This window comes from Ventosimonas gracilis (assembly GCF_001580025.1).
In the GTDB taxonomy this organism is placed as follows: domain Bacteria; phylum Pseudomonadota; class Gammaproteobacteria; order Pseudomonadales; family Pseudomonadaceae; genus Ventosimonas; species Ventosimonas gracilis.
On record NZ_LSZO01000166.1, the window covers coordinates 56,554 to 100,110 of the forward strand.

The following is a 43,557-nucleotide window of genomic DNA, read 5'->3' on the forward strand; positions in this document are numbered from 1 at the left end:
AACCCGTTGCCGGAGAGCTTTTTCTTTCGCTGCAAACTGGCCGCGCCGCGCCCGCAAGTCGCCCCCGCGCTGCTGGATAACCAAAGCCGCAACCTGATGGCCAGAAGACTGCGGCAAATGTACCAAGTCGGCCTGCTCGGCATTTTGCGCGAACAAAACGCGCAGGCCAGCATCAAACTGATGGCTCGCGCCTTTGAACGCCTCGACAAACTGTTTGCCGCCAGCCGTGGCGATAAGTTGTTCTGGGTCGGTGCCGCCGTGCTGGAATCACTCGAAAATGGCGGCCTGCTGCTGCGCAAAGAACGGCGCAAGCTGTTTTCCCAGCTCGACCGTGAACTGCGGCAAAGGCTGCAAAACCCTGAGCACGAAAGCCCCAAGGAACTGTACAAAGAACTGCTCTATCTGCTTGCGCTCTCAACCAGCGAGAGCCCGCGCACGCGCGAGCTACGCAGCAGTTTTGAACTGCCCGTGCTGCCCTTTACCGACCATGACCTTAGAGAACACCGCCAGCTTCTTTTGCGCCCCGACCGCTCGGTCATGCAATCGCTCACCCAAGCCGTGCGCGAAGAACTCATCAGCATCCAGGAAATCGTCGATTTAATCGGCCGCGGCAGTCACGGCGAAGAAAGTCTTACCAGCTTAAAAATACAGCTTGGCCTGTTGGCCAATACGCTGGCGATGATTGACCTGCCGGCCGCCAGCACCTCGCTGAAACAACAGATACCGCGCGTCGAACAGTGGACGAGAAGCGCTCAAGTGCCGACTGCGGAACTGGGCAAACTCGCCGATACCCTGCTGCTTACCGAAAACTTGCTGAGTCGTTTGGAACGCGGCGAGACGCAGCTTGCCAAAGAAGACGCCGTTGACGAACAATTCCAAGCCTTTATTCGTCAGCAACTGGCTGAAGCGCGCATTGCCGCCATTGATGAAGCGCGCATTGGCTTGGTACAAGCACGCAAAGCACTGATGAACTGGATTGAGGCAGACGGCGACAAAATACATCTCGCCGAAGTGCCAGAGGGTCTTGCCACCGTCTGCGGCGGTCTGTGGTTTTTAGGGCAAACACGTACGCTGCAACTGGTACAGGGCTGTCGCGACTACATCAAGGAGCACATCTTAAGCGCCGAGAAAATGCCCGCCGAGCAGCATTTGGAAGTCCTCGCCGATGCGCTCACCAGCCTTGAATACTACCTGGAAAGCGGCAGCGCCCTACAGCAAAACGGCAGCCAGTCCGAAGCGCTGCTGCTCGCCACACAGAGCTTAAACAGCCTGGGCGTTGCTGTTGCGGCTTAAGCAATGCCCATCTGGCGCAGCGCCCCGCCGTTCGCAGCTGAAGCGAACGGCTATCTGCTGCGCAGCGAACAAGGCTTTTTGGCTGCGCCGCACGGATTACTGTTTGCGCCGCATAGCCTTGACCCAAGCCTTGGCATTCTCGGCAAACACCACTTAGGCTTTTTCGACGAAAAACCGGTTGGCCTGCTGCTGATTGACGAGCCGAAGAAACTGCCCTGCGGGCAATGGCAGAGCCTGCGCACGCTGATGCAACAAAGTGACAGCGCCACCTTCCAGATGCTCAGCTTTGCCGAACAAGTCGCTCATTGGCATTTTGCACATCAGTTTTGCGGACGCTGCGGCGCAAAAAACAAGCAGGTTCCCGGCGAGCGCTGCATGCGCTGCCCGGCTTGCGGGCTTGACAGCTACGCGCGGATTTCGCCTTCGATGATCGTGCTGGTGACCAGGGGCGATAAAATCCTGCTCGCCCGCTCGCCACGCTTTGTCCCCGGGGTTTACAGCACACTGGCCGGTTTTGCCGAACCTGCAGAAACCATCGAGCAATGCGTGGTGCGCGAGGTGCGTGAAGAAGTGGCGCTGGAAATTACTAATCTGCGCTACTTGGGCAGTCAAAGCTGGCCGTTCCCACATTCGCTGATGCTGGGCTTTCACGCCGAGTATTTAAGTGGCGAGATTTGCATCCAGGCCGATGAAATCGAAGATGCAAAGTGGTTCTCGCTCGATAAACTGCCCAAACTGCCCATGCCGCAATCCATTGCGCGGCAACTGATTGAGCGTTATCTGCGCGAATATCAGCCCAAATAACGACTGATATTGGAAAGTAGCGGATTAGCCTTGGGATTTTTTCGGTACAACAACGCCGTTTTGCCCATAGTCTGCACCGCCTGCGCACGCCCGGCCTGGCACAGCGCATCGAGCAACGCTTGGCGCGCCTCGCGGCCTTCCAAGCGAAGCTGCACTTTAATCAGTTCGTGGTCGCTTAAAGCACGTTCGAGCTCCGCTAAAACCCCTTCATTCGGCGAATTGTCCACCACCGTCAAAACCGGCCGCAGATGATGGCCAATAGCCCTGTATTGTTTCTTTTGCGCGGTGGATAACGGCATGATGCGGTCTGCTTTAAGAGAAGGCGGGCATTTTACCTGCCACCCTTGACCAGTGCCACCCTCTCCCCTCACCCGCTGGCGCAGGGTTGTTTGCCATAGGGCAAAATTGACAGTCTGCGCTCAAGCCTTTATCTTGCAGCGCACAAAAGGCGAGCACTTACACGGCTAAAGCAAGCCAGCATAGCCAAGGCAATCCTGGCGGTAACAAGGATGCCCATTACCAGCGACTTCACGGCAAGCCCTGCTTCAACACCCCCTTATTGAAGGAAAGCCCGAGATGACTGAAAAAAAGGCGCAACTGATTATTGAAGATACCACCCCCGTTGAACTGCCCATACTCAGCGGCAGTTTGGGGCCGGATGTGATTGATGTACGTGAGTTGGGCGCAACCAATCACTTCACCTTTGACCCGGGGTTTATGTCCACCGCCGCTTGCGAGTCAAAAATCACTTATATCGATGGCGACAAGGGCATTTTGTTGCACCGCGGCTATCCGATTGAGCAACTGGCGCAGCATTCGGACTATCTGGAAGTCTGCTATTTGCTGCTTAACGGCGAGTTGCCCAGCGCGCGGGAAAAAGCCCAGTTTGTCGACATCATCAAAAATCACACCATGGTGCACGAGCAGCTTAAATCCTTCTTTAACGGCTTTCGCCGTGATGCGCACCCGATGGCGGTGATGTGCGGGGTGGTCGGCGCACTGTCGGCCTTCTATCACGATTCGCTGGACATCACTAAACCGCGCCACCGCGAAGTTTCCGCCATGCGCTTGATTGCCAAAATGCCGACCATTGCCGCGATGGCCTACAAGTATTCATTGGGCGAGCCGATGATGTATCCGCGCAACAATCTAAGTTACGCGGAAAACTTTCTGCATATGATGTTTGGCTCGCCGTGCGAGCCGGATAAACCCATCAATCCGGTATTGGCACGGGCGATAGACCGGATTTTTATCCTGCACGCCGACCACGAGCAAAACGCCTCCACCTCTACCGTGCGTCTGGCCGGCTCCAGCGGCGCCAACCCGTTTGCCTGCATTGCCGCCGGTATCGCCGCGCTCTGGGGGCCTGCGCACGGCGGCGCGAATGAGGCGGTGCTGAACATGCTCGAAGAAATCGGCAGCGTGGAGCATATCGAGCGCTTTATTGCCAAGGCCAAAGACCCGAACGACCCGTTCCGCCTGATGGGCTTTGGTCATCGCGTCTACAAAAGCTTCGACCCACGCGCGCAAGTGATGAAGCGCACCTGTGATGCCGTTTTGACCGAACTCGGCATTGACGACCCGCAGCTTGAACTGGCGGTGCGTCTGGAAGAAATCGCCCTCGCCGACCCCTACTTTAAAGAGCGCAACCTCTACCCGAATGTGGATTTTTATTCCGGCATTATTCTTAAGGCGATTGGTATTCCAACCAGCATGTTCACGGTAATTTTTGCCCTCGCGCGTACCGTTGGCTGGATTTCGCACTGGCAGGAAATGCTATCCGCGCCTTACAAAATCGGCCGTCCGCGGCAACTTTATACCGGCAGTGCCTTGCGCGATTTTGTCCCGCTGGAGCGACGTAACGGCATGGCGGAATAGTCTGCTGCAACGCGCCAAGGAAGGCTACAATTCCCTCCCCGTAGCCTTCTGAGTAGTTTGAATGTTGCAGCCCTACGCCATTGCACCGTCTATCCTCGCCGCCGACTTTGCCCGCTTAGGCGAGGAGGTCTCCCGCGTACTTGAAGCCGGGGCGGACATCATCCATCTGGATGTCATGGACAACCACTACGTACCCAATCTCACCATCGGCCCTATGGTCTGCACCGCGCTGCGCCGCTTTGGCATTAGCGCACCGCTCGATGTACATCTGATGGTGACGCCGGTGGAGCGGCTGATTGACGATTTTCTGGCCGCGGGCGCGAACTACATCAGCTTTCACCCCGATGCCTGCGTTCACCTGGATCGTTGTTTGCAGCAGATTAAAGAAGGCGGCGCGAAAGCAGGTCTTGTGTTTAATCCGGCAAGTTCCCTGGATGCACTTGATTACGTGCTGGATAAAGTCGATTTGATTTTGCTGATGAGTGTTAACCCCGGCTTTGGCGGGCAGCGCTTTATTCCATCGGCCTTGGACAAACTGCGCCAAGCGCGCCGCTTGATTGATGAATCCGGCCTGCCCATCCGCCTGCAAATCGACGGCGGCGTTAAGCAAGACAATATCCGCCAAATCGCCAGGGCCGGTGCTGATACCTTTGTCGCCGGAACGGCCATTTTTGGACAAAAAGACTACCGTGCGGCCATCGACGGCCTGCGCCGCGAACTGGAGGCAAGGGACTGATGACACTTTCTCACTTGTTTACAGATTGCACCTGTAGCCTGCCGAAACTGGTGATGTTTGATCTGGACGGCACACTGGTCGATTCGGTACCGGATCTGGCCGCCGCGCTCAATCAAATGCTCAGTGAGTTAGGGCGAGAGCCCGTCGCGCTTGCCGACGTGCGCACTTGGGTCGGCAATGGCGCAAGAGTGCTGGTTCGCCGCGCACTGGCAGGCAGCATGGAGCACAGCGCCATCAGTGAAGAGCAAACCGAACCCGCGCTCGCCCGTTTTATGGCTGCTTACGCAAACGCGCAGCATTACAGCCAGCTCTACCCGGGCGCATTACCCACGCTGAAATGGCTGCATAAGCAACAAATAGAAATGGCGCTGGTCAGTAACAAGCCGGAACAATTTATCGCCCCGCTGCTCGACCACTTGAAAATTGGCCGCTATTTCCGTTGGATTATCGGCGGTGACACGCTCGCGCAGTGCAAACCCGATCCGGCCGCTTTGCTCTTTGTGCTGCAAATGGCCGGAGTAACAGCAGATGAGGCACTGTTTATTGGCGACTCCTGCAACGATGTCCGCGCCGCGCATGCCGCACAGGTGCGCTGCGTGGCGCTATCCTATGGCTACAACCACGGCCGCCCGATTGCCGAGGAAAATCCGGCGCTGGTGATCGATGATTTACGCGAGCTACTGCCGGACTATTCAGAAAACGTTTTTAGCCTCGCACTGGATAACCCGTCCGCGACGGTACTGCCTTGGTTAAAGCGCCTTAATCCTTTTCAGCAACACGCATCCCCATGACTTTTGAACAATTTACCCGTCTGGCTGAAGCCGGTTACAACCGTATTCCGCTGTCACGGCAAACCTTGGCCGACCTCGACACGCCGCTTTCCATCTATCTAAAACTGGCAGGCCAATACAGCTATCTGCTTGAATCGGTACAGGGCGGGGAAAAATGGGGGCGCTATTCAATCATTGGCCTGCCCTGTCGCACACGCTTGACGGTACGCGGCCAGCAGGTGCAAGTCTATGAAGACGACAAGCTTCTCGAAAACCTGCATGCCGATGACCCACTGGTTTTTATCGAACAATTTAAAGCGCGTTACCGCGTGCCGGACATTGCGGGGCTGCCGCGCTTTAACGGCGGACTGGTCGGCTACTTTGGCTACGACAGCCTGCGCTACACGGAAAAAACCCTAAATCCCTGCCCCAACCCCGACCCGTTAGGCACGCCGGATATTTTGCTTTTGGTCTCAGAAGCCGTAGTGGTGTTTGACAATCTATCCGGCACGCTGCACAGCATCGTGTTGGTTGACCCGGCGCAACCGAACGCCTTTGCCGAAGGGCAAAAAAGGCTCGATGCCTTGCAGCAACAACTGAGCCAGCCGCTGGTGGCGCGCACAGCCATTGACCCATCGCAGCCAAACACAAAAACACCCGAGTTTCGTGCAAGTTTTGCCCGCGAGGATTACGAACAAGCGGTTCGCCGCATCAAAGAATACATTTTGGCCGGTGACTGCATGCAAGTCGTGCCTTCGCAGCGTATGTCGATTGCCTTTAACCATGCGCCGATTGATTTATACCGCGCCCTGCGCTGCATTAACCCCACGCCTTATCTGTATTTTCTCGATCTGGGCGCGTTTCAAATTGTGGGCAGCTCGCCAGAAGTGTTGGTGCGGGTGGAAAACGGCGAAGTCACCGTGCGCCCGATAGCCGGAACCCGCCCGCGCGGCAAGACGCCGGATGAAGATTTGGCATTGGAACGCGAGCTTTTGGCCGATGACAAAGAACTGGCCGAACATCTGATGCTGATTGACCTCGGCCGTAACGATGTCGGGCGCATTGCCGAAACCGGCAGCGTTCATTTGACCGAAAAAATGGTCATCGAGCGCTATTCCAACGTGATGCACATTGTCTCCAACGTCAGCGGACGGCTTAAAGCCGAACTGTCGGCGCTGGATGCGCTAAAAGCGATTTTGCCCGCCGGTACGCTATCCGGTGCGCCCAAGCTGCGCGCCATGCAAATCATTGACGAGCTGGAACCGGTCAAGCGTGGCATTTACGGCGGCGCGGTCGGTTATTTTGCCTGGAACGGCAATCTCGACACCGCCATTGCCATCCGCACCGCGATTATCAAAGACGGCGAGTTGCATATCCAGGGCGGCGGCGGCATTGTCGCCGACTCGGTACCCGCCACCGAATGGGAAGAGACCATCAACAAACGCCGCGCCATGTTCCGCGCCATTGCCTTAGCTTGTGAATTTGCTGATGGATAACCTCTCTCGCCTTCGCCCGCCGCACTCCGATGCACAAACCGCCGCGCTGAAGCTGCCGCCGCACTCGATTGAAGCCGAACAATCGGTAATTGGCGGGCTGATGCTCGATAACAGCGCCTTTGAGCGCGTTTTAGATGCGGTTAGCGACGGCGACTTTTACCGCCATGACCACCGCCTGATTTTCCGTGCCATCAGCCATTTGGCCGAACGCAACCAGCCGTTTGACGTGATCACGCTGGGCGAACAACTGGAGCGCGAAGGCCATCTGGAACAAGTCGGCGGCATGGCCTATCTGGGCGAACTGGCAAGCAATATCCCATCGGTTGCCAATATTCGCGCCTACGCGCAAATCATCCGCGAACGCGCGACCTTGCGCCAACTGATAGGCATAAGCCAGGAAATCGCCGACAACGCCTACCAGCCGCAAGGGCGCAGCAGTGAAGAGGTCTTGGAAGAAGCCGAACGACTGATTTTCCAAATCGCCGAAGACCGCCCCAAAGCGGGCGGGCCGCTGCCCATTAATGAGATTTTGCGGCGAGCACTCGACCGTATCGACAGCCTGTACGAAGCAGGCGATGCGATTACTGGTCTATCCACCGGCTTTACCGATTTGGACAACCAAACCAGCGGCCTGCAAGCGGCGGACTTGATTGTGGTCGCCGGTCGCCCATCGATGGGTAAAACCACCTTCGCCATGAATATGGTGGAAAACGCCCTGCTGCGCACCGAAAAGAGCGTTTTGGTGTTCTCGCTGGAAATGCCCGCCGACGCGCTCGCCATCCGTATGTTTGCTTCGCTTGGGCGCATCGACCAAACCCGCGTACGCAGCGGCCGTCTGGACGATGACGATTGGCCACGCTTGACCAGCGCGGTGAACCTGCTTAAAGACCGCAAACTGTTTATTGACGATACCGCCGGAATCAGCCCCAGCACCATGCGCGCCCGCGCCCGCCGCTTGGTACGCGAGCACGGCGAAATTGCGCTGATTATGGTGGACTACCTGCAACTGATGCAGATTCCAGGTTACGGCGGCGATAACCGCGTCAATGAGATTTCCGAAATTTCCCGCTCGCTCAAAGCGCTCGCCAAGGAATTTAGCTGCCCGGTGATTGCCCTATCGCAGCTTAACCGCGCACTGGAACAACGCCCCAACAAACGCCCGCAAAACTCCGACCTGCGCGAATCCGGTGCCATCGAGCAGGACGCCGATATTGTGATGTTTGTCTACCGTGATGAGGTCTATCACCCGGACAGTGAAGACAAAGGCGTTGCCGAAATCATTATCGGCAAACAGCGCAACGGCCCCATCGGCACCGTGCGTCTGGCTTTTTTTGGCAAATATTCGCGCTTCGAAAACCTCGCCGCCGGCGGCTACGCCATCAACTAGCTTGCGACTTTCTCGCCCTCTACCCGCTAATACTGGCGCGCTACCGAAAACCGCGCCAAATCAGCAAGCGCCTCACGGCAATCATTAGCCGGTAACGCATCAAGGCAGTCCAGCGCCTTGGCCGCATGTTGCTCGGCAAGCTGCTGCGTGTAATTGAGCGCTCCGCAGTCCTTAACCGCCTGGCAAATCGCCGCAAGCTCCCCGCCGCCCTGCACTATCGCTTGTCGCACCAAATCCGCCTGCTGCGCGCTGCCCTCGCGGATACAGTAAATCAAAGGCAGCGTGGGTTTGCCCTCGGCTAAATCATCCCCCAGGTTTTTCCCCATCTTGCTGCTATCGCCTTGATAATCCAGTACATCATCAATCAGTTGAAAGGCAATCCCCAGATGGTCGCCAAATTGGCGCAGCGCCTCGCAGCGCGAAGGTGGCGCGCCTGAAAGTGCCGCCGCGCTGTGGCTTGCCGCTGAAAACAGCATGGCGGTTTTGCTGCGGATAACGTCGAGATAAACCGCCTCGCTGGTATCGGCATCGTGCACGCGCGATAGTTGCAGCACCTCGCCTTCAGCAATGACTCGCGTGGCATGGGAAATAATGCGCATCACTTGCATTGAATCCAGCTCAACCATCATCTCAAACGCCCGCGCGTAGAGAAAATCGCCCACCAGCACCGAAGGCGCATTGCCCCACTGCGCATTGGCGGTGGCAAGGCCTCGGCGCAAGGTCGATTTATCGACTACATCGTCGTGCAGCAGGGTGGAGGTATGCAAAAACTCAATGGTCGCCGCCAACAGTTGCAAATTATCGTCGCGGTAATCGAGCGCTCGTCCGGCGAGCAGCGTCAATAACGGTCGCAGGCGTTTGCCGCCCGCCGCAATCAGATAGTCGGCGACTTCTTCCACTAAAGGCACACGCGAGCAAAGCTGTTTTTTAATGATGTTGTTGACCGCTGAAAAATCATCTGCAACCACTCGATAAAAGCTCTGCATGGACATTTAAAATTTATTCCCATTGCCTAAACATAAGTTTTAAAATTATACAGCAGTTATTTAATATATTGATTTTAAAACCCTTTTCAAACAGCACCTGTTGGCTAAGCCATTGTCTGCGCTAGCATTGCGCAACATTTAACGGTTCGGAGCTTGCCTTGCTTGAAGTTCGCCATCTGAAAACCCTGCACTGTCTGCACGAAACCGGCTCAGTCGTCGACGCCGCCTTGCGTCTGCATTTAAGTCAGTCGGCGCTGTCCTACCAATTTAAGGAATTGGAAGAACGCTTGGGGCTGGCACTGTTTGTACGTAAAAGCAAACCGCTACGCTTTACCAGCGCAGGTCTTCGCCTGCTGCAACTGGCCGATGAAGTGCTGCCGGCACTGCGCCGTGCCGAACGCGACCTGGCAAGGCTGGCCGGTGGTACGGCGGGCCGCCTGCATATGGCGATTGAGTGTCACAGTTGTTTTCAGTGGCTGATGCCCTGTATCGACCAGTTCCGCGATGCCTGGCCGGAGGTGGAAATTGACCTCGCTTCCGGTTTTTCCTTCGCCCCGCTACCGGCACTGTCGCGCGGCGATTTAGACCTGGTGGTCACCAGCGACCCACTCGATTTACCCGGCATTACCTACGTGCCGCTGTTTAGCTATGAAGCGCTGCTGGCCGTTGCCAACGAGCACCCGCTTGCGCACAAATTGCACATCAACCCGCAGGATCTCGCCACTGAAACCCTGATTACCTACCCGATTGAGCGCGACCGGCTGGATATCTTCACGCGCTTTTTGGAACCCGCTGGCGTGGAACCCCTTGAGGTGCGCACCGCCGAACTGACCCTGATGATGATGCAACTGGTCGCCAGTGGTCGTGGCGTATGCAGCCTGCCCAACTGGGCGCTGCTTGAATACAGTACACGTGGCTATGTCAGCGCGAAAAAACTGGGCAGCAAAGGCTTATTTGCCACACTCTATGCGGCGCTGCGCAGCGATATGCTTGACGCCCCCTTTATGCGCGACTTTTTACTCACCGCCAAAGATGTTTCCGGCGATTTAGTGGGTAAGACACAAAATAGCGAAGCTACACCAGCCACCAAGCCAGCAGACGACTTATCAGGCCAATCCCGATGACGACGCCAAGCACCACCCAAAGCAGCAGCAAGGGCCTAAAAGGCCTGCGCTCCACCTGATGTTGCGGGGCGCTGCTTAAATACTGGTCAACCCGTTGTTGGTCTTCTGGATTAAGGCGACTGGACATAAGGATTTCTCAAGATGAGCGGCTGGAGAAGAGGGAAAATATCATGATTGAGCACAGTCTATTACCCCTGCCAATGCTGATTTTGAGCTTACTCTTTTATCTTTCGATAGTGCTGTACGCCCTCTGCCGAGCACCCTGGCTGGAATTATTCAGCGACAGCCGCCGCCAACATCTACTGCTCGCTACCGTCTTTGCGCTGGGCCTGCTCTGGTTATTGCGCCATGACTTTGTCTCCGGGCTTTCCTACCAACTGATCGGCATGACCGCCGTTACTTTATTGCTCGACTGGCCACTGGCTATCTTGGCCGGCTTTCTTGCCCAACTGGCGCTACTTTGGATAAGCGCACAAAACCCGCTGGCATTAGGCACTAATGGCTTGTTAGTGGTGCTGCTGCCGGTATTGATTGCCAAACTTTGTTCCACGGCCGTCGAATATTTCGCACCGCGCAATCTGTTTATCTATATCTTCTGCTGCGCCTTTTTCCCGGCGGCTTTAACCGTCATTGCTGTTCTGCTCGCCGGTTTTACTTTATTACTCGCAGGTGGACGCTTTACGCTGCCGCCGGAATTTCCCGAACTTGCCGGTTACTTATGGCTGTTAATGTTTCCCGAAGCCTTTATCAACGGCGCACTGATTAGTGCGCTGGTGATATTTGAACCCGATTGGCTGGAAACTTTTAACCGCACCCGCTATCTCGCCGCGCCCTGGAAACAATAAAGCGTTAAATCGATAATTCGGGCGGCTCGCGTCTTAACCCGGCAGTTAAATATAAAAGCCAAAGAAAACCCACCAAAAGCCAGCACAAGCCTAAAATAACCGCTTTTTGATCAAGACTAATCATCAGCCAAATATCGGCCAGCACGCCCGCCAGTGGACAGCATAAAAACCATAGAGTAGCCTGCACACCACGCTTTTTAAGTTTTATCCAATAATAAAAAACCACCGACAAATTAACCATAATAAAGGTTAAAAAAGCGCCAAAATTGATAAAAGACGTTGAAGTGGTGACATCCATAGTCAGCGCCAACAAAGCGATAACGCCACTTAAACCAATACAAAACATCGGCGTGCCAAAACGTGGTGACAGCCAGCCAAAAAAGGCTTTCGGCAATACGCCATCACGCCCCATCGCATAGAGCAGGCGTGAACCACCGGCTTGCGCGGCAATGCCGGAAATAAACTGGCCAAGCACCAGACCAATCAAAAAAATCGAAACAAAAATATCACCGCCGATATTAAGTGCAATCTCATAGGCAGCGGCATCAATATTGTCAAAAACCAAATCCGCCGCAGCCACCTGTACAATATAGGCGGTTACACAAAAAATCAGCCCGCTGATAACCGTTACCCACAAAATCGCCCGCGGGATGGTTTTTTCTGGATTATGGGTTTCTTCACTTAGCGTACTGACCGCATCAAAGCCAATATAGGAATAACAGGCAATCGCCGCACCGCCCATAATCAAAGGCCATTGCATATCACTGCTGAAAAAAGGTTTTAAACTGAACAACGCTTTACTCGGGTCGCCCAATGTATAATGCAAACAGAGTACTAAAAAGGCAAAAAGCACCAAAATCTCAATCAATAACAGCAGCATATTCAGCGTTGCCGCCAGTTTAAGTCCGATAATATTGATGACCGAAGTGATGCCAATAAAAGCCAGCAGCCAAATAAAGCCTGGAATTTGCGGAAAAGCCGAGCTTAAATAAGCACTGCCAATCAGCCAAATCGCCATTGGCAAAAACAGGTAATCCAATAAAATCGCCCAGCCGGTCATAAAGCCCAAGCGCGCATCCATCGTCTTACGGACATAGCTATAGGATGAACCGGAATTAGGTAAGGCTTTTGCCATATGTGCATAACTGAGCGCCGTTAATAACATGGCAGTCATGGCAACCAGATAAGACATCGGTGTATGACCGCCACTGGCATCACTTAAAATGCCAAAAGTGCCCAATACAATAATCGGCGTAATTAACCCCACACCAAACAGAACCAGCGGCCAGAGTGTCAAGGTACGTTTTAGTTGAATGTTCATGCTTGCTCCAAAATTGTTGTTATAACTGCGTTGCTTAAGCTATCTGCAGTGCTTTGTAATCGCCCTGTTCAATCACTTGCCCGGGTAATTGGATACGCTGGTCTCTCCGGTAACCATAAGCCTCGCGTGAAGCCGCCAGTTGCGATAAATCCAGCGAAAGACTGATGCGCGTTTCATTGCGTCCGGCTTCGGCAAGCAGTTTGCCAAACGGGGAGACCGCGGCGGAACCGCCGCAGAAAGCCAACTCTTCATTGCTACCGCAGCGATTAACCATCAGCGCGAAAGCCTGATTTTCCATTGCCCGCGCCATAATGCAGGTGCGGTGAATTGGGCCGTCCGGGTCAAAATTGCCATTGGTGACAAGCAGCATTTGTGCGCCTAATTGCCCCAATGCACGTGCAGTTTCGGGGAACTCAATGTCATAGCAAATCAAAAAACCGACACGGATACCCTTCCACAGCGTCGTCACCAAACGATTGCCTGCTTCGACAATACCCACTTCGCCCGGCCAAAGATGGGTTTTGCGGTAATGCAGTACGATGCCTTGCTCTGGCTCAATCAATACGCTGCTATTAAAAAAGCGCCCGTTATCTTCTTCAGTAAAACCTAACGCAACGGAAATACCTTTAGCCTTAGCAGCATTACAAACTGCCGTTAAACTTGGCCCGTTTAAAGGTTCGGCCAGCCTTGCCACATTGGCTTTGCCTGGAAATCCGCCCAAGCAGGATTCAGGAAGCACCAATAAATCAGTATCGGCTGCGGCCGTTTCAATAACGGCCAAAGTACGCGCCAAACTGCCTTGCAGGTCGCCATCAGTAATGGCGATTTGTGCCAGTTCCACTTTGATTGCGGGAGTCATGCGGATATTACCTTTGTTGGCTTTGTGATTTTGCTATTGTGCGCATGGGATGGCTTGCAACAATCCCGCAATAAGGCTAATCCCAAGGGGTGATAATGTTCCGCAATCTGCATGAAATCGCTTGGCACCGCTCATTTGGCGTCTTGATTGAACGGCTTGACCAAGCCGGATTTTGGCAAGCATTGGTGCGCCGTGTGGGCAGTGGCGTTAATGTTAATAATTGGGTTGCGCTTGTATTTGAACAGGGCACACCTTCGCTGCTCGCCGAATCGCCCGCAGCGGACGGCGGCTCAGATGCACTGTTTCAGGATTATTTAAAAGGCTTTTACCGCATTGATCCGTTTTGGCGGGTTAATGGCGAACAACCACAAAGCGGATTATTTCAGCTCGCCGATGTTGCGCCGGATTATTTTGCAGCAACCGAGTATTATCAGCGCTATTTCAAGCTCAATATTGTTGCCGACGAAGTGCAATTTAACTGCTTGCTGCCGAACAATCGATTGGTTCTGTTATCCCTTGGCTCTGAGCAAAAATTCAGCGAAGCCGAAATTGGCTGGTTCAGTTTAATCAAGCCCTGGGTATTGGCATTACTGCGCCAGCGCATGGCTTATGAAAAAATCGAAACACCCGCCATCACAGATAATTTGCAAGCCTTGCGCGAGACATTAACGGCGCGCGAACTGGAAATTGTGCGGCTGATGTTATCCGGTCATTCCAACAAGGGCATGGCGAGTCATCTAAATATTGCGCTGGACACCATAAAAACGCACCGGCGACATATTTACAGCAAGCTCAATATTAAAACCCAAGCTGAACTATTATTGATTTTTTTGGGTAAAAGTTAAATTTAAATAAAATTCATGCAGCCGCTTTACTTCGCTTTGCAGCCAAGCCTGATCTTTATCATTAACCAGTACATCATCGGCATGGCTTAAGCGCTCTTGACGGCTTAACTGGGCATTTAAAATCGCTTCAATCTGTTCGCGCGTATTGCCATCGCGCTGCATGCTGCGTTCAATTTGCAGATTTTTTGGCAGATCAATGACCAATACGCGCGAACACATTAACCGCTGCCCCGATTCGATCAGCAGCGGTGAAACCAAAATGGCGTAAGGTGATTTTGCTGCGGCCAAATCCGCTTTTAGTTGTTTGCGGATAAGCGGATGCAGCAGTTCTTCCAGCCAGTTTCTTTGTGCAGGGTCTGCAAAAATCCGCTGGCGCAAGGCAGCGCGGTCAAGCTGCCCATCGGCCAACAAAATATCCGCGCCAAACTGCTGAGCAATGGCGGCAAGCGCAGCGGTTCCCGGCTCAACCACTTGGCGCGCGGCAATGTCTGCATCCACACAGTCCACACCAAGCGCGGCAAAGCAACGCGCGGCGCTGCTTTTGCCGCTGCCAATGCCGCCGGTTAAGCCCAGTATCCAGTCGCTCATCAGAAGGCAAAGAGTTTTAGATAATGACTGCTGATTTGCTCACCAAACAGCAGGGCAAGCCAACCCGCCAACGCAAGATAAGGGCCAAAAGGCAAGGTTGTGTTGCTGTCTTGACCGCGCAGACGCAGAAAAATAATGCCCAGCACCGCGCCGGTCAAAGAAGACAGCAGCACGGTCATCGGCAGCACCTGCCAGCCGCCCCAAGCCCCCAGCATGGCAAGCAGTTTAAAGTCGCCATAGCCCATGCCCTCTTTACCGGTTATCAGTTTGAACAGCCAGTAAATCGACCACAGGCTGAGATAGCCCAAAGCGGCGCCCCAAAGCGCATCAGCGAGCGGCACAAACAGTCCTTGCGAATTCACCAGCAAGCCTAGCCAAAGCAGCGGCAGTACCAGCGCATCCGGCAGCAATTGGTGGTCTGCATCAATCAGGCTCATGGCGAGCAAACCCCAACTCAGCAGCAACATGGCGGCGGCCTGCCAATTAAGGCCAAAATGCCAGACCACCAGCGCCGAAATCAGCCCGGCAAACAGCTCCACCAGCGGATAGCGCAGGCTGATGGAGGTTTTACAGTTAGCGCATTTGCCACCCAGCATCAGGTAACTGAAGAGCGGGATATTTTCCCAGGAGCGGATGGCGTGCCCGCAGTGTGGACAGCGCGAGCGCGGCAGCATCAGATTAAAAGTGCTTTGTTGTGGTTCAGCAGGCAGTCCCAATACTTCACGCGCTTGCACTTGCCAATCACGCAGCAACATTTTTGGCAAGCGATAAACCACTACATTTAAAAAGCTGCCGACTATCATGCCAAGCAACAATGCCGAAATAACCTGCATCGGGATATTTTCGGCCAGAAAAGCAACCGCCTGCACTTAAACCACGCTGCCCAATTGGAAGATAGGAAGATACATGGCAATGATCAAACCGCCGACCAAAATACCAAGCACCACCATAATCATGGGTTCCATTAAAGCGGTCAGACTGTCCACCAGGTTATCAACCTCTTCTTCATAAATACCGGCGACTTTATCCAGCATATAATCAAGCGAGCCGGACTCTTCACCAATAGCCGTCATTTGTATGGCCAGTGGCGGGAAAATATTCGCACTACGCATGGAAAAATTAAGCTGTGTACCGCTCGACACATCGGCTTTAATTTTTTGCGTGGCGTCACGAAATACCACATTACCGGTTGCGCCAGCGACTGAATCCAATGCATCCGTTAATGGCACACCGGCGGCAAAGGTGGTGGAAAGGGTACGCGCAAAACGCGCAACGGCCGACTTGTAAAGAATTTCGCCAATAACCGGTATTTTCAATACAAATCGATCCAGCATATCTCGAAATTTTTCTGAGCGTTTTTTTGTTTCGCTGAATCCATAGCCAACACCGACTAAACACAACAGGATAATAAACCAGTCCTCCTGCAAACCTTCTGAAAGATGAACGACCATCATGGTAAAGGCGGGTAGTTCAGCGCCAAAGCCTTCAAATACCTCTTTAAATTGCGGCACTACTTTAATCAACAAAATAGCCGTTACTGCTACTGCGACGACCATAACCGCAATCGGGTAAACCATGGCTTTTTTAACTTTACTTTTTAGCGTTTCACTTTTTTCTTTATAACTGGCAACACGCTCAAGCAAGGTTTCCAATGCTCCCGATTGTTCGCCAGACTCAACCAGGTTGCAATAAAGGTCATCAAAATAAAGTGGCTGCTTGCGCAGCGCAAAAGCCAAGCTGTTACCAGCGGCAACATCTTGTTTAATGCCCTCAATCAGCACACGCATTCTTGGATTTTCTGAACCTTCAATCACTAAATCCAAACTTTGCAGCATCGGTACACCCGCTTTCATCATGGTCGCCATTTGCCGGGTAAAGGTGGCAATATCCATGGGTGTTATTTTTTTGCCTGGCGCAAACAGTGAAGCCGCTTTTTTACGTACCTTTAGCGGCTTAATGCCTTGCTTTCGCAGTTGCGCGCGAATCAGATTGGGGTCTTGCCCATTCATTTCACCTTTGACCAGGGTGCCTTGGCGGTCTTTACCTTCCCACGCAAAAGTGACCGTTTTCAATGTTTTTGCAGCCATCATTTCTGCCCCGTTGAGCGAGCCTATTTAAAGGCGGGTGGACTATCAATAACCTTAAAAAGAACTTAAAGACTACTGCCAACCATCAGTCTTTAGTGACCCGGTTGACTTCTTCCAAACTGGTTAATCCTTGCATAGCTTTGCGCAAACCCGAGGTACGCAGGTCATTAAAACCGTCTTGGCGCATTTGCGCGGCAATATCGATGGCATTGCCTTCATCCATAATAATGCGTTGCAGTGCGGGGGTATTTTTAACCACTTCATAAATACCGACACGCCCTTTGTAACCGCCATTGCAGTTTTCACAGCCAACCGGTGCATAGAGTTTGAACTGACCTATTTTATCTTCTGGAAAACCCTCATGACGTAAGGTTTCATGCGGTACGTCAACGGTCTTTTTACAGTGCGAGCATAATCTTCGCGCCAGTCGTTGCGCAATAATCAAGTTGACTGAAGTGGCAATATTAAAAGCCGCCACACCCATATTGCGCAAACGGGTCAAGGTTTCTGCGGCGCTGTTGGTATGCAAGGTGGACATCACCATATGGCCGGTCTGTGCGGCTTTAATGGCGATTTCTGCGGTTTCCAGGTCACGGATTTCGCCGACCATGATAATGTCCGGGTCTTGCCGTAAAAAGGCGCGTAAGGCTTGCGCAAAATCCATCCCTTGTTTCGGATTGACGTTGACCTGGTTAATACCTTCCAAGTTAATTTCTACCGGGTCTTCGGCAGTGGAAATATTAACGTCTGGGGTATTTAGAATATTAAGGCCAGTATAAAGCGAAACGGTTTTACCAGAACCGGTCGGGCCGGTCACCAAAATCATCCCTTGCGGTTGTTTTAATGCGGCCAGATACAGCGCTTTTTGCTCGTCTTCATAACCTAAGGCATCAATACCCATTTGTGCGCTGGAAGAATCCAATATACGCATAACCACTTTTTCACCCCAAAGGGTGGGACAGGTATTCACACGAAAATCGATGGATTTTTTATCGGTTACTTTCAGTTTGATGCGCCCATCTTGCGGTTTGCGGCGTTCGGAAATATCAAGCTCAGCCATCACTTTAAGACGGGCGGAAATACGCGGTGCCAATTGCACGGGTGGGCGGCTGACTTCATGCAAAACACCGTCGGTGCGAAAACGTACGCGGTAGTTTTTTTCATAAGGTTCAAAATGCAAATCGGAAGCGCCGCCTTTAATCGCATCAAGCAGCAGTTTATGGACAAAACGCACAACCGGTGCATCATCTGCTGTTTCATCGTCATTACCGGGTGCTGCTGCCGTATCCAGATTTTCCAGTGCGTCATCGGATAAATTGCCCAGTGGTGAACTGGTCGATTCATAGAACTTATCAATGGCAGTACGCAGTTTGTCATCTTCAACCAATACCGGCTCAATATTAAGGCCGGTGCTGAATTGCAAATCAGAAAGTGCTTGATGATTGACCGGGTCGGACAGGCCAATAAACAAAGTATTACCGCGTTTAAACAATGGCAATACTTGATGCTGCTGCGCCAGTTTTTCTTTAACAATATCTTTGGGCTGGCTGTCTTTATCGATACTGGTAATATCCATAAAGGCCATGCCAAACTGCTCGGCGGCCAATTCCATCAGCACGCGGCTACCGGCCAGCTTGTTCTGCACCAAGTAACTGATTAAAGGCAGTTTTTCTGCTTGTGCTTTAACGCTGGCGTCACGTACCAAGTTTTCCGCAAGCAGTCCGCTGCGCACTATTTGTCTGGCCAAACCGGAAAGCACGATGGTTGCAGCAGAAGAAGAACTCATAAAAGACCTCAGCGATAAATGCGGCTCTTTATAACCTACCCGCGCATAATTTGCCTAGCAAATAGAAAATTTTGCATGACATGGCGCAAGGCCAAAGCCTACCTGTACCTTTCGTCATTGCAGCTTGTATGCCAAACTCTGCGCCTTTCTGCCACTGCCTGCCCGTCTTATTCCTATGCCCTATTTGCTGCCGAGTGTGATTGCTGCTGCTTTTTATATTTCGGCCACGGTTTACCAATCGCGACGTTTTGCGCGGCGCTTGGTGCCGGATTTACGCCTGTTGCTACTGCTTGCCCTTCCCGCATTGGCGTTGCACGCGCTAGCGCTTGCTATGCAGTTGCTGGCTCCGGCTGCTTTTTCGCTTAATTTTTTCCACGCCGCCAGTTTGATTACTGCGGCGGTCATTGCGCTGATTTTGCTTTCACTTATCCGTTTGCCGGTGGAAAACTTGCTGCTGTTGTTGTTTCCGCTGGGTGCTTTGACCGTGCTTTTGGCGCAGTTTGCGCCGCTTGGCACGCAGGCCGAAATTGCGCCCGCGCCGGGGATGGTCTCGCATATTTTGCTGTCCATCCTCGCTTATGGGCTTTTAACCATTGCCATGTTGCAGTCACTTTTGCTGCTGTTTCAGGATCATCAGTTAAAGCACAAGCATCCCTCTGGCCTTATCCAAAATTTTCCACCGCTGCAAACGATGGAGAGCCTGTTATTTGGCTTTCTTTGGGCAGGTTGGCTGCTGCTTTCGCTGTCGCTGCTGTCCGGCTGGCTGTTTTTGGAGGATTTATTCGCGCAGCATCTGGCGCATAAAACCCTGCTCTCTTGTCTGGCCTGGGTGCTGTTTGCGGTGCTGCTCTGGGGACGGCACCAGCGCGGCTGGCGCGGCTTTCGCGCCATTCGCTGGACGTTATCGGGCTTTTGTCTGCTGATGCTGGCTTATTTTGGCAGCAAGCTGGTGCGTGAATTTATTCTGCACGTTTAGGGTCTGCTCCCGCTTCAAACGTGGCCGCGACGGAGCCAGATTTTGTGCGCAGCAAGGCGCGAGGAGAGAAATTTGCTTATGCAAATGAACGACGAGCAACACAGCGGCGCACAAAATCTGGCCCGTCCCTTCGGGCTGCGCTCAAAATCTCGCCATACGTTGTTGCAGCACTTGCCAAGGTTGTACACATTGGCTGCATGCTGCGCCTAGTCTGGCGAAATTTTGAGCAGCGGCGCGGCTCGCGTTTGAAGCGGGAACAGACCCTAATAGATTTGCATCTCCCTCGCATAACGCTTGGCATTTTCTACGTAATGCAGGGCGCTTAACTCTAAAAAGCGCCTCTCATCATCGGTCACTTGCCGAACAACGCGCCCGGGTGCCCCCATCACTAAAGAACCATCAGGAATGGTTTTACCTTCGGTAATCAGTGCGTTAGCGCCAATAATGCAGTAATTGCCGATACTCGCACCGTTTAAGATAACTGCATTGATGCCAACCAGTGAGTAATCGCCCACTGTGCAACTGTGCAGCGTGGCGTTGTGCCCTACGGTCACGCCTTTGCCCAAGGTGAGCGGCAAACCCATATCGGTGTGCATCACCGTGCCATCTTGCACATTGCTGTCTTGCCCGATGCCAATCAGTTCGTTATCGCCGCGCAGCACCGCACCAAACCAGACGCTCGCGCCTTTTTCCAGCTTCACTTTGCCGATGACCGCCGCATCGGGCGCTATCCAGCTTTGCGGATGAATATCCGGGCGACTATCGGCTAAACGGTATTTCACGGTTTTTCCCTTGTTTTGCAGTGGAAGGCTGTACATAGTAATGCAAACGGTCTTTTTACCAGCAGACTGCCATGTCCATTTATCCTTAAGGTTGATATGCCCCCGCTACGCGCCTTGTTTGCCATTCATCTGGCCGCCTTTTTGCTTGGACTGGTGGGCCTGTTTGGTGCGCTGTCCGAGGCCACGCCACTTTTAATTACCTTTGGCCGCGCCCTGTTTGCCTTTATTTGCTTGTGGCTGTTTAGCCACTTTCGCGGCAAACCATCGACTGCCTTAAGCAAGCGTCAGCACGGCTTTTTGCTGCTCTGTGGATTGCTGCTTGCGCTGCATTGGGCACTGTTTTTTTACGCGGTCAGTATTGGTGGTGTCGCCATTGCCGGTTTGGGTTTTGCCGCTTTTCCGGCATTCGCCCTGCTGCTCGAAAGTCTGCTGCTGCGAAGGCGCCCCGGTCCGCTGCAATGGCTCGCGCTACTGTTGGTATCGGTCGGCATGCTACTGGTTGCACCGGACTTTAGCCTGACCAATAGCAGCAATATTGGGCTGTTTTGGGCCGCCTTATCGGCGCTATTGTTTGCCGTACTGTCACTGCTTATGCGCTTTAACCTTGAACAGATTGAGCCTTACCGAACCACCTTATCGATGACGCTGGTCACTTGGCTTTGCCTGTTGCCCTTTGCCGCACCTTTATTGCCCACGCTTAAGGCCATGAATTGGTTGTGGCTGGCGGTACTGGGGCTGCTTTGTACGGCGTTCGCGCACAGTTTGATTGCTTCCAGCCTGAAGCGGATCAGCGCCAGCAGTGTTTCGGTCATTCTTGCGCTGGAAGCGGTTTACGCTATCGCCGCCGCTTGGATTTTCCTGCATGAGCAGCCCAGCCTCTCCATGTTGGCAGGTGGCTCGCTGATTATCAGCGCCAGCGTGCTTATCTCGCGCGCAGGCGGCACTCAAAAACGGCGAAATTCCTGATGACAGGCTTTGCAGGCAAGTTCCACGCGCTGCATGGGAGCGCTTAGCGCTTCTTTGGATAGCGGCTTTTGCGCACTCGCTTGCTGCAATTGATCGGCGGCCATTTCCAGTGTCCGTGCCAGCTCAGCAAAACGGGCTTGCTGCTGCCAGACCGCTTGCCGTGCATTGCTGCTTTTTTCTTGGCTTTCGGGCGGCGGGAAGTGTTGCCAAGGAGCCCCGGATAACTCCGCTAGATGGCTCGCGCCATGGGCAAATTCCATCTCATTAAAGGTAAGGCGCCCACGCAGCATGCCAGAAAGCTTTTCGCTTTCTTTTAACATCTGTTTAAACAACGCCTTGCGCAGTGCGGACGGGGAGTTGGGGTCTTCTTGACCACAGCCTGCAGCCAAACCAGCAAGCAGCAGTAACAGCAAGATTTTGTTCATCATTCATCGGCTAAGCAAAAAATACAGTATGCCCGTCCGGCTGGCGCAACCCAAATCGGGCTTGCAATAGGATCAATTATTTATAGATAATAATTATCAATAGAATTTAAGAGGCGGTGCGATTGCCGACTTACTATGAGCAAGCCTTGGAAAATCCTGCTGCATTGGCTCAGCCAACAGCGCCCGGATGCGCTGGAACATTGGCATTGGCTGAAAAGCAAAATCCGCTGCGCTTTGGATGTGGACGACTGCGGCTTGATTAGCCGCTTTATGGCCGAAGGTGCCCGTCTCGTACGCCAGGGCAGGTTATCTAACTGGTACGCCGCCAGCATCAGTTTTCGCCTGCTGATCGATACCGCGCACGACCCTGCACTGCCTTGGCATTGGCGCTGCCTGTGTCTTGATTATGCCTTTGCCCCGCTCGCCACGCTGACTGCCGGGGCGCAAACGGCAGAGGAGCAGCAGCAAATCGACTGTTTTACTTGGCAACTGTCCAAACCATTGGCTCCTTCCCTGCCCTATTTGGCGCTTTTGAGTAAAGACCATGACTAAAACCCGTATTGAACGCGACAGCATGGGCGAATTAGCGGTGCCCGCTGATGCCCGCTATGGCGCACAAACCGGGCGCGCGCTGCTGAATTTCCCCATCAGCGGGCAGCGCATGCCGCTTGCCTTTATTCGTGCGCTGATACTCGCCAAAAGCGCCGCCGCCCGCAGCAATATCCAGTTGGGGCAAATTAAAGCGGAAGTAGGCGAGGCGATTATCAAGACTTGTGATGAATTACTGGCAGGCGACGACCTTATCCGCCATTTCCCGCTGGATGTGTTTCAAACCGGTTCCGGCACCAGTACCAATATGAACGCCAACGAGGTGATTGCCCATCGCGCCAGCGAACTCTTGGGCGAGCCGGTCAGCGCCAATGACCATGTGAATTGCGGGCAGAGCAGTAATGATGTGATTCCATCGTGCATTCATATCAGCGCGGTGCTGGAACTTTCCAAGGCGTTATTGCCGGCTTTTGAGCATCTTGTGCAGGTACTTTCGGAAAAGTCACAACAGGTTAAGCCCTACGTTAAAACCGGTCGTACCCATCTGATGGACGCCATGCCGGTGCGGCTAAGCCAAGTGCTGGACGGCTGGGCGGCGCAAATCAACGCCAATATCGCGAACCTTTTGGCACTTTTACCCAGTCTTTTGCAATTGGCTCAAGGCGGCACGGCGGTTGGCACCGGCATTAATGCGCATGCACAGTTTGCGAGGGTTTTCTGCGCAGAACTTAACGCATTAACCGGCCAGTCTTTTGCCAGGGGTGAGAATTTCTTTGCCTTGATTGGCTCGCAAGATACGGCTGTGGCACTGTCTGGTTTGTTAAAAACCAGTGCCGTTAGCCTGATGAAAATCGCCAATGATTTGCGCTGGATGAACTCAGGACCTCTGGCCGGATTGGCGGAAATTGAACTGCCCGCTTTGCAGCCTGGCTCATCGATTATGCCCGGAAAAGTTAATCCAGTGATTCCAGAAGCGGTAGCGATGGTTTGCGCCCAAGTGATTGGCAACGACGCGGCGATTACCGTCGGCGGGCAGTCTGGTAATTTTGAGCTGAATGCCATGCTGCCGCTGATCGCCCGTAATGTGCTGGAAAGCATCCAGTTACTTTCAAGCAGCAGCCGCTTGCTGGCCGATAAGGCAATTGCCGGATTTAGTGTGAATGAAGCCAGACTGCGCGAGGCGTTGTCACGCAATCCGATTTTGGTGACGGCGCTTAATCCCAGAATCGGCTATCTAAAAGCCGCGGAAATCGCCAAACAGGCTTACCGCGAAGCCCGTCCGATTATTGAAGTGGCATTGGAGCAAACGGATTTGCAGCGCTCGGAATTAGAGCATCTGCTTGACCCGAACAAATTAACCGAAGGCGGCTTGTAGATTTTTCCTCGCCCGCAGGCGAAAGAGGGGCTTACTCGCCTTCGTCAAATAGGTTATCGACCAAGGCGGTTAGCGCCTCTTGGGCTTTTTCTTGGTCTTGCCCATTACAGTGCAGCCAAAGCCGGGTGCCTTTACCCGCGGCGAGCAGCATGACCGACATAATGCTTTTGCCGTCTACGCACTTGGCCGGGTCTTCGTTGCGACCCAGGCGGATTTGGCAGGAAAAGCGCCCGGCAAGGCTGACAAACTTGGCGGCGGCACGGGCGTGCAGGCCGAGCTTATTGCTGATGGTGATTTCACAAGCGGGCACGATAGGCCAATCCTTCAATTAAGGTCACGGTGACGGACTTGTACGTTGACAAGCTGGGGCTTAAAAGCTTGTTTGAGCTTTTCTGCGAGCCAAACCGAGCGGTGTCTGCCGCCGGTACAACCAATGCTGACGGTGACATAGGCGCGGCTGCTCTGTGCCAGTTTGGGCAGCCACTGGTTTAAGTAAGCGTGGATGTCCTGATACATCGCCATGCAGTCAGCCTGCGCCTCCAAATACTCAATCACCGGCGCGTCACAGCCGCTGTAATCGCGCAGTTCAGCATTCCAGTAAGGATTGGGCAGGCAGCGGACATCAAACATTAAATCGGCGCTTTCCGGCTGGCCGCATTTAAAACCAAAGCTCTCAAATAAAAAGGCAGTGCCGGGCTGCTGTTTACCGAGCAGGCGCAATTGCACCAAATCACGCAGTTGATAAGGATTTAAGCGCGTGGTATCGATACGCAAATCCGCCCGTTCGGCAATCGGTGTCAACAGCTGTGTCTCGTCGGCGATGGCTTCGGCCAGCGAGCGCGTTGCTGTAGTCAAGGGATGACGGCGGCGGGTTTCGGAAAAGCGCCGGTGCAAGGCGCTGTCCTCTGCATCCAGATAAAACACCGTACAATCAATGCCTTGTATGCGCAGTTCATCAAGTATGGCGGGGAAGTGTTCAAGCTGGCCGGGTACATTGCGCGCATCAATGGAAACCGCCACTTGCCAAGGTCGCCCCTCTCCTTGACTTAAGGTGCAGGCAATCATCTGTGGCAGCAGCAGTACCGGCAGATTGTCGATGCAATAAAAATTGCTGTCTTCCAGCACGCCAAGCGCGGTGCTTTTACCGGAGCCGGAGCGGCCACTTAAGATAATCAGGTGCATTCATCCACTTCCGTTTGGCAAACAATCTGATGCAGTTCTACGCTCGTTTTGGCGCGACGCAGACGCTGGCATAGCTCACTTTGCGAGAGTTTGGCAGCGATTTGCCGCAGCAACTGCAAATGGACATCGCTCGCATCCGGCGGCACCAACAACACAAACAGTAGATCGACCGGCACGCCGTCGATGGCGTCAAAATCCACCGCTTGCGCCAATTGCAGCAGCGCACCAATCGGTGCAGTACAGCCAGCCAGGCGGCAGTGCGGCAAGGCAATACCGCCGCCAAAGCCGGTACTGCCCAGTTTTTCCCGCGCCAACAAGGCTTCAAATACGCTTTGCGCGGGCAAGTCTTGCAAGCCACCGGCGAGCAGGTGGGCGGCCTGTTCAAGTACACGCTTTTTGCTGGTGCCCGGCGCTTGGCACAGGCTGCGTGCCGGGGTCAGTACTTGGCTTAGGCTACTCATCCACGGGCTGCTGGGCCATGACCGTGCAGGCGGTCGATCTGTTTTTCTTTGAATTTAATCAGTTGCCGGTCGAGCTTATCGGTCAGCAGGTCAATCGCAGCGTACAGGTCTTCATGGTCGGCGTGCGCCTGCACTTCGCCGCCAGCGATATGCAGGGTCGCCTCGACCTTCTGGCGTAATTTTTCGACCGACATAATGACTTGCACCTGGGTAATACGGTCAAAATGCCTCTCCAGACGGCTAAATTTTTCACTGACGTAGGCACGCAAGGGCTCGGTCACTTCCAGTTGGTGTCCGCTGATATTGACTTGCATATTGTATCTCCTTGATTTGTTAAGTTTTTACAAGACTCTGCAAAAAGAACTGCAGAAGTGGTTACTGCGAGTGCAAGGGGCTGTTAAATCAATCGCTTGCGTTCGCTGGAGGGGGCGATGCCTAAGGCCTCGCGGTATTTGGCGATGGTTCTCCTGGCCACCACAATGCCTTGGTCTTCCAGTAGACCAGCGATTTTGCTGTCGCTCAATGGTTTTTTGCTGTTTTCTGCCGCTACCAGCTTTTTAATCAAGGCGCGGATGGCGGTGGAGGAACATTCTCCACCGGCAGCGGTGGCTACGTGGCTGGAGAAAAAATATTTAAGTTCATAAATGCCGCGCGGCGTATGCATGTATTTTTGCGCGGTCACACGCGAAATGGTCGATTCGTGCATGCCGACCACTTCGGCGATGTCTTGCAGCACCATCGGCTTCATGGCTTCTTCCCCCTGGTCGAAAAACGCCCGTTGCGCTTTGACGATTTGCCGCGCGACTTTAAGCAAGGTTTCGTTACGACTTTGCAGGCTTTTGATAAACCAGCGTGCTTCTTGCAACTGGCCTTTCATATAAGTGCCGTCGGAACCATTGCCGCCGGCCTTGGCAAAACCTGCGTACTGCGCGTTGACGCGAAGGCGCGGCAGGGTTTCCGGGTTTAAATCCACCGTATAGTGATTGCCCTGTTTGCGCACCAAGATGTCCGGTACCACATAGCCCGCTTCGCCCTGCTCGATCTGCAAACCCGGTTTGGGATTAAGCGTTTGAATCAGCGCAATCACCTGTTCCAGAGCCTCCTGTGACAACTTAAAGCGCCTTTTAAGCTGCGCAAAATCACGGCTGCCCAGTGCATCCAGTCCCTCTTTGACCAAGCGCTGCGCCTGTTTTAACCAGGGCGTATCGTCTGCGAGCTGGCGCAGTTGCAACAAAAGGCATTCGCTTAAATTCCGCGCACCCACGCCGGTCGGTTCAAATTGCTGAATGCGGTGCAGCACGGCTTCGATTTCATCGGCTTCAACATCCAGTTCTTTATCAAAAGCCGCCAGCAGTTCAGCAAGCTCGGCCTCCAGGTAGCCTTGCGGATTGATGCTGTCAATCAATACCAGTGCAATCAGCCGGTCTTTGTCCGACATCGGCGCTAAATTCAGTTGCCAGAGCAAATGCTCTTGCAAGCCTTCGGCCTCGCTGGCACGGGCGGAAAAATCCCAGTCGTCCTCGCCACTCGAAGTACCGCTGCTGCTTTGGTAGACATCGTCCCACTGGCTGTCGGTGGGCAGTTCAGTGGGGATTTGTTCGGCCCATTCTTCTGCTGCGGCGCTGCTGTCATGGTCGTGCTCGCGGCTTTCGCTTTCGGCTCCCACTGCACCGCTACTGAGTTCCTGCTCACTTGGCGGCGGGACGCTGTCGTCTTCCTCGCGTTCGAGCATGGGATTGGATTCCAGCGCTTGCTGGATTTCCTGCTGCAGGTCAAGACTGGACAGTTGCAGCAAACGAATGGCTTGCTGCAACTGCGGGGTCATGGCCAGTTGCTGACCCATTTTAAGAACGAGGGATGGTTTCATAACAGACTACTTATAACCTTGCTTGCAGCCCCCAGACAGGGCACTAATTCCATACAAAGTATAAGTTTTCTGGCCGCCCATTCCTATGGCCTGTTTTTTGCTTAAGGCAGGTGGATTAAAGACGAAACTCGTGCCCAAGATAGACTTCCTTGACCAATGGGTTTTCGAGAATGGCGGCAGGCGTTCCCTCGGCAATTAACCGTCCTTCACCGACGATGTAGGCTTTTTCGCAAATATCCAAGGTTTCGCGCACGTTATGGTCGGTAATCAGCACGCCAATGCCTTTGCTTTTTAAGTGGCGGATGATTTGCTTGATGTCTACCACGGAAATCGGGTCAACCCCGGCAAAAGGTTCATCGAGCAGGATAAAAGCAGGTTCCGTGGCAAGCGCCCGGGCGATTTCCACCCGCCGCCGTTCACCGCCGGACAAACTCATGCCAAGGCTTTTATGCAGATGGCTGATGTGAAATTCCTGCAACAGGTTTTTTAGCGTTTTGAACTGCTGCGCACGGGATAAATCCTTGCGCGTTTGCAAAATGGCGAGGATGTTATCGGCCACCGTCAATTTGCGGAAAATCGACGCTTCCTGCGGCAGATAGCCAATTCCGGCGCGGGCGCGTCCGTGCATGGGCAAGAAACTTAAGTCCGCCTCGTCAATCAACACGCGCCCGCCATCAGCTCGCACCAGTCCGACAATCATATAAAAACAGGTGGTTTTGCCCGCGCCGTTAGGCCCGAGCAAGCCGACGATTTGTCCGCTTTGAACCTTTAGGCTGACCTCTTTGACAACCTCGCGGCCTTTGTAGCTTTTGGCGAGTTTTTGCGCTTTCAGTGTGGCCATTTAAGGATTGTTTCCTTCTTGGGCACTGTTTTGTTTGGGCTGAATGACCATATCGATACGCGGACTTGGGACGGTGATGTTATGGCCGTTGGCACGTCCGGCATTGACGATTTGCCTTGCCGTGTCATAGACAATTTTTTCACCGGCAAAGGCGCTGCCGCCTTGCTCAACCCTGGCTTGGTCTATCAGTAGTACTTGGTCTTTGCCGGCAAAGTACTGGATGGTCAAACCATAGGCATCGACCACTTCTTTATCGGCGGCGGGCTGCTGGCGAAAAGTCGCCGGTTTGCCGATGGCGGTAAACACATCCACCGTGCCACCTTCCGTGCGCGTGATGGTGGCGCGTTCTCCGGTAATTTTGATACTGCCTTGGGTGATGACCACATTGCCCGTATACCGCGCCACGCCTTTTAAGTCGTCGATTTCGGCGCGGTCAGCCTGAATATGAATGGGCTGCTCACGGTCTTCCGGCAAGGCCAAAGCCGTCTGTACCGCAAAGAGTAAACTTAAAAAAAACAATGGATTAAGGTGCTTCATACTGACCTCTTGCGTTTTTGAGCAGGTTTAGCTTGCGCTCTTTAAGCCAAGCCTGCATGCCGATGCCGCTGCTAACCCCTTGCGGCATTTCGATGCGTACCGGTGCATCGGTGCTGGCGTAATGGTCTTCCGGCAGCAGCGTGATATGGGGTGAAGTAACCAGCGTGTCACGGTTTTTTTCATCACGGTGACTGATGCGTACATTGCCTTGCAGCTTAACTTCTTTGCCATCCGGCGAGACTTCCGCCTGCGCACTTAGAACCCGCCAAGGCTGCGTATCCTCTTGATAGAGCAGTAAATCCGGGTTTTGCAGCAGGCTGATTTCACTCTCTAAAAAATGTTCGATTTTAGGGCTTAGCAGTTGCGAATGCAGACTGCCATCGGCTTTAAACTGCGTGCGCCGGGCGTTAATGATAAAAAAATCGACCGGGCGCGTTTGCGGTTCAGAGGCTGCCTCTGGTAACACGGGATTGAAGTCCACCAAGGCAAACAGTAGCACTGTGCCAAACAGAATAGGCAGGATAAAAAACAGTCGGCGCAGCATGGATTAGCGTCCGTTTACAACCAAGCCGCGCGCATGGCGGCGAGCTTGCCTTGTGCATGCAAAATCAATTCACAAAACTCCCGCGCCGCGCCTTCGCCACCTTGCGCCACAGTGACGGCATGCGCCTGAGCGCGTACAAAAGCATTGGCGTTAGCGACCGCCATGCCGAGGCCCACGCGGCGAATCAACGGCAAGTCCGGCAGGTCATCGCCTAAATGCGCAATCTGCGCAAAATCAAGCTGATGCTGCTGGCAGAGTTCGAGCAGGGCATCCAGTTTGTTATGACAGTTTTGGTAAAGATGGGCAATGCCAAGATTTTTTGCGCGTTTTTCCAACGCCGCGCCACCGCGTCCGCTGATAATCGCCGTGCTGACGCCCGCCTCGCGCAGCATTTGTAGTCCCAGGCCGTCCTGGCTGTTAAAGACTTTGACTTCACTGCCATCCGGCAAAAAATACAGGCGACCATCGGTCAACACACCATCAACATCAAACACGGCCAAGCGAATTTGCGCCGCGCGGTTTAGCAGTTCATCGGTGATATAGGGAATGTGCATTAAATAACTCCGGCGCGCAGCAAATCGTGCATATTCAGTGCGCCCAGTGGACGGTTATCCGCATCGACCACCACCAGCGCGTTGATTTTGTGCGCTTGCATCAGGTGCAGCACTTCGGCGGCGAGCATGGCAGGCTGTGCCACACGTGGGTCTTTGCTCATCAGGCTGGCAATGCGGGCGTTACGTAAATCCACTTCGCGCTCAAAAGCGCGGCGCAAATCACCATCGGTAAAAATACCGGCCAAGCGCCCGTCATCATCGAGCACACAGGTCATGCCGAGGCCTTTGCTGCTCATTTCCAGCAGCGCCTGCTGAAGATTTGCGTGATGCGCCACCAGCGGCAGGCGCTCGCCGCTGTGCATTAAATCACTCGCCCGTAGCAGCAGCCGCTTGCCCAGCGCACCGCCGGGATGGGACAAGGCGAATTGTTCGGCGGTAAAACCGCGGGCTTCCATCAGCGCCACGGCCAGTGCATCACCGAGCGCCAGCGCCGCCGTGGTCGATGCCGTGGGTGCCAGTTGCAGTGGACAGGCTTCCTGGCGCACCGCCGCATCCAGATTCACCTCGGCCGCTTCGGCAAGCGGGGAATCGGCGCGACCGGTCATGCTGACCAAAGGAATGCCAAGGCGCTTAATCAGCGGCAACAGGGTCAAAATTTCCGCCGTGCTGCCGGAGTTGGACAGCGCCAGCACCAAGTCCTCCGTCGTCAACATGCCCATATCGCCATGACTGGCTTCCGCCGGATGCACAAAAAAGGCAGGCGTACCGGTACTGGCGAGCGTGGCGGCAATCTTTTTACCGATATGGCCGGATTTGCCCATGCCCACCACCACCACTCGCCCGGAACAGGCCAGCATCAGCTCACAGGCACGGACAAAATCCTCGCCCAAGCGCGGCAGCAAATCTTGCAGTGCGGTAATTTCCAGAGAAAGCGTGCGGGTTGCAGATTGAATTAAGGAATGAAGCGCTGTCATCGGTTATTTCGATCAGTCTAAAACGGCAAACAAGGTGCAATAGTACCTGATTTGCGGCTTTGACCAGGGTCTGTTCCGTTGCAAACCTGGCGGAGGCAAAAGCCAGGTTTTTCGCGCACCTCATCAGTAATACACCGCGCATTCATATTCAGCTCCTTTATTTTTACATTTATAATCAATGATATAGCCATCTTTTCTTAAATTGTGGAAGAAGGCTTTGTAGTCCTTGAGCAGGCGGCTGTCCACCTTCCAGCGCTCGATGAGCGGCAAGGTATTGGCATTGCGGCGGCGTAATATGGCTAAGCCTTGGTAGTGACTTTGTAATTCGGCCATATGCTCGCGGGCGGCTTCGCGTTTTTGCGTTTGCTCGGCCTTGCGCTCGCGCTGCCGCGCCTCGTGCTCGCGGCGACGTTGCTCGCGCTCTTGTTGTTCCGCCGCTTGATGTTCGGCGACCAAGGCGTAGCGACGGTGGGTAAATTCGCCCCAACTGATTTTGCCATCATGCACTTGCATCAGGTTTTCCAAGTCCGCGACTTTTTGTGTGTTTTCGCGCAGCGCTTGGCGACTGTCGTATTGATAAGTCACCGCAGCCAGCTGGCCTTGGCAGTTATCCAGCAATACCGCCATCTCTTTAATGGCGGTTTTTTCGGCGGAAGTGGCCTTTTGTTGATTAAACAAATACGCCGCCGCACCTTGTGCGCCTGGCAGTAATTCAACCTTATCGCGGATAGGGTCAAAAGCGGGCGTCAGCCACTGCCGCTCGCATTCTTGCTGGATGGGAGCAAGCTTCTGCTCAATCGGCACCAAGCAGGCGCAAAGCGGCAAATAAAGGCAGGGCACTAAAATCCGTTTAAATAGCTTATTTTTCATGGCGCAGACTTTGGCAAGGCAAGACACGCCAAGCCTATCCACCATTGCCATTTTTTGCAAAAAAGAGAGCTGCCATGTCTTTGCAGATTATCCACAGCCTAAGCGCCGTTAATGCCAAGGATTGGGATGCGCTGTTGCCAAATGCGCAGCCTTTTTTGCGCCATGCGTTTTTATCGGCGTTGGAAGACAGCCAAAGCGTCTGCGGCAAAAGCGGTTGGCAAGCGGCGCATGGCTTATGGGTGGAGAACGGCAAGCTGCTGGCGGCATTACCGGCTTATCGCAAGCAGCACTCCTCGGGCGAATACGTGTTTGATTATCAATGGGCGCACGCTTGTCAGCGCGTCGGTATCGCCTATTATCCCAAGTTACTGGGTGCCGTGCCGTTTATTCCGGTTAGCGGGCCGCGTCTGTTGGGTGATCCAGCAGCGGCGAGCAAGCTGTTGCAGGCGTTGACTTTGCGGCTGGCAAAGGACGGGTTGTCCGGTGCGCATATCAATTTCACCGACCACTTGGCCGACAAGCTGCTCGCTGATTGTGACGGCTGGATGGAGCGCATCGGCTGCCAGTTCCATTGGCATAATCCGGGGTTTGCTGATTTTGAGGATTTTCTGCAAACCTTGACCGCGCGCAAACGCAAGCAACTGCGCAAAGAGCGTGCGCAAATCGCGCAGCAAGGCTTCGCTTTTGACTGGCGCGAAGGCCACGAACTTAGCGAGGCGGATTGGGATTTTATCTACGCCTGCTACGCGCAAACCTACCGCGTGCGCGGCCAGCGCCCTTATCTAACCCGTTTATTTTTCAGCCTGCTAAGCGAACGTATGGCCTTGGCCATCCGCGTGGTCTTGGCAAGCCAAGGCGGACAAAAACAGGCAATGGCCTTGAGCTTGACCGATGGGAAAAATCTCTACGGGCGCTGGTGGGGCTGCCTTGCTGAATGGAACGGCCTGCACTTTGAAACCTGCCTGTATCAGGGTATGGACTACGCCATTGCACAGGGTTTGCACGAGTTTGACGCCGGCGCTCAAGGCGAACACAAGCTGCTGCGCGGCTTTAGGCCAACACTGACGCGCTCTTGGCATTATTTGTGCCATGACGGATTACGCCAAGCCGTGCGCCACTTTTTAGCCGAAGAACGCCGCGCTGTGCAAGGCTATATGGATGAAGCACAAACACTACTGCCTTATCGGCAGGATTAAAAAAACGCATCCGCGCCGGTTTTTACAATCAGCAAGCTCACTACAGCAATAAAAATCCAGCGTACAAAACCACTGCCATAACGCAGCGCCATAGTGCTACCCAGCAGTGCACCTGTGATATTGGCCAGCGCCATCGGCAGCACCAGCGCCCACCAGATATGGCCGGTAATGCCAAACAGGCAAAGCGCGGCAAAATTGGTGGAAAGATTGAGCAACTTGGCGCAGACCGTGGCGTGCAAAAAGTCATAACCCAAGGCGCGGACAAATAAAAAGACAAAAAAACTGCCGGTACCCGGGCCAAAAAAACCATCGTAAAAACCGATGGTTAAACCAATAATGCAGGCAATGAACTGTTCTTGTCTGCCTTGATAACGCGGCACGTGGGTTTGCCCCATCTGTCCGCGCAGCAGCGTGTAAATCAGTACCGCGAGCATCAAAAAAGGCAACAGGCGGCGCAAAAAATCGGGGCTTATCAACGTGACCACCCAGGCGCCGCTAAACGCACCCAGCATACTGGCGAATACCGCAGGCAGCAGCGCCTTCCAGGGCAGCGGCAGGATTTTGTGGTACTGACGAGCCGCCGTCGCTGTACCAAAAAACGCCGCACCCTTGCTGCTGCCAAGCAAGGTTGCCGCCGCTGCCTCGGGGAACAACGCAAACAGTGCAGGCAGCAAAATCAGCCCGCCACCACCGACCAGCGCATCGATAAATCCGGCGAGCAATGAGGCCAGGGTTGCCAGCAAAAAGTCCACGGTTAACCCGCTCTCTCCCTCTGCCCCTCTCCCGCACGCACTGGGAAAGAGGGAAGCCATTTACCGAGCAGGGTGTTGCAAAACAGCTTTTTGCATGGTTTTTTCATCATCGTGATTGTATCGCTCTAGAAAAATCAACGAGATAAGATTTCGCAACAGTGCGACGACAAGCCTTTCACCGCTTTTGCGACACCCTCTTCAGTGCGGTTATGGATAGCGCGGACGGCGCAGCCGTCCTTACAGCGTAACGGTTCAGTGCGGTTATACTGTCAGGCATGCAACATCTGCAAGCCTGCAAATACGAACTGATGCCGACATGGTCGGCGCGATCAATATATTAAGGGCAGGACATGCCCGGTTAGCCTGTGAAGTGAATCCTGATGTAGGGATCAGCAGCAGGAACCCACCGAGGTGATTCAGCCGGGCAAATGCCTTGCTGGACGCGGTAGGAATCCCCTTTTGCTTTAGCAAGGGGAGGATGTCAAAAATACTCAATCGCCGTTAAGTAAAACTGCTTTTCGCCCTCTGGCGTTTGTACACGGATTTCAGCATCCAACGATTTGCCCAGTAAGGCGCGGGCAAGCGGCGAGTCGATGCTGATATGGCCTTGGCGCAAATCCAGTTCATCGGGGCCTAGGATACGAAAGCGCGACCGTTCACCGCCTTCGTCTTCCAACTCAATCCAAGCGCCAAAGTAGACTTTGCCGGTATCGGCTGGCGTTTGGCTGACGATTTGCAGTTGCTCTAAACGTTTGCGTAAAAAGCGCACGCGGCGGTCGATTTCACGCAGGCGCTTTTTGCCGTAGGTGTATTCGGCGTTTTCTGAGCGGTCGCCTAGCGCTGCGGCTTCACTCACCGCTTGCACCACTTGCGGGCGCTCGATTTGCCAGAGTTGCTGCAATTCTGCCGATAAGCGGGCATGCCCTTCTGGGGTAATCAGCGTGGTACTGGCACGCTGCGGCGGACGATAACGGCTCATAGTTCACGCAGCAGGGTTAGCGGGCTGGCGGATAAAGCGCGGCGTGTTCCCAATAATCCGGCCATGCTGACCAAAATCGCCCCCAAAAGCGGTAGCAGCAACAGCCAAGGATGCGCCTGCCAAGGCAAATCAAAGGCATAACGGTAGAGCAAAAAGCTGACCAGTTCGCAGCCCAGCGCGGCGAGCAGGCCGCTGCTTAGGCCAAGCAGGGCAAATTCACGCAGCCTTGCTTGATTCAGCAGTTCGCGCTTTGCGCCTAACACCCGCAGCAATGCAGCTTGACGGATGCGTTCATCGAGCGTTGCGTTAAGTCCTGCCAGCAATACGGCAATACCGGCGGCGAGCACAAATAGCAGCACGTATTCCACCGCCAAACTAACCTGTGCGAGGATTTGCCGCAGTTGCGCCAGCAGTGCATCCACTTGAACCAAGGTTACGGTGGGAAATTGCCGCGCCAGTTCGACCAAGGTTTTGTCCTGCTGTGCGGGCAGATAAAAACTGGTCATATAAGTGACCGGCAGGCCGGACAGGCTATCCGGCTCAAATATCAGATAAAAATTGGGCTGAAAATTATCCCACTGTACTTTTCGTAAACTCGAAAGCACCGCTTCGCGCTCGTCGCCGCCGATATTTACACGCAGCCGGTCGCCCAGATTAAGGTGCAGGCTTTCGGCGAGTGTGCTTTCTACCGAAACACGCGGCAATTCGCCGCTGGGCGCATCATTCCACCAACTACCCGCGACCAATGGATTGCTTTCGGGCAGCTCGCTTGACCAGGTCAATGCCAAATCACGGCGAATGGCACGGCGGCCTTGGCTGTCTGGCTTGTCTTGCTCAAGCAATTCGGCGATCGCTTGGCCGTTAATGGCAACCAGTCGCCCCGGTACTACTGGATAAAGCGGCGCGGCACGCGGCGATAGTTCGGCAAGCCTATGGGCAAAAGCATCCCGTTGTTCGGGGACGATATTGAGCGCAAACAGATTGGGTGCGTTATCCGGCAACTGCGCCTGCCAGGTATCGAGCAACTCGCTGCGTAGCAGCACAATCAGCGCCATTGCCAGCAAAATCAGCCCAAAGGCGAGCGACTGTCCGGCGGCAGACAGTGGATGGCGCAGCAATTGCCCCAAACCCAGTCGCCAAGGCAATGCGGCGGTGGCAAGCAGGTGGCGCAGTCCGCGTAAGCTCGAAAGCAGCAAAGCGCCTAATAGCAGCGCGGCCAGCAGTCCACCGGCCAACAGCGACAGGGTCAATTTTAAGTCCAAACTCATCCGCCACATAATCAATGCAAGCGCCAGCAGCGCGGATCCATAGACCAGCCAAGCGGCGGGCGGCAGCGGCAGCAAATCACGCCGCAGTACGCGCAGTGGCGGCACACGGCCAAGCCCCAGCAAGGGCGATAAGGCAAAACCGGCCAGTGCAATCAAACCGCTCATCATTCCAGCGAGCGCAGGCCACAGGCCAGCAGCGGGTAAATCGGCGGGCAGTAATCCTTTAAGCAAGGCAAATAAGCCAAGCTGCCCCAGCCAACCGACTACAGCGCCTATTAGCGCGGCGGTTACTCCCAATAATCCAAGTTGCAGGGCGAACAGGGCGAGCGTTTCCCGCCTTGATAATCCCAGGCAGCGCAGCAAGGCACTGGTATCTAAGCGGCGGCTGGCAAAGCGGGCGGCAGAGAGCGCCACAGCAACGCCCGCGAGCAGCACGGCGGCAAGGCTGGCCAAATTTAAATAGCGTTCAGCGCGTTGCAATGCACCGCCAATCTGCTGGTTGCCGCCGCGTGCATCCTGTATCCGCTGGCTGGGCAGCAGCTCGCTTGCTACCTGCTCCTGCCATTGTTTGAGTGCTTCGGGCGAGCCGCGCCAGAGTGCCTTCCAACGCACTCGACTGCCGGGCTGGACGATTTCGGTCGCGGCCAAATCCTCAATATGCATCAGGATGCGCGGGTTAAAGCTGTAAAAATCTCCGGCGCTGTCCGGTTCATAGGTCAACACTCGGGTGAGTTTTAGCGCTTTGCTGCCGACTTCGATGGAGTCGCCAGGTGTAAGTCCCAGCGCAACAAATAGTCGCGCCTCGGCCCAAGCCTCGCCTGCTGCCGGTTGCCCGCCACTTTGTGAAGGCTGATAAAGCGCGGCGCTGCTTTTAACCTCCCCGCGCAGTGGATAGCCGTTGCCGACCGCTTTGACACTGGCAAGCTGGATGCCGTTATCGCTCGCAATCACGCTGGAGAACTCGACCATCGGTACATGCTCAAGCCCCAATCGCAGTCCCCTTTCGATTTGTTCGGGATTAGGCGCCGTAGTGCCACTCAGCACAATATCCGCACCCAAAAATTCAGTCGCACGCAGCAACATGGCGGCATTTAAGCGGGCGCTGAAATAACCAATAGCGGTGCTCGCGGCAACGGCAATCAGCAAGGCAAAAAACAACACGCGCAATTCGCCAGAACGCGCATCGCGTTGCAGCGAACACAGCGCCAGCATCAGCAGGCGGGGAAATGGCATCATTTAAGCGGCCTCAGTCTGCAAACGCCCCGCTTCTAGGCGAATGCGCCGCTTACAGCGCTGCGCCAGGCGTTCATCGTGGGTGACTAAAACCAGCGTGGTGCCGCGTTCTTGATTGAGCTCAAAGAGTAAATCACTGATATGGCTGCCTGTTTGGCTATCCAGATTGCCGGTCGGCTCATCGGCAAACAACACTTTGGGGCGGGCGGCAAACGCCCGTGCCAGTGCTACGCGCTGCTGCTCGCCGCCGGAAAGCTGGCGCGGTTGATGGAAAAGCCGCTCGCCCAGCCCTACTCGCTTAAGCAATTGCTGCGCTTCATCGCGCGCATGGCGGTTGCCTTTAAGCTCCAGCGCCAAAGCGACGTTTTCCAGCGCGGTCAAGTTATCCAGCAACTGAAACGACTGAAACACAAAGCCGATATGTTCAGCGCGTAGCCGCGCCCTTTGGTCTTCATCAAGGCGAGTTAAATCCTGCCCGGCCAACATCACTTGACCGCTGCTGGGCAGATCAAGACCGGCCAAAAGCCCCAATAAGGTGGATTTGCCCGAACCTGAGGTGCCGACAATGGCGAGGCTGTCGCCCGCTCTGAGGTCAAGGGATAACTCGTGAAGAATGCAAAGCGCTTCGCCTTCCTTGGCGGGGACGGATTTGCTAAGGTTTTGCGCAGTCAAAATGCTCATTTAAGCTTGGAACATCCCATGATGAATCGATTATTAAAGCTCGCCGCACTGCTCGCACTGCTGTGCACGCAAACGGCGCTCGCAGGTGGCCTGTTAGTGGTCGGCGATAGTATCAGTGCGGGCTTTGGACTGGATAGTTCAGCAGGCTGGGTCAGTTTGCTGGAACAACGCCTTAAGCAAGAAGGCTTGGCAAGGCCGGTCATTAACGCCTCCATCAGCGGCGACACCAGCACGGGCGGGCTATCGCGCCTGCCTGCCCTGCTTAAAACCCATCAACCTGCCGTGGTGATTATTGAGCTCGGTGGCAATGACGGGCTGCGCGGCCAGTCACCGGCACAATTGCAACAAAATCTTGCGCGTATGGTGAAACTCGCTAAAAACAGTGGCGCCGCCGTGCTGCTGCTCGGCATGCGCCTACCGCCCAACTACGGCAAGCGCTATACGCGGTCCTTTGAGGGCGTTTATGCCGATGTTGCCGAACAGCAGCAAATCGCCTTTGTGCCGTTTTTTCTCGAAGGCGTAGGCGGCGTAGAGGGTATGATGCAGGCCGATGGCATTCACCCTACGGCGAGTGCGCAGCCGCGTTTGCTGGAAAATCTGTGGCCTTTGCTGCGCCCGATGCTCTAATCTCGCCCTTTGTATCAAAAGTGGAACGTTTAGCACCATGTGGTCTCGTATTGCCTTAAGCCTTATCGCCCTGCTGTCTGCCCGTGCGGCCTTTGCCTTGGTCTTTCCATTGCCGCCAGCAGGCGACTCTCTGGTAGGCGAGGTGCAAACCTTAACCGTCCGCTACGAAGATACCTTCGCCAGCATCGCCGACCAGTTTGATTTGGGCTTTCTGGAACTGGTCGCCGCCAACCCCGAAGTGGATCCTTGGCTACCCGGCGAAGGTACCCAAATTCTGTTGCCGACGCGCTACATCCTGCCGTCCGGCTCGCGTGAAGGTGTGGTGATCAATCTTGCCGAATACCGCCTGTATTACTTTCCCAAGGGTAAAAACGTCGTTTACACCTACCCGCTTGGCATTGGCCGCGAGGGTTGGAACTCGCCCTTGGGGGAAACCCGTATCACACAAAAAACGCCCAATCCCTCTTGGTATCCGCCGGAATCCATCCGCCGTGAACACGCAGAAGATGGCGACCCACTGCCACGCATCGTGCCGCCCGGGCCTGACAATCCGCTTGGGCCTTACAAGATGACGCTGGCACTGCCGGGCTATTTAATCCACGGCTCCAACAAGTTTTTTGGCATCGGCATGCGCGTCAGCCACGGCTGCTTTCGCATGCTTAACCCGAATGTGCTGGAACTGGCCAGCATGGTTAAAGTCGGCACGCCGGTACGCATCATCGACATGCCGTACAAAATCGGCAAAAGCGGCGGGCAGTTTTACCTGGAAGCACACGCACCTTTGGTCGATGACGAACAGCAACGCCAAAGCGCCGAACAACAGCAAACCTTGCTGCTTAATACCCTGCTGCAACAAGACGCTCTGGTGCATAACGGGCAAGTACGACTGGACTGGCAAATCGTACAAAAAATCCTCGCCGATGCCGCTGGCGTGCCGGTATGGATTGCCGGAACCGATAACACCTTAGACACGCCGAGCGCTCCGTTTTAAGCGCACATAAAAAACCGACCATAAAATTTATGGTCGGTTTTTTGCATTTTCTGCATTAGCCCGTCATAAGCAAAAGCCATGACGGCATAGCGACAACCTTACTTACGGCTGGAGCGTTCCAACATGCGGGCGGCGCGTTCGTTGGCAGCATCGGCGCTTTCTTGTGCACGCTGAGCGGCGGCCAGTGCTTGTTCAGCACGGCGGTAGGCTTCATCAGCGCGAGCTTGTGCACTTTGTGCGCTGCTTTGTGCCGATTGAACGCGGCCGTCTTGCGCACTGATTTTGCTTTCAAGTTCTTTGGTATTAGTGCATGCACTGACTAAAACAACAGCGGCCGCCAACGCGGAAAATTTCAGGATATTGCTCATTGTGTTCCCCTTATTTATAGAAAATTCATTCTGCCATCTCAATCCTGAGGAATTGGCTGGCGCAGCATGATACCGATTACCCTGTGCGATTAACAGACTTCCAGCGTTTTTTACCGCTAACCCGCTTGCGCCAGCGCCTCATCAATATCTACCGCAACCAGTCTTGAACAGCCCGGTTCGTGCATGGTCACGCCTAGCAAGTGGCTCGCCATCTGCATGGCGATTTTGTTGTGGGTGATATAGATAAACTGCACCTTGGCCGACATTTCCTTAACCAAACGCGCATAACGCTCGACATTGGCATCATCCAGCGGGGCATCCACCTCATCGAGCAAGCAGAACGGTGCCGGATTGAGGTTAAAGATGGCAAACACTAAAGCCAGCGCCGTCAGTGCTTTTTCACCGCCGGAGAGCAGCGCCAAGTGGCTGTTTTTTTTGCCTGGCGGGCGCGCCATCAACGTGACGCCGGTTTCCAGCAGGTCATCACCGGTGAGTTGCAAAAACGCACTGCCGCCGCCAAAAATTTTTGGAAACAAATTTTGCAGCCCTTGATTGACCCGCTCAAAGGTTTCGACAAAGCGGCTTTTAGTCTCGCGGTCAATTTTACGGATAACGCTTGATAAGGTTTCAAGCGCGGCGAGCAAGTCATCGTTTTGCGCATCCAGATAGGTTTTACGCTCGCTTTGCTGCTGATATTCCTCCATCGCCGCCAAGTTCACCGCGCCCAAGCGCTGAATTTGTGCGGCGAGCGCCCTTTGTTTGGCTCCGCATTTGGCCTCATCCATATCCGCCGAAAGCCCGGCCAATACCGCATCCAGACTAAAGCCATCCTGCTGCAACTGTTCTTGCTGCACCTTCGCGCGCTCTTCTAAGCTCTTGGCCGAAAGCCGCTGCTGCTCCAACTCAGTGCGCAATTGCTGGCTTTTTTGCTCGCTTTGGCTGCGCGCCGTTTCCGCCTCGCGAAGTGCCTGTTCGGTCTGCTGCTGGGCTTGCCGCGCCTGCTGCAACTCATCCTCAATGGCAAGCCGCTGCGCCAATAATCTTTCAAGTTGCTCACGCTGGATTTGCAACGGTTCGTCACCTTGTTGCAAATCCAGCGACAGTTGCTCACGGCGTTCGCTGAGCTGATTAACCTGCTGCGCCAACCGCGCCAGCGCCGCTTCAGTTGCACTGTGACGTTCGCGCAAGCTGCCCTGCTGCAAGGCCAGCCGATGCAATTGCTCCTGCTGCTCGCGGGTACTACGGCGCAGCGCTTGCACCTGCGCTTGGCAAGCCTCGCGCTCGTGCTGTAACGCCTGGCTCTGCCCGCCGCTGGCTTCGCGCTGCTGTAAGGCCAGCGCCAGCTCCAGCCGCGCTTGCCCCAGTTGTTCGCTTTCCACCTGAAGCTGCTCGGCGAGCTCGCTCGCCTGTAAAGCAAGTTGCGCGCGTTGCTTTTCCATTTGCGCAGCCCGCGCAATGGCCGCCGAATGTTGCGCGGTGAGCTGCGCGTGCCTGGCCGATTGTTCAAAAGCCGCACGGCGCATTTGCTCGCACAGGCGCTCTTGTGCTTGCAACGCGTCTTCCAGTTGCTGCAAAAGCGCCGCGGCTTCAGCAAGGCGCTCTTCGTGTTGCTCGCAGTCTTGGCTGAGTTGTTCGATTTCCTCGCGCCGTACCAGCAGGCCAGCGGCTTCAGCCTCGCCACGGCACAGGCGCAAAAAGTTGCGCCCGACCCAGCAGCCATCACGGCTAACCAGCGTTTGCCCGCCTTGCAGGGAAAGCCGCCCGGCGAGCGCTTCGGCCAAGGTTTCTACCGTGCATATAGCCGCCAGCTCCGCCACAAATTCGCGCCCTTCGCGGATTTTATCGAGCAAGCGGCCCGGGTGCTCTTCGTGCGGATCACCAGGAGCGCCGCGCAGATGCAAGCTACCTGCGTTAAAGCTATCCAGCGAGCAATCGGCAAAATCCTTATCCAGCAAAGTGGCCTGCATATCCGCGCCCAGCACGCAGGCAACCGCCGCCTCCCAGCCCGGCTCCACGCGCAGCCGCTCGGCGAGTTTCGGCCGCTCGCTTAAGTGTTGCTGATGCAACCAGTCGGCAACGGAAGGTGGCGGATTTAGCGCCGCCTTTTGCAGCGCATCAAGCGCCGCAAGCTGCCCACGTAGCGGCTGCAAATCCGCTTGCATCTGCGCCACCGCCTGCTGCTGCGCCCGCCACTGTTCGCGCAAATCGGCAAGCTCGGTGCTCGCCTGCAATAGCCTTTCCTGCTGGGTTTCACTTTCCAGCTCGCTTTCGGCAAGCTGCTCATCCAGCAAGGCGGTATCAAGGCTATCGATAAGCTGCGCCGACTGCTCGCGCACGCGCCGCTGCTGCGCGGCCAATCGCGCCACGGATGGCTCAAGTTGGGCAATCTGCGCCTGCAAAATAGAAGACCGCTGCGCCGGTTCCAGTGCCGCCTGCCGGCTTTGCTCCCAAGCCTGTTGTACGGCGAGCAGCAATGCTTCTGCCTGCTCCAATTCAGCGCTCGCTTGCGCAAAGCGGCTTTGTGCAAGCGCATGCTGATGATCCAAAACCGCGAGTTGTTCAGCCAGGCTCGCCAGTTGTGTTTTATCTTCGGCACTTTGCTGCTCGCTGTGCTGACGCACGCGCTCGGCTTCCTCCAGTTCTTTTTGTAACTGGCGCAGCCTTTGTTGGTGATGGCTGATGTTTTGCTCGATACGCGCAAGCTCGGCGCCGGTAGCATACAGCCGCGCTTGAATACGATTGCTCGCCTCGCCCTGCGAGCGTTCGTTTTCGCGCAATTCGAGCAGGCTCGCCTCGATATGCTGCTGGGCGCTGATGGTCTTCTCCAAGGATAAGCTCAGCGTCTCAATAGTCTTTGCATGCTGAAACTGCTGCGACTGCAATTGTCTAAGGCGCAAGGCGGCAAGCTGAGCGCGGGTTTCGCGCTCAGCGGCCATTAGCTCGCGGTATTTTTCCGCCGTCTGCGCTTGGCGCTGCAAACGCTCAAGGTTGCGCGCCAGTTCTTTGCGTAAATCATCAAGACGCGCCAGATTTTCTTCAGTACGGCGAATGCGGCTTTCACTCTCGCGGCGGCGCTCCTTATAGCGCGAGATACCGGCGGCTTCCTCAATATACGAACGCAATTCCTCTGGCCTTGCCTCGACCAAGCGGCTAATCATGCCCTGCTCGATAATCGCGTAACTGCGCGGGCCAAGGCCGGTGCCAAGGAATAAATCGGTAATATCACGGCGGCGGCATTTCGCCCCGTTTAGCTGATAATGGCTCTGCCCGTCACGGCTTACTTGCCGGCGGATGGCAATCTGCGCGTAACCTGCAAATGCGCCGCCCAAACTGCCGTCTTCATTATCAAAAATCAGCTCAATACTGGCCTGCCCGACCGGCTGGCGGCTGCCCGAGCCGCTAAAAATCACATCCGCCATCGACTCGCCGCGCAGCGTTTTGGCCGAACCCTCGCCCATCACCCAGCGCACCGCATCGATGATATTGGACTTGCCGCAACCGTTCGGCCCGACAATCGCCGTTAAATCACCGGGTAGATGAACCGTGGTCGGGTCTACAAAAGACTTAAAACCGGCGAGTTTGATACTTTTAAGACGCATGGCTAACTAGGGTCTGTTCCCGCTTCAAACGCGAGCCGCGCTGCTGCTCAAAATTTCGCCAGACCAGGCGCAGCATGCAGCCAATGTGTACAACCTTGGCAAATGCTGCAACGCCGTATGGCGAAATTTTGGGCGCAGCCCGAAGGGACGGGGCA

At 54.6% G+C, this 43,557-nt stretch carries 45 protein-coding genes (1 of these 45 only partly in view); 17 read left to right on the top strand and 28 right to left on the bottom strand.

The annotated features are described in order from the left end of the window. Together AXE65_RS08500 and nudC are read left to right on the top strand one after the other, a co-directional pair. Window positions 1-1,293, top strand: partial view of a FimL-related protein gene (locus AXE65_RS08500; RefSeq protein ID WP_068390861.1) — the 3' portion only. 369 nt of this gene lie to the left of the window's left edge; the window shows 1,293 of its 1,662 coding nt (coding positions 370-1,662); the start codon falls outside the window, past its left edge; it ends in the stop codon at window positions 1,291-1,293. A gap of 3 nt (window positions 1,294-1,296) precedes the next feature. Then, complete coding sequence (gene nudC, locus AXE65_RS08505; RefSeq protein WP_068390864.1) at window positions 1,297-2,097, top strand: NAD(+) diphosphatase; 801 nt, start codon at window positions 1,297-1,299, stop codon at window positions 2,095-2,097. Here the strand turns inward: nudC and AXE65_RS08510 are convergent. Further along, window positions 2,085-2,396 carry a YhbY family RNA-binding protein gene (locus AXE65_RS08510; protein ID WP_068390869.1) on the bottom strand — a complete coding sequence of 104 codons (312 nt, stop codon included), beginning with the start codon at window positions 2,394-2,396 and terminating at the stop codon, window positions 2,085-2,087. The two genes, nudC and AXE65_RS08510, sit on opposite strands and share 13 nt — an antisense overlap. Window positions 2,397-2,673: 277 nt before the next feature. Between AXE65_RS08510 and gltA the strand changes: the two genes are divergently transcribed. From gltA to dnaB, 5 genes are all read left to right on the top strand, one after another. After that, window positions 2,674-3,975, top strand: coding sequence for a citrate synthase (gltA, locus tag AXE65_RS08515; RefSeq protein WP_068390876.1), 1,302 nt, complete (start codon window positions 2,674-2,676; stop codon window positions 3,973-3,975). A gap of 64 nt (window positions 3,976-4,039) precedes the next feature. Then, complete coding sequence (gene rpe, locus AXE65_RS08520; protein WP_068390966.1) at window positions 4,040-4,711, top strand: ribulose-phosphate 3-epimerase; 672 nt, start codon at window positions 4,040-4,042, stop codon at window positions 4,709-4,711. After that, entirely contained in the window at window positions 4,711-5,502 is a 792-nt protein-coding gene (locus tag AXE65_RS08525) for a phosphoglycolate phosphatase (RefSeq protein WP_079214109.1), read from the top strand. Before rpe ends, AXE65_RS08525 begins: the two co-directional genes overlap by 1 nt. Further along, on the top strand, window positions 5,499-6,977 hold the full coding sequence (gene trpE, locus AXE65_RS08530; protein WP_068390879.1) for an anthranilate synthase component I: 1,479 nt from the start codon (window positions 5,499-5,501) through the stop codon (window positions 6,975-6,977). The genes AXE65_RS08525 and trpE overlap by 4 nt, the downstream gene beginning before the upstream one ends. Then, complete coding sequence (dnaB, locus tag AXE65_RS08535; protein ID WP_068390881.1) at window positions 6,970-8,364, top strand: replicative DNA helicase; 1,395 nt, start codon at window positions 6,970-6,972, stop codon at window positions 8,362-8,364. Before trpE ends, dnaB begins: the two co-directional genes overlap by 8 nt. Before the next feature lie 26 nt (window positions 8,365-8,390). On the opposite strand, the gene AXE65_RS08540 is transcribed toward dnaB, so the two are convergent. Continuing rightward, on the bottom strand, window positions 8,391-9,356 hold the full coding sequence (locus AXE65_RS08540) for a polyprenyl synthetase family protein (RefSeq protein ID WP_068390883.1): 966 nt from the start codon (window positions 9,354-9,356) through the stop codon (window positions 8,391-8,393). Between the two features lie 152 nt (window positions 9,357-9,508). Here AXE65_RS08540 and metR point away from each other — a divergent pair, with 152 nt between their 5' ends. Next, window positions 9,509-10,474, top strand: a complete 966-nt coding sequence (metR, locus tag AXE65_RS08545; protein ID WP_068390885.1) for a transcriptional regulator MetR — start codon at window positions 9,509-9,511, stop codon at window positions 10,472-10,474. On the opposite strand, the gene AXE65_RS13355 is transcribed toward metR, so the two are convergent. Beyond that, window positions 10,425-10,601, bottom strand: coding sequence for a DUF3094 family protein (locus AXE65_RS13355; protein ID WP_079214110.1), 177 nt, complete (start codon window positions 10,599-10,601; stop codon window positions 10,425-10,427). The two genes, metR and AXE65_RS13355, sit on opposite strands and share 50 nt — an antisense overlap. A gap of 43 nt (window positions 10,602-10,644) precedes the next feature. On the opposite strand from AXE65_RS13355, the gene AXE65_RS08550 reads away from it, so the two are divergent. Beyond that, window positions 10,645-11,319, top strand: a complete 675-nt coding sequence (locus AXE65_RS08550) for an energy-coupling factor ABC transporter permease (RefSeq protein ID WP_068390887.1) — start codon at window positions 10,645-10,647, stop codon at window positions 11,317-11,319. Between the two features lie 4 nt (window positions 11,320-11,323). On the opposite strand, the gene AXE65_RS08555 is transcribed toward AXE65_RS08550, so the two are convergent. Together AXE65_RS08555 and AXE65_RS08560 are read right to left on the bottom strand one after the other, a co-directional pair. Further along, a complete protein-coding gene (locus AXE65_RS08555) occupies window positions 11,324-12,640 on the bottom strand; it encodes an APC family permease (protein ID WP_068390889.1) in 1,317 nt (438 codons plus the stop codon). A gap of 34 nt (window positions 12,641-12,674) precedes the next feature. Continuing rightward, entirely contained in the window at window positions 12,675-13,487 is an 813-nt protein-coding gene (locus AXE65_RS08560) for a carbon-nitrogen hydrolase family protein (RefSeq protein ID WP_068390967.1), read from the bottom strand. 107 nt (window positions 13,488-13,594) lie between these two features. On the opposite strand from AXE65_RS08560, the gene AXE65_RS08565 reads away from it, so the two are divergent. Then, window positions 13,595-14,344: a response regulator transcription factor gene (locus AXE65_RS08565; RefSeq protein ID WP_068390892.1), complete on the top strand. Its 750-nt coding sequence runs from the start codon at window positions 13,595-13,597 to the stop codon at window positions 14,342-14,344. On the opposite strand, the gene coaE is transcribed toward AXE65_RS08565, so the two are convergent. From coaE to pilB, 4 genes are all read right to left on the bottom strand, one after another. Next, window positions 14,318-14,932 (bottom strand): dephospho-CoA kinase, encoded by a 615-nt coding sequence (gene coaE / locus AXE65_RS08570; RefSeq protein ID WP_068390894.1) that lies wholly within the window; start codon window positions 14,930-14,932, stop codon window positions 14,318-14,320. The two genes, AXE65_RS08565 and coaE, sit on opposite strands and share 27 nt — an antisense overlap. Beyond that, complete coding sequence (locus tag AXE65_RS08575; protein WP_439144677.1) at window positions 14,932-15,801, bottom strand: prepilin peptidase; 870 nt, start codon at window positions 15,799-15,801, stop codon at window positions 14,932-14,934. The genes coaE and AXE65_RS08575 overlap by 1 nt, the downstream gene beginning before the upstream one ends. Further along, window positions 15,802-17,019 carry a type II secretion system F family protein gene (locus tag AXE65_RS08580; protein WP_068390969.1) on the bottom strand — a complete coding sequence of 406 codons (1,218 nt, stop codon included), beginning with the start codon at window positions 17,017-17,019 and terminating at the stop codon, window positions 15,802-15,804. It abuts the gene before it with no gap. A gap of 85 nt (window positions 17,020-17,104) precedes the next feature. Then, entirely contained in the window at window positions 17,105-18,805 is a 1,701-nt protein-coding gene (pilB, locus tag AXE65_RS08585; protein WP_068390897.1) for a type IV-A pilus assembly ATPase PilB, read from the bottom strand. A 175-nt stretch (window positions 18,806-18,980) separates the two neighbouring features. Between pilB and AXE65_RS08590 the strand changes: the two genes are divergently transcribed. Then, a complete protein-coding gene (locus tag AXE65_RS08590) occupies window positions 18,981-19,781 on the top strand; it encodes a cytochrome C assembly family protein (protein WP_068390977.1) in 801 nt (266 codons plus the stop codon). Between the two features lie 263 nt (window positions 19,782-20,044). Here the strand turns inward: AXE65_RS08590 and AXE65_RS08595 are convergent, their stop codons facing one another. After that, on the bottom strand, window positions 20,045-20,563 hold the full coding sequence (locus AXE65_RS08595; RefSeq protein ID WP_068390979.1) for a gamma carbonic anhydrase family protein: 519 nt from the start codon (window positions 20,561-20,563) through the stop codon (window positions 20,045-20,047). 96 nt (window positions 20,564-20,659) lie between these two features. On the opposite strand from AXE65_RS08595, the gene AXE65_RS08600 reads away from it, so the two are divergent. Continuing rightward, entirely contained in the window at window positions 20,660-21,529 is an 870-nt protein-coding gene (locus tag AXE65_RS08600; RefSeq protein ID WP_068390899.1) for a DMT family transporter, read from the top strand. Here the strand turns inward: AXE65_RS08600 and AXE65_RS08605 are convergent. Next, window positions 21,508-21,954, bottom strand: coding sequence for a c-type cytochrome (locus AXE65_RS08605; RefSeq protein ID WP_439144678.1), 447 nt, complete (start codon window positions 21,952-21,954; stop codon window positions 21,508-21,510). The genes AXE65_RS08600 and AXE65_RS08605 overlap by 22 nt on opposite strands. A gap of 135 nt (window positions 21,955-22,089) precedes the next feature. On the opposite strand from AXE65_RS08605, the gene AXE65_RS08610 reads away from it, so the two are divergent. After that, window positions 22,090-22,506, top strand: coding sequence for a hypothetical protein (locus AXE65_RS08610; RefSeq protein ID WP_068390903.1), 417 nt, complete (start codon window positions 22,090-22,092; stop codon window positions 22,504-22,506). Then, a complete protein-coding gene (locus AXE65_RS08615) occupies window positions 22,499-23,878 on the top strand; it encodes a class II fumarate hydratase (protein ID WP_068390906.1) in 1,380 nt (459 codons plus the stop codon). The genes AXE65_RS08610 and AXE65_RS08615 overlap by 8 nt, the downstream gene beginning before the upstream one ends. 31 nt (window positions 23,879-23,909) lie before the next feature. On the opposite strand, the gene AXE65_RS08620 is transcribed toward AXE65_RS08615, so the two are convergent. The 11 genes from AXE65_RS08620 to AXE65_RS08670 all read right to left on the bottom strand — a co-directional run bounded on the left by AXE65_RS08620 (window position 23,910) and on the right by AXE65_RS08670 (window position 31,708). Then, window positions 23,910-24,188 (bottom strand): HPr family phosphocarrier protein, encoded by a 279-nt coding sequence (locus tag AXE65_RS08620; RefSeq protein WP_068390909.1) that lies wholly within the window; start codon window positions 24,186-24,188, stop codon window positions 23,910-23,912. A 14-nt stretch (window positions 24,189-24,202) separates the two neighbouring features. Next, the gene (gene rapZ, locus AXE65_RS08625) at window positions 24,203-25,060 is read right to left on the bottom strand and encodes an RNase adapter RapZ (protein ID WP_068390912.1); all 858 of its coding nucleotides are present in this window, start codon (window positions 25,058-25,060) and stop codon (window positions 24,203-24,205) included. Next, window positions 25,051-25,521, bottom strand: coding sequence for a PTS IIA-like nitrogen regulatory protein PtsN (gene ptsN, locus AXE65_RS08630; RefSeq protein ID WP_068390915.1), 471 nt, complete (start codon window positions 25,519-25,521; stop codon window positions 25,051-25,053). The genes rapZ and ptsN overlap by 10 nt, the downstream gene beginning before the upstream one ends. Beyond that, complete coding sequence (hpf, locus tag AXE65_RS08635) at window positions 25,518-25,835, bottom strand: ribosome hibernation-promoting factor, HPF/YfiA family (protein ID WP_068390917.1); 318 nt, start codon at window positions 25,833-25,835, stop codon at window positions 25,518-25,520. Before hpf ends, ptsN begins: the two co-directional genes overlap by 4 nt. An 83-nt stretch (window positions 25,836-25,918) precedes the next feature. Next, window positions 25,919-27,388 (bottom strand): RNA polymerase factor sigma-54, encoded by a 1,470-nt coding sequence (locus tag AXE65_RS08640; RefSeq protein WP_068390927.1) that lies wholly within the window; start codon window positions 27,386-27,388, stop codon window positions 25,919-25,921. Between the two features lie 115 nt (window positions 27,389-27,503). Next, entirely contained in the window at window positions 27,504-28,229 is a 726-nt protein-coding gene (gene lptB / locus AXE65_RS08645; RefSeq protein WP_068390930.1) for an LPS export ABC transporter ATP-binding protein, read from the bottom strand. Beyond that, complete coding sequence (gene lptA, locus AXE65_RS08650; RefSeq protein WP_068390933.1) at window positions 28,230-28,766, bottom strand: lipopolysaccharide transport periplasmic protein LptA; 537 nt, start codon at window positions 28,764-28,766, stop codon at window positions 28,230-28,232. Further along, window positions 28,753-29,310 (bottom strand): LPS export ABC transporter periplasmic protein LptC, encoded by a 558-nt coding sequence (gene lptC / locus AXE65_RS08655; protein ID WP_068390934.1) that lies wholly within the window; start codon window positions 29,308-29,310, stop codon window positions 28,753-28,755. Before lptC ends, lptA begins: the two co-directional genes overlap by 14 nt. Window positions 29,311-29,324: 14 nt before the next feature. After that, the gene (locus AXE65_RS08660; RefSeq protein ID WP_068390981.1) at window positions 29,325-29,849 is read right to left on the bottom strand and encodes a KdsC family phosphatase; all 525 of its coding nucleotides are present in this window, start codon (window positions 29,847-29,849) and stop codon (window positions 29,325-29,327) included. Window positions 29,850-29,863: 14 nt separating this feature from the next. After that, window positions 29,864-30,838, bottom strand: coding sequence for a KpsF/GutQ family sugar-phosphate isomerase (locus AXE65_RS08665; RefSeq protein ID WP_068390936.1), 975 nt, complete (start codon window positions 30,836-30,838; stop codon window positions 29,864-29,866). 123 nt (window positions 30,839-30,961) lie between these two features. Next, a complete protein-coding gene (locus tag AXE65_RS08670) occupies window positions 30,962-31,708 on the bottom strand; it encodes a hypothetical protein (RefSeq protein WP_153015433.1) in 747 nt (248 codons plus the stop codon). A gap of 74 nt (window positions 31,709-31,782) precedes the next feature. Between AXE65_RS08670 and AXE65_RS08675 the strand changes: the two genes are divergently transcribed. After that, window positions 31,783-32,904, top strand: a complete 1,122-nt coding sequence (locus AXE65_RS08675) for a GNAT family N-acetyltransferase (RefSeq protein ID WP_068390941.1) — start codon at window positions 31,783-31,785, stop codon at window positions 32,902-32,904. On the opposite strand, the gene AXE65_RS08680 is transcribed toward AXE65_RS08675, so the two are convergent. From AXE65_RS08680 to AXE65_RS08695, 4 genes are all read right to left on the bottom strand, one after another. Beyond that, window positions 32,901-33,656, bottom strand: a complete 756-nt coding sequence (locus tag AXE65_RS08680) for a sulfite exporter TauE/SafE family protein (RefSeq protein WP_068390945.1) — start codon at window positions 33,654-33,656, stop codon at window positions 32,901-32,903. The genes AXE65_RS08675 and AXE65_RS08680 overlap by 4 nt on opposite strands. Before the next feature lie 481 nt (window positions 33,657-34,137). After that, entirely contained in the window at window positions 34,138-34,635 is a 498-nt protein-coding gene (gene greB / locus AXE65_RS08685) for a transcription elongation factor GreB (protein ID WP_068390947.1), read from the bottom strand. Continuing rightward, on the bottom strand, window positions 34,632-37,136 hold the full coding sequence (locus AXE65_RS08690) for an ABC transporter permease (RefSeq protein WP_068390984.1): 2,505 nt from the start codon (window positions 37,134-37,136) through the stop codon (window positions 34,632-34,634). The genes greB and AXE65_RS08690 overlap by 4 nt, the downstream gene beginning before the upstream one ends. Before the next feature lie 3 nt (window positions 37,137-37,139). Then, on the bottom strand, window positions 37,140-37,817 hold the full coding sequence (locus AXE65_RS08695; RefSeq protein ID WP_068390949.1) for an ABC transporter ATP-binding protein: 678 nt from the start codon (window positions 37,815-37,817) through the stop codon (window positions 37,140-37,142). Window positions 37,818-37,838: 21 nt separating this feature from the next. Here AXE65_RS08695 and AXE65_RS08700 point away from each other — a divergent pair, with 21 nt between their 5' ends. Further along, window positions 37,839-38,444 (top strand): arylesterase, encoded by a 606-nt coding sequence (locus tag AXE65_RS08700; protein ID WP_068390987.1) that lies wholly within the window; start codon window positions 37,839-37,841, stop codon window positions 38,442-38,444. Window positions 38,445-38,481: 37 nt separating this feature from the next. Then, window positions 38,482-39,435, top strand: coding sequence for a L,D-transpeptidase family protein (locus tag AXE65_RS08705; protein ID WP_068390950.1), 954 nt, complete (start codon window positions 38,482-38,484; stop codon window positions 39,433-39,435). A gap of 98 nt (window positions 39,436-39,533) precedes the next feature. Here the strand turns inward: AXE65_RS08705 and AXE65_RS08710 are convergent, their stop codons facing one another. Next, window positions 39,534-39,803 (bottom strand): Lpp/OprI family alanine-zipper lipoprotein, encoded by a 270-nt coding sequence (locus tag AXE65_RS08710; RefSeq protein ID WP_068390951.1) that lies wholly within the window; start codon window positions 39,801-39,803, stop codon window positions 39,534-39,536. Window positions 39,804-39,919: 116 nt separating this feature from the next. Beyond that, entirely contained in the window at window positions 39,920-43,402 is a 3,483-nt protein-coding gene (gene smc / locus AXE65_RS08715; protein WP_068390952.1) for a chromosome segregation protein SMC, read from the bottom strand. Window positions 43,403-43,557: the final 155 nt, after the last annotated feature.

Bases quoted from the DNA above. Each gene is read 5' to 3' on its own strand.
- nudC (WP_068390864.1), top strand. From the start codon at position 1,297: ATGCCCATCTGGCGCAGCGCCCCGCCGTTCGCAGCTGAAGCGAACGGC.
- AXE65_RS08510 (WP_068390869.1), bottom strand. From the start codon at position 2,396: ATGCCGTTATCCACCGCGCAAAAGAAACAATACAGGGCTATTGGCCAT.
- gltA (WP_068390876.1), top strand. From the start codon at position 2,674: ATGACTGAAAAAAAGGCGCAACTGATTATTGAAGATACCACCCCCGTT.
- AXE65_RS08525 (WP_079214109.1), top strand. From the start codon at position 4,711: ATGACACTTTCTCACTTGTTTACAGATTGCACCTGTAGCCTGCCGAAA.
- trpE (WP_068390879.1), top strand. From the start codon at position 5,499: ATGACTTTTGAACAATTTACCCGTCTGGCTGAAGCCGGTTACAACCGT.
- dnaB (WP_068390881.1), top strand. From the start codon at position 6,970: ATGGATAACCTCTCTCGCCTTCGCCCGCCGCACTCCGATGCACAAACC.
- AXE65_RS08540 (WP_068390883.1), bottom strand. From the start codon at position 9,356: ATGTCCATGCAGAGCTTTTATCGAGTGGTTGCAGATGATTTTTCAGCG.
- AXE65_RS13355 (WP_079214110.1), bottom strand. From the start codon at position 10,601: ATGTCCAGTCGCCTTAATCCAGAAGACCAACAACGGGTTGACCAGTAT.
- AXE65_RS08550 (WP_068390887.1), top strand. From the start codon at position 10,645: ATGATTGAGCACAGTCTATTACCCCTGCCAATGCTGATTTTGAGCTTA.
- AXE65_RS08555 (WP_068390889.1), bottom strand. From the start codon at position 12,640: ATGAACATTCAACTAAAACGTACCTTGACACTCTGGCCGCTGGTTCTG.
- AXE65_RS08565 (WP_068390892.1), top strand. From the start codon at position 13,595: ATGTTCCGCAATCTGCATGAAATCGCTTGGCACCGCTCATTTGGCGTC.
- coaE (WP_068390894.1), bottom strand. From the start codon at position 14,932: ATGAGCGACTGGATACTGGGCTTAACCGGCGGCATTGGCAGCGGCAAA.
- AXE65_RS08580 (WP_068390969.1), bottom strand. From the start codon at position 17,019: ATGGCTGCAAAAACATTGAAAACGGTCACTTTTGCGTGGGAAGGTAAA.
- pilB (WP_068390897.1), bottom strand. From the start codon at position 18,805: ATGAGTTCTTCTTCTGCTGCAACCATCGTGCTTTCCGGTTTGGCCAGA.
- AXE65_RS08590 (WP_068390977.1), top strand. From the start codon at position 18,981: ATGCCCTATTTGCTGCCGAGTGTGATTGCTGCTGCTTTTTATATTTCG.
- AXE65_RS08600 (WP_068390899.1), top strand. From the start codon at position 20,660: ATGCCCCCGCTACGCGCCTTGTTTGCCATTCATCTGGCCGCCTTTTTG.
- AXE65_RS08605 (WP_439144678.1), bottom strand. From the start codon at position 21,954: ATGAACAAAATCTTGCTGTTACTGCTGCTTGCTGGTTTGGCTGCAGGC.
- AXE65_RS08610 (WP_068390903.1), top strand. From the start codon at position 22,090: ATGAGCAAGCCTTGGAAAATCCTGCTGCATTGGCTCAGCCAACAGCGC.
- AXE65_RS08615 (WP_068390906.1), top strand. From the start codon at position 22,499: ATGACTAAAACCCGTATTGAACGCGACAGCATGGGCGAATTAGCGGTG.
- rapZ (WP_068390912.1), bottom strand. From the start codon at position 25,060: ATGCACCTGATTATCTTAAGTGGCCGCTCCGGCTCCGGTAAAAGCACC.
- ptsN (WP_068390915.1), bottom strand. From the start codon at position 25,521: ATGAGTAGCCTAAGCCAAGTACTGACCCCGGCACGCAGCCTGTGCCAA.
- hpf (WP_068390917.1), bottom strand. From the start codon at position 25,835: ATGCAAGTCAATATCAGCGGACACCAACTGGAAGTGACCGAGCCCTTG.
- AXE65_RS08640 (WP_068390927.1), bottom strand. From the start codon at position 27,388: ATGAAACCATCCCTCGTTCTTAAAATGGGTCAGCAACTGGCCATGACC.
- lptB (WP_068390930.1), bottom strand. From the start codon at position 28,229: ATGGCCACACTGAAAGCGCAAAAACTCGCCAAAAGCTACAAAGGCCGC.
- lptA (WP_068390933.1), bottom strand. From the start codon at position 28,766: ATGAAGCACCTTAATCCATTGTTTTTTTTAAGTTTACTCTTTGCGGTA.
- lptC (WP_068390934.1), bottom strand. From the start codon at position 29,310: ATGCTGCGCCGACTGTTTTTTATCCTGCCTATTCTGTTTGGCACAGTG.
- AXE65_RS08665 (WP_068390936.1), bottom strand. From the start codon at position 30,838: ATGACAGCGCTTCATTCCTTAATTCAATCTGCAACCCGCACGCTTTCT.
- AXE65_RS08670 (WP_153015433.1), bottom strand. From the start codon at position 31,708: ATGAAAAATAAGCTATTTAAACGGATTTTAGTGCCCTGCCTTTATTTG.
- AXE65_RS08675 (WP_068390941.1), top strand. From the start codon at position 31,783: ATGTCTTTGCAGATTATCCACAGCCTAAGCGCCGTTAATGCCAAGGAT.
- greB (WP_068390947.1), bottom strand. From the start codon at position 34,635: ATGAGCCGTTATCGTCCGCCGCAGCGTGCCAGTACCACGCTGATTACC.
- AXE65_RS08690 (WP_068390984.1), bottom strand. From the start codon at position 37,136: ATGCCATTTCCCCGCCTGCTGATGCTGGCGCTGTGTTCGCTGCAACGC.
- AXE65_RS08695 (WP_068390949.1), bottom strand. From the start codon at position 37,817: ATGAGCATTTTGACTGCGCAAAACCTTAGCAAATCCGTCCCCGCCAAG.
- AXE65_RS08700 (WP_068390987.1), top strand. From the start codon at position 37,839: ATGAATCGATTATTAAAGCTCGCCGCACTGCTCGCACTGCTGTGCACG.
- AXE65_RS08705 (WP_068390950.1), top strand. From the start codon at position 38,482: ATGTGGTCTCGTATTGCCTTAAGCCTTATCGCCCTGCTGTCTGCCCGT.
- AXE65_RS08710 (WP_068390951.1), bottom strand. From the start codon at position 39,803: ATGAGCAATATCCTGAAATTTTCCGCGTTGGCGGCCGCTGTTGTTTTA.
- smc (WP_068390952.1), bottom strand. From the start codon at position 43,402: ATGCGTCTTAAAAGTATCAAACTCGCCGGTTTTAAGTCTTTTGTAGAC.